This is a genomic window from Pedobacter sp. (assembly GCF_965279535.1).
Classification (GTDB): domain Bacteria; phylum Bacteroidota; class Bacteroidia; order Sphingobacteriales; family Sphingobacteriaceae; genus Pedobacter.
Window position 1 is genome coordinate 2,941,243 of the sequence record NZ_OZ257244.1, and the last position, 57,671, is coordinate 2,998,913.

A 57,671-nucleotide genomic window follows, 5' to 3' on the forward strand; every position below is an offset into this window, starting at 1 on the left:
GTAAAAGAGAATAAATTAAAGCTCTACCTATGCTTAACATCTCCCTTATACCACTCCAGTATTGGCCTATGCCACTGCATAAAACTGCGGGCATACAGGCTATTACTCCTGCCGCTATTCTGGCTGCCGTAAACGAATTTAGTAGTAGTGATTTTATGGTGTCGGAATAATTACATTCCAGCTTCCGGTTTTCAAGTAATTATGGTTTTAATGACTGCTAATCAACATGGAAAAAAAATTAATTACAGAAATAAATATAGAAGGTAAAGCCATCAGGCATTTTGCTTCCTTTAACCTGCAACAGCAGTTTAATGAGCATCACTACTTCGAACTTCGTTTTAACCACGACCCTATGGGGGCACCGGGATTGATCAACTTGGATGAAAGCCGCGATTTTGTAGGTAAAACCCTCACTGCATCATTTGGCTATGCACAGGATAAACTTCAAAGCTTTGCCGGCCTGGTTACCAAGGTGGAACTGGCTCAAAGCCACGGCTATCATGGTATTTTGATTGTAAGCGGATATAGTCCAACTATTTTAATTGACCGTGGAGAAGACCTGGGATCTTACCTGGAAAAAGATTTAAACGAAATTGTTAAACTTGCCACCAGTGACACCCCTGCAAACGATCTTAAAGTAGTTGCCAATGCCGCCCGCAGCGCAACCATCGATTATATTATCCAATATAAAGAAAGTGATTTTGAGTTCCTGAACAGGCTTTCCGGCGAATACCACGAATGGTTCTTCTACGATGGGAAACAACTTCATTTCGGGAAACCCAACGAGCAAAAAGAAGTGGCCCTCTTTTACGGCCGCGATGTGCACAATCTTCAATATGCCATGGAGGTGGCACCAATAAAATATAAACGCTTTGCCTATAGCGCCAAGCAAGATACCATGCTCCATAGCGAAAGTACCGGAAAAGCCAGCGGAAATCCTGACTTGGTTCATGCCGTACAGGCTTCCAATGCCATGTATAGCAAAACCTATAACCAGCCCGCACTCATTCGTGTAGACAACCACGGGGATATTACCAGTTTAGTAGAAAACCAGGAGAAAGCGCAAATTTCAGACCTCCTGAAAGTAAATGCCAGTGGCGATAATGCAGAACTGTCTATTGGAAGCATTGCAGAAATTACCATGAGCATCCGCAAAGAACTGGCTTTTGTTACCGAAAGCCTGGGCAAATTCCTCATTACCAGCATTAACCATCACGTAGATGGCACCGGAAAATACCACAACACCTTTGAAGGTTTAGTATCCACCACAGAACGAATTTTAGTTAAAAACTTCAATAAGCCCGCCCCTGATATGCAATTGGCTGAAGTAGAAGATAACAACGACCCCGCTGGCCAAGGACGAATCAAAGTAAAGTTAAAATGGGAATGCCTCACCAATGATACAACCGAATGGTTAAGGGTAGTTAGCCCGAATGCGGGGATTGGCGATCGCGGAGCCAATCGCGGTTTCTTTGCTATCCCCGAAATTGGCGACCAGGTAATGGTAGCCTTTGAGGAAGGTAACATTGCGCGCCCGGTGATTATAGGCAGTATTTACCACAGCAGCAATGTAGACAGTAATCCGCAAATTAAAAATCACCTCAAAAGCATCACCACCAGAAGTGGGCATTTAATAGAGTTTGATGACAATGAAGGCACGCAAGGCATCAAAATTACCGACATTAACAGCAACATTATACACATCGATACCAAAGGCAATAACATTACCATTACAGCCTTAGAAAACATGACGCTAAACTGCAAGAATATGCAGATAAACGTACAGGAAAATATGGGTGTGCAAATTGGGAAAGAACAATCTGTAAATGTGGGTGATAATCAAACCATATCTGTAGGAAAAGACATTACCACTTCTGCAGGCAATAACTTCTCGTTAACAGCAACCGGCGATATTCAGGAAAATTCTGATAACCGAACAGAGATGGTAAGCAAAGATTTCCTTCGCCAATCGGAAACTTCTAATGAACTGGCCAGTGAAATCAGCGTTTTCAGTCAGAAAGAAAACATGACCCTGCAAAGCGGAAAGATTGTTGAGATTAACAGTGCAGAAAAATCTAAATTATTTTAACCATGGCCATTAACAAAAGCGCTAACAATATGACAATTACTGTTCATACTGCGTATCACTTACAGGTTGACAAAAAGCTGCAAAAACTTGCTGATCAGGTTAATATAGAAGCTTTTCAGAACAACCTCGTGTTGGCATGCAATAAAAAAATTATTGGCAGAGGGAATAAATCATGAAACTGAACTACAAGTTACTTTTCTTAATCACCTTAACACTTATCAGTTGCAAGGCAAAAAATATGGACGAAAAATTTGATTGGACAGGTACCTTATCTGCTCCCGAAGAATACCCGATAGAAGTTGTACAAGGCGAATTATCCGGAGAAGGTTTTGGTCAAAACTTCGAACACTGGGGAATCATAGCTCCGGGCTGGGGCAATGAAGGCGGTACAGTTTCGGTTGGACCAGACACAAAAAACCTCCCCGATTTTCTGGGGCTGACCTGGATTTCCTTTGTGGAGAAAAAGGTTTACTCTGGCCAGTTTCAGCTGCCTAAAGAAAAAATACAGACCCTTTTTAAAGCAGGCTTTGCAGACATTGTAAATCCGCAAAAAAGAAATACTTATAAAACCATTGTTGTGGGTTTAGCACCAAAAGGAAACATCACCCTCTGGGTAGCGGGAGATGGTAATCAGGTAGAGGTAGCGCATTTTTTGGCTAAAGACACACACATAGATACCACTAAAGTTGCAGAGGAAGATAAGTACATGTTTACTAAAAAATATGTGGAAGAAAGCTTACAAAATCCGAATGTAATTCTTCCAGAAACACAGGAGAAAATTCGTACAACGGGCTACCCTGAAACCAGTTTGTATACAAATATTTATCCTCAGAAATACAACTGGCAACCTAAAGTAATTCTGCCTGCAGGCTATACCTTAAAATTTCTGCAGTTGATGATGTGCAATGGAGAAAAAGAATACACCCCGGCAGAAAACAATGCTTTGGCCCCGGCCAACCGCGCGGTTCCATACATGCTATCGGGAAAATTTACCGATGGAACGCATGAATACTGGTTTGATACAGTAATTACCAGCGATCGCGAGTATCTGTCCCGAATGCAAAAAAATGGAACAAGAACACCAATCCCTTTAGATTTCGATCGAAATGAAATTAATCAGTGCTTTCAAAAACAGTTAGAAAAAAATAAGGGTGTTAATCTGCTGATTCACATTGACCCAAAGAAAAAATCAATCAGTATGAATTTGGAGCAACAAGCAAAAGTGTTCCCGGTTCAACAGTTTCAATTTCAATTGCAAGATTATGGCAACGAGCACTAAATTTGGTTCATACACACCAAAGGCCAGTACATCAACCGCCCCCGAATATTCTTTTGGAATGTTTTTCGATGGCACGCTAAATAATAAAACCAATACCGAAGGGCGCCAGCAATACAATAAACAAGGCAAGGGCGCCCAACTAACGGAGGCCAACAAAGAGAAAGCTGCGGCCTACAAAAAATATGGAAAAGGCGATGAAAAAAGCAGCTACCAGAATGATTACAGCAACGTAGCCCGAATTTGGGAAGGATATGCAGGCAGTCAGAGAATTTACATTGAAGGCATAGGCACAACCGACAATAAAGGCGACGATAGTTTGGGGTATGCCCTGGGTACAGGAGACACCGGGGTTGCCAAATTGGTTGAAAAAGGTTGCAGGTTACTGGCAGAGAAGCTTCCTATGGGAAAAACAATTGCGAAGTTAACCGTAGATGTTTTCGGTTTTAGCCGTGGCTCCACCGCAGCAAGGCATTTTGTAGCGCAATTGAGCAAACCCGAAATTAAAACCCCCAAGCCAGCAGCAGCACATGGTTATCTGGGCAATTTCCTAAAAACCCGCGGAATTAAACTACAGCAACTCGAAATCCGCTTTCTGGGAATTTACGATACCGTATCCTCTTATGAGCCTCGTGCAACATCGGTATATTCCAGACAGGCACTCAACCACGACTTTAGTAACGACGTGGCCGAGCTGGAATTAAACAATATTACCAAAGCGAAGTGTATTTTTCACTTAACTGCCGAAAATGAACACCGCGAAAATTTTGCATTAACGCATGTGCATAGCGGATTAGAAAAATCATTGCCTGGCGTGCACTGCGATATAGGAGGCAGCTACACCACTGGCAGAGAATATGTAGACGAGATAATCAATGGCTCAAAAGCCGAATTAGCCAAAGAGAAAGAACGATTAATACAGCAGGGCTGGTACACTGAAAAAGAGCTCGGTGTAGGTTTTTTTGGCCCAAACTTTAAGCTTTATGGCGATAGGGCATCCGTTAGTCACATTTATAGCTATATACCATTGCACATGATGGTTGATTACGCACTGGCTTATTATGCCAAAACCGGCACCAAGGGACGGCCCGGGGCCATTAACAAAGGCACCCTGTCTGCCAAGTATAATTTCGCTAAAGACCCGCTTTTAGTCAGGGTAAATACCAAGTTAAATAACTTTGTTTTTAAAGGAGGTAAAACCTATACATTTAAGTGGTTTAAAGATATTCATGAAAGATATAAAGGCATTAAACCCAATGATCCTCGCTTTGCAAACTACCAGCAGGAGTTGCAGGAGCAGAAAGACCTGAGATTGCTACGCAATAAATATTTGCATTGGTCGGCCAATTACGATTGGATTGGAATGGATCCAACGCCAAACCGAGTTAGGGTTACTTACTAATTTCCAGCCGTTATGAACCAGAGAAATTTGCTTACCGATGACCGCCCTCAACCAGAAGCCTTAGCTCCTGTTAACCTATTGGATGAAAGATTTAACCAGCCCATTCAGCTCGACCACCATTTCAGTTTATTAAGAAAATTGAATAAAAATGGCGAAACAAGGCGCTATGGGCTAACCATATTATTTGGGGATGGTGATGCCGCCAATGAGATAAAATATGAACTGGCGGTTACCTACCTGGGGCTAACGCCCGAAAATACCTTACGCTATAAACTGGAGCGTACAAGCCCCGTTTACATCAATGAGCTTATTCCTGAGCTGGTTGCCGATCAACTGGCTTATGAAGTGGGAAAAGTATTTTATCCCCTAACCATTGAAACGAGTAAAGACGGGAAGTTTTTAGCTATACAAAACCTGGAAGAAATTAGAAAGCGATGGCCAGCTGTACGCGCAGCAGTAACGGCTTATTTTGAGGGAGATTTTACCACAAGATACCTCCAGCTCATGGATGAAAAGCTTGCGGATGACGGTGCAATTCAGATTTGCCTGCGTGATGATTGGTTTATCCAGGTTTATTTTCAGGCCATTTATAAAAGTTACACAGAAAGCCTGAGTATTCAAACGCAGCTTAACTTTCCAAATCTGGAACCCATGACAGCTGGTTACCACACAATTGAGCGGTTAAATGAACGAACCAATCATTTCGGGGCAATTGAGCTGGAACATTACGGCATGTTCAAACCAACAGAGAACCAGCAAAGTATTGGAGAATATCAGGCTAAATATATCTTAAGCCCAGTTTCAAAGGCCATACAAATAATCATTGCCAGCTGGCGATGGAAGGAACGGAAAGACAGAGATATTAACCTAAAACTATTTACGCTGGATGAGGAAGATAATGATACGTTGGCCAGGGGAAGCTTGGGCGTCGCGATAGAAAACCTCATCATACTTGACGGGAATGAGACGAGGGAAGGCAACAGATTTTGGGATAAATGGTTTTAAATACAAAATAAACTATGGCAGAAAAACATATCGTAGTACAAGGCGCCATGTGCTTATGCAATTTTGGAACCAGCCCTGACCATTTGAAAGTTTTAACGAACAAAAAAGACTATGCCAATGATGATAACGGTAACAAAAAACCCATTGCTACCCATATCGATATTGGCACCACTTTCGAGAAAAACACCTTTGGCAGTTGCGCTAAGAAAAACAATTTACCGTGTACCATAACGGTAACCAAATGGGTAGATTTTTATGAAGATACTGTTTTAGACAATGGCGGACAGATATTGTTAGAAACCTCCAAGGCAACTTGCCCTATAGGTGGCCCTGATTGCATTAAAATTGTTAAACATGGACAAATGGCTGAGCCAACAGCACAGAATTTCGACAATGCAAATGATGAGGTTCAAAAAAGCCTTAACCCAATGATCACACCAAAAGAAATGACCGAAACGCAACCTGATGATAGCGGTGTAATTGACGGATAATTTAACTGAGGAAAGAAATGGCTAAAAAAGGTGTAAAAAAAATTGCCTGGAACGGACAAGGAAAGGTTCATAAAGATAAATCACAACCCGGTTATGCTGTGGTAGTGGAGGGTGGTTCTACGCTGGGTTTCGTGGTGGGAGAATGGTTCCCCGGAACAACTGAGGCCGATAAGAAAAAAGAAGTTACCTGGATCAGGCAATCTGCAGATAGAAAGGTAGACTATTATAAAAGCGCGCGGCCGGCCAATTCAGCCTACACGCTGAATATTTCAAAAGCACAGGCAGGAAAGGTTGCCTATTATGTAGAGGCCAGTTTAACAGGTTTTAAAGATTTATCGGGCACAACAGGCCTTTACGTTCGCGCATATAGCCCGCCAAGGGTAGTAAGCTCTTACTGGAAAGAAGATATTGAAAACAACAACAAGCAAATCCACAGCGGAAACCCTACCCAATACAACATCCCCCTCCATCTTCACCTGGAACTAGAGGGCTTAAACGGATATAACTGCACGGTTCACATTTACAACTGCGAGGTAAACTTCTTTGGAAACAACGACCAGAAAATAAGCAAAACCTATACCCAAAAATGCATTAACGGCATATTGGATGTTCACATTCCGCATCAGGATGTACTGCAATGGCGAAAAGAAATTGGGGCAGAAAAGCCAATTGAGCGTTTCTACATCATGCTTACCTATGAGGGGGCAACAGGATATGTTAAAGATACAACACCAAAAGGAGACCTGCGCCACGCTACCCATTTGTATATCAAAAACAGCTTCGGAAAACTGATCACGAAAGTGGTTCCGCTTCCTAAAGGAAATAAGGTGATCACCATTGGCGAAGAAGAGAAAAAGCCCATTAAATATGACCTCTGTACTTTTGCACAAATTAACATTCACGATAGAGAAGCCCTTAAAACGGTATTCCTGGATAAGAATCCGGCAGCTCATGGCATTGCAGAGCAGCAATTTTCGTTTAACCTGAGTGTGTTTTACGATACCGATCAGTACGAAGTACCAGATAAAAGTAAACCGCTATTAAAGAATATAGTGGAGTATTTAAAGCAAAACCCGCAAATTGCTGTACTCATAGAATCTTACGCCGATATCAGAAATAGCTATGAGTACAATGATAAATTAACCGAAAAAAGGGCAAATGCTATTCTAAGTCACTTTTACACCAATGGCGTAAAAAATAAACTAACCGCTAAATATTACGGAGAGCGCAGGGCTAAACAATTCGATTACATCACCAACGAGGATAGGCCCATTCACAAAATCAACAGGAAAACAGTTCTTACTTTTAAAGTCAATAACCTAAAAACCATTTTCTATAATACCATTACCCCGAATTATAAAATCCCTGTTGATTTATCGCTATTTATAAAAGGTTTTAAAACAGAAAAATGCCTGCTCCTGGCTGATGGCAAAAAGCAACACGACCACACTAAAATCAAATACTCCGAACTGGTAAATATCACGGCAGACCGGAAAGCCATTAAAGATATCCCGCTAAACGGCGAGGAAGCCAAGCTACAGATCATTTCACATGAAGGAGATATGTTCCCCTCAGCCCTTGGCTTAAAACCCAATCGTTACGAGCTGGATATCCATTCATGTGCCTACTTCCCTGATACCAGAAAGCCAACCCTGGTGATTAATGCTTTTACCGATGCACTCTGGATTTTACAGGCCATGTATGATTTTGATGGTGATTATCCTATTGTGTACAGGGGTAAACCCGAACCCATTTCTGTAATCAAAGGCATTAAAGGCCTGCACGAAAGGGCGAAGTACTATATCGATTTGTATTTAAAAGTGCTTACTTATTTCCCAATGGGAGAAGCCTACAAAATGATTACCCAGCTGGCCATCGATTTCTTTGTCGCCGAAGCAGAAATGTACGGAATTGGATATGCCAAAAAATGGAATTATGTAGGTGGTAAATTTAATGAACTCGAAAACTATACTGATAATAACCGCGATTTGGTTGAAAAAGGGATTTTAACCCTTACCATCCTGGTGATGATTGTAGAATTGATTATTGCCATTTTAACACTGGGCGAATCTGCTGCAGCAAAACTTCCAAAAGTTAAAAAAGCAGTACGCCTCCTGAAAAAGGCCCAGGATAAAATGGACAAGGTAGAAGATTTAGGTTTTGAATTTATATTTCCTAAAGTAGCTTTTACCTATGCTACCTATTTAGAAAAATACAAAGATGGGCTGGTACATTACATCACCGAATTCAATGTAAAAGCAGATCCTGTAATAGGAATTAAGTTTGATAAATCAATGAGCCTGAAGAGCCTGATTAGCAAGGCCCTGGTTAAAGACAATGCTGACTTAAAAGACGAAGAGATTGACAATAACGATCCATTAAAGGGAAATATTGATAAAACAGCCAGAAACTGGGGCAGAGGCAAGGCGAAAGAACAAGTAGGCAAAGGCGTGCAAGAGCTGCTTGATCGTGCAGGGCACGATGCCGCAATCAGAATCATGTTCAGTGGTAGCATAAGCCAGGAATATAAGATAAAAATTGCTGCACCAGCGCCACATGAGCAATTCGCCGGGAAAGTGAGCATTAAAAATGCTTTGAAACAAGGCTTGAGCAACAGTGCAGGTAAGGTAATTGGAGACAGCGCCATTAAAATGGAAGCCCAGCTAATGATTAAAGGCAGAATACATGTAGTAGGTTGCGTTCCTGTAGCCCCATTTGTTGCAGCCACCTTTTTTAGAAATACACATACCCAGATAGATACTAAATTTGCTGCAGAAATGTCAAGTCATTTGGTGCATACCCGAACTTACGGTGCCGATGAAGCCAATGGCTTGTACTATGAAGACAAAATTTACTTTTCAGGAATTAAAGGAAAAGTACGGCTAAGTGCAAAGCGTTCGCAACAAACCAAAAAGGATTGGGGCGATGATGCAGAAACCAATCTGATTGATACCGAGTTTAATTTATTCGGCGAACATACCTTTACCATGGCAAAAATCAACCTGTTTTACAAGACCAATAACTAGCTATGAAACTAAAATACACCTTACTCCTTTCTCTTTTAGTTTTAGGAGCTTGCCAACAAAATAATAAATCTATGGACAACACAACAGCAAGCATTACAGATTCTAATCAGGAAGTAATTACGGCTGCTAACGCGCTTCAACAACAAATCAAGCAAATTAATCGCTTCTCGCAAGAACCCCTGTACTACATCTATGTCAATCACGATCAGTGTTTCTTTCAAATCCTGATTAACGACATTCCCATCTTCAATTATTTTGAAGACGGTCAAATCATGTCGCCTATTAACCTGAACGACTATATTCGCCACTCAGGCAAACAAAACATAACTTACAAGCTTTATCCACAAACGAAACGTTCGGACGGCTATTCATTTGATAAGCTGACCAGCTACACCAAAATGAAAATAGAAGTTTATGAACGCAACAACGCAGATACTTCCAATAACTTTGAAAATCAAAAATTAATCCTCACACACCATACAGCAACCAAACCAGACGGGAAAACATTCCTGGCAGAGGAGAAGGATTATTATGAATATACCTTTGATTTTGAGGCTAAAGTTCCATTCGATATAAAAAGCTGGGAAGAAGGGAAGGACCTGAGCAAAATGGATCAGGAGCAACTGCTCAAGCAAACGGAAGCCGCGTACCAATACTATTCAAAAATTATCAGCGATAAAAAACAAGATGATTATTTCCGCTTGAATTATGGCGCAAATGTGAGTCAGATAAAATCGGGATATTTCGATAAAGCTTTCATTACCGAGGCTTTTGAAGATGATATGGCCTTATTCACCAATCCAAGCTTTAAGCTAGAACCGCTAACGGGCTATCGGTTGGCCTTGTATGGCAATGGCAGAATTGCCAGTTTAGAGCAGGTAAGTAACGATTTAAGGTTAAAAAAAGAATCGGCCATTTGGGGGAAAAGCAAAAATGAAAAAGGCGGTACCGAAGCTACTTTCCTAAAACTTTATCTTTTTATTCCGAAAGGTAAAAACACTTTCGAAATTGTAAGGTAACAACCAATAGCTCCAGGGAAGTGGCACAACACCAAACCTGTAAAAAACAACGTTAAGAGTTAAAAATGAACAAGATACACCACTATTTTGGCTTGATATTTGGTCGGATAAGGAAGCTATAGATAGCAGACCTTTTAAATATAAAATCGATTAAGATAGTTAATAATCTATCGGAACGATAATCATTCCCTATTGTATTAAGCTTCACGATCTATGAAAAAGAAGAAAACGCTTAAAGTAGCAAAGCCCTCACAACCTACAGATCTCGAATACATAAAAATGTTCGACAATTGCGTGATTGATACCACAAAAATTGGAACCATCGATAAAACGATAGATGATCAGATCAATGCCAATAAAAGCCGCTATCAGGATATTTCCGATCAGGTGGCAGGCAAAAACTTTTCGAGACCATTAGCCGGCGCATTTGGTTTAAGTTCGGCCCTTCAAACCACAAACCGGTTCGACCTCAGTCAGCCCATTGCCTCTTCATTTGCTTTATTTAACCAGAATCCTATACAGCCGAAAAGCTTTTTCGATAATGCCTTTAGCAACTTTGCACCGGGGTCCGGACAAATACCCTGGTATTTTATTGCCTGTGCACATTATCTGGAGTGTAGTTTCGACTTCAAAAAACACCTGCACAATGGCGATTCGTTAAACGGCTATACGGTAAGGGTACCCGCCAACCGGCCTAAGGTAGGCCATGGCCCACCCTTTACCTTTGAGGAAAGTGCCGTTGATGCCTTGAAACTCATGAAATTTAATGAAATCTCTAACTGGAACCTGCCTACCGTGTTGCGTAAACTGGAAGCTTATAATGGCTTTGGGTATTACAAGTACCACAGCATTAACTCTCCTTATTTATGGAGCTTTTCAGATCAGTATGTGAAGGGAAAATACGTTTCAGATGGTAAATTTGATGCTGAGGCGGTATCCAAACAAATGGGAGCAGCCGTTATTTTAAAGCGAATGGAAGAAAGAACCCTGATTTATATTCCCAGACACTAGCCAGATATGAAAATGATCAAATTAATTACCTCCGCCTTTATCTTGCCTGTTCTCATTTGCTGCACCACAGAAAATGGAAAAGGGCAGCAAAAAGTGGCTCAGGTTAACCAACAAAAAGCAGGTACCTTACCAGCAACAGTAAAAATAGCAGATTCCCATGATGAGGAAGAGTTTAGAAAGCTATTCAAATCACTTACCGAAAGCCTTAAAAAGAAGAATGTTAACAATGTAGCCCCACTGTTAAACTTTCCGTTTTATACCAGTCATAAAGAGGCTGCCAATGGTTTAGGTGCCGCCAGTGATGCCATCAGCACCACTGAATTTAACCGCTATAAAACCGCCATTTTTAATGCTGATGTGATGCGACTCCTTCCGCTCTGCAAGGAGGATAACCTTTCTGAAATAGATGATAAAACCGATGAAATTTATTACCGGTCATTAAAAAAACTTACCGATCCTGGTAGCAAGATGTATGAAGCCTACATGCAGTATCCCGAAACCAATACTCAGGCAGAGAGCTATTTCGGCTTTGTATTCGGTAAGGTAAACGGAAAATTCAAAACCCTTTCTACCTATGCCAAATGGCCGGTGAAATAGCATAAATCTTCAGGTTATGTAACAGGCGGGTTAAATGCATCCTGTTGCATAACCTACTTAAAATTTCAATATTCGATCTCAACGCTTTCCCCCTTCCCAACAAGCCAGGCAGCACATCAAGATTAATCTCCATCCAATGGTTATTCTTTCGAACTCGTCAGGTGCATTCCCCAGGCTTAAATCATTTTTTTTTAAAAAATAATACCACAATCACAACACCACCACTAAACAATTGATTCATAAGTTGTTTGAGGCTACCTGAGTTTAGCTCAACAATCATAATCTCAGCAAAAAGATTGCTTCCTGTAAAAGGAATCATACTGTATTCAAATTCATACTAAAATGTAAAATAATTGATAGGAATTAATGCTTGTTCTTATTACAATAAATACGTAACATTGGATTGATAAATCGTTTTATCAAGTAACCAAATATAAATTTTGAGCCAGGATCACCACTAGCTTTTGCGTCTTTGTTGTCTATGTATTTTAGAAATGTGTAATCAAAACAATTACACTTAATCAGATAACCGATGTCTTTACGCTGTTGTTAAATTCCCGGTCAACGCTTACTGCCGGTTATTGCTTAAAACGCTTATTCAGAACATTAACTAACCATTTACTAAACCTAAACCTATGAAAATCAATCTACTCAGGATTTCAGGGCTTTCTGCGCTTTTTTTGCTCAGTCACCCTGCATTCTCAAAGCACCCTGGTGCCGAAAAGTCCAATGGGTTTTCCTTCATTGAGCCCCATTCCCTGCAGGTTCAGAATCGGAAAATAATTACCGGAACAGTACTCGATGAAAAAAATATGCCCATCCCCGGTGTTGGCGTAAAAAACCTCAGTTCTGGAAAAACCACAGTGACTAACGAAGCCGGTAAATTCAGTATTGAAGCCGACGTTAACCAGGTTATCCGTTTCTCCTATATTGGTTACCAGAATAAAGACATTACCGTTGGTGCCGATAACAGTATCAGCGTTAAACTGATACCTGCTGAAGCCAACAAACTGGAAGAAGTAGTGGTGATTGGGTATGGTAGCGTAAAGAAAACAGATCTTACCGGTTCTGTAGGGGTGGTAAAAGCCAGCGAATTACAGGAACGCCCCTCTTCATCACTAAACCAGGCATTAGCTGGTAGAATCTCTGGTGTTCAGGTAAATACAAACTCCGGGCGTCCGGGTGGGCAAACCAACATCAAAATCAGGGGATTCAGTTCCATCAATACCAGCAATAACCCCTTGTATGTTGTAGATGGCGTAGCCCTGCCTGTAGGGTCGCAAACCCAAAACAGCAACGCAATAGACTACATTAACCCGAGTGATATCGCTTCGGTAGAAGTTTTAAAAGACGCATCATCTACCGCAATATATGGTGCCAGGGGAGCAAATGGTGTAATCCTCATTACCACCAAAAAAGGAACAGCAAATGCACAACGGATCAGCTATGATGCAGATTTTGGGGTAAATACCCTTGCTGCGCATCACGTTAAAATGCTCGATGCATACGAATATGTAAAGGTTCAGGACCTTGCCTATGAAAACATCAAGGTGTACGATCCGGTAGGCTGGGCCGCCGGAAACTATGCTTCAACACCTGTTCCAAAAGCAGCAAGAATTGCATTGCCGCAGTTTTTTGATGGTAATGGCAACCCGCTTTACAACACCGATTGGCTGAAAGAATCTACCCAAAATAAACTCTCTCAAAACCATCAGCTGGGTTTTACCGGAGGTAATGAAAACAGCACTTATGGGGTTTTTGCAGGTTATCGTGATGATCAGGGTCTCCTGTTAAATTCGTACCTAAAGCGTTATTCGGGAAGGTTCAACTTTGACAGCAAAATTAAGCCCTGGCTAAAAGTGGGCGGTAATCTGAGCTACAACAATCAGGATGAAAACATTGTTGATCAGGGAACCGGTGGGCTTAATTCTGTACGGATGATTACTGAAGCCTTTCCTTTTCTTCCAATCAGAACAGCTGATGGGAAATGGGCCGACAACAAACTTATTCCCTGGGCAGAAGGTGGTTCCAACCCGGTGCATATCTTAACCGATCAAAAATATGGAATGATTACCCAAACTGCGCTCGGTAGCATCTATTCTACCATATCTTTCAGCAAAGACCTCGAGTTCCGCACACAATTGGGTGCCAACATCGTAAGCCGCAACATAAATGAGTACAATGCCAAACAGCTATATGGCATATCCGACGGACAAAACGGAACAGCCAATGTAACCAACGACAGGGAGACTTTCTGGTCATTAGAAAACTATTTAACCTATAACAAACGCTTTGCCGAATCGCATGCCATCAATGCCTTACTCGGTATTTCCTGGCAGGCCACCAATTTCTTCAGCAACACCAGCCACGCAGAAAATTTTGTAACCGATTTTTACGGCAACAACAATATGGGCTCAGGTAGTAAATCCATTACCACGGGTTCGAGCAGAAACCGCTCAGCCTTTAATTCTTATTTCGGAAGGTTGAATTATGCTTTTAAAGATAAATACCTGGTAACCTTTACCGGAAGGGTAGATGGATCATCCAAATTTGGAGAGAACCACAAATTTGCCTTTTTCCCATCGGCTGCCCTGGCCTGGAAAGCTTCTGATGAGGACTTTTTAAAGGGGAATAAAACCATTTCTAACCTGAAACTAAGAACCAGTTATGGTTTGAGCGGAAACTCAGAATTACCGGCCTATCAGTCGCTCTCTACTTTGGTTAACAATTCGGCCATTATTAACGATAGCCGGGTAACCGGGATCGGAATCGGCAGGCTGGCCAATCCGGATCTGGTTTGGGAAAAAACCGCACAGTATGATGCCGGATTGGAACTGGGCTTATTCAACAACCGCATTAACCTGGAAGCCGACATTTATTACCGTAAAACCACCGATATGCTTCTGGATGCCCCTGTACCCCGCACTACAGGTTATGCTGTAATCAGGAAAAACATTGGTTCTATGCAAAACAAAGGTTTGGATTTAGGTATCAATACCATTAACGTTCAAACCGATAATTTTACCTGGAAAACCGCTTTCAACATTTCGCTGAACCGCAACAAGGTTTTAGCACTGGCCACGCCAGATGATATTTTCGGAGTGGGTAACCCTAACTTTACCAACCAAACGGGCATCATCAGGGTTGGCGAACCTGTAGGCTCTTTCTGGGGCCTGGTTCGCTTAGGCACCTGGAGCGAGGCCGAGCGCGCAGAGGCGGCCAAATATGTGAGTTACCGTGGGGGTAAAACACTCCTTCCAGGCGATATTAAGTATTTAGATGTTAACGGCGACCATGCCATTACCGATGCCGACAGGCAGATTATCGGCAATGGTACACCAAAGGGCTGGGGATCATTTTCTAACTCCTTCCGCTACAAAAACGTAGATCTGACGGTAGAACTTCAATATTCTTATGGCAATGATGTGCTGAATATGACCCATCACTCTGGGGAAGACAGACAAGTACAAGCCAATAGTTTTGCCAGTGTGCTTAATGCCTGGACGCCTCAAAACCAGGATACGCCTGTTGCGGCCATCAGAGATCAATCGGCCGGATACGTAACCAACGTGGATACGCATTGGGTTGAAGATGGCTCTTTCATCCGGGGTAAAAACCTGTTACTGGGCTATAATTTTAATAAAACGCTGGTCGAAAAACTTCGCTTAAACAGGCTTCGGGTATATGCATCCGTGCAGAATTTTTTCCTGGCCACCAAGTACACGGGTAACGATCCGGAAGTAACCACCTATGGAAATGCATTTGCACAGGGACAAACATTTTTCGATTATCCAAAGCCAACCACTTTTATGGTAGGCTTAAATATTGGATTATAAACATTAATTAGAAAGGATATCACATGAAAATCAATATAAAAAATCTCGCTGCACTATTGTTGCTGGGCGGGGCCATCATTGGTAACTCGGGGTGTAAGAAATTTCTCGAGGAGACCGATCCAACCAATTTATCTCCAAATAGTTTCTATACACTACCCGAACATGCCGAGGCAGGCATTGCAGCAGTTTATTCAGAAATTAGGTTTATAGGCAATGGTGCAGGAATTTATTCCAATAACTGGCAGATGCTGGACGCACCTACAGGAATCCAAACCACCGAAACTGCGCAGAACTCTGACCTGAATAACCTCTATTCGTTAATTTACGATGGCACCAACCTTCATGTTAACCAAAACTGGAGCGGATTTTATAAAGTAATTGCCCAAACCAACCTGGTACTGGATAAAGTACCCGGAATTAATCCCATGGATAATGCCCAAAAGAAACGCATTTTAGGTGAAGCAGCCTTTATAAGGGCCTGGGCATATTTTTACCTGGTGCGCCTCTGGGGAGATGTTCCCCTAATTGTAAAACCGATTACCAGTGCTGCCGATCCTAATTTTGCACCAAGCCGGACCCCACAGGCCGATGTATACAACCAGATTGTTGCCGACCTAACCGCTGCTGAAGCTGCAGGCTTACCTTTTATGGATGCCAGTGGCCGGGTATCTACCGCAGCCATTAAATCGCAATTGGCAAAAGTATACCTAACCATGGCCGGCCAGCCGCTAAATAAGGGCGCAGCCTATTATAAGCTGGCAGCCGATAAAGCCAAAGAAGTAATTGATTATGCTACTTCAAACCCTGCTTCACTGGGGCTATACCCTGCTTACAGCGCTTTACACGACGCGAAGAATGACAATAAACTAGAGCATCTGTTTGGTATTCAGTATAACGATGCGGCAGGGTCTGGAAATCCTTTACAATCGTCTTACTTACCGCTGCACCAACCCCTGGTATCTAAAATTGATGGAATTGGCACAGCCATCCCGACAGGTGATTTTTATGCTTCATACGAAGCCACCGATTTAAGGGCAAAAAACAGAGAAGGTTATTTCTTTACCGATTATTATACCGATGGATTTAAAATGCCATTGGTTAACCGCGGAAAGCCCTATATTTTTAAACATTTCGATTTGATTGCCAATGGTACCTTAGGAGTTGAAGGAACCAGCCGCAGCGACCTTAATATTCCGCAAATTCGGTATGCAGAAACTTTGCTGATTTATGCAGAAGCACAAAACCGGGCAGATGGCGCACCTAATACCGCAGCCTATGCAGCAGTAAATGCGGTAAGGAAAAGGGCACTGTTAACAGACCTTGCCGGCCTGAGCCAAACCCAGTTTGAAGAAGCCGTTTGGAGAGAACGCTGGCATGAGCTATGTTACGAAGGCATTCTCTGGTTTGATATGGTTCGCCTGCGTAAAGTTTACAATGAAAGCACCAATGGTTTCGACAATTTTGTTGGCCACATTAACAAAAGTGTTAACCAGCCATTGCTATCTAAAAACCTGCTTTTTCCTATTCCTACTCCAGAAATTAAAAATAATCCGAAGTTGACCCAAAATCCGGGTTATTAGAAAAAATTGTTAGTTTGTTAGTTTGGTGAGGGTGTCCGAGTTTGGGCACCCTTTTTTATTGTTCTACTATATTTTACCACCCCTGCCACCACACAGGCTTAAACACCTCCTCCTTGAAAAGGAGGGGCTGGGGGTGGTTAAACCCGCACTATAACAACCAATTTCTGGTAGAAGGCAAGAATGATGGATTTGTAAGGTTATGCGTTTCGCTGGCTGCCTTTAATAATTAACTGACTTTTCCTAAGCACGACACCCGGCCTCGCAGTATTTCGCCGGATAGGACATTTGAATGCCTGCAGTTTCAAACGTTTACTTACTGCCCAAGGGAATAAGCAGCGCGGGTAGGTTTGTGTGGAGGGAAGGCCTCTTATTACCGCCATTGGCATTCGGATGCTCCTGGCCAAGAAAGGATGCAAGCCTTGATGTTATTCATTAGTATTTATTGTTTTCAATGGCGTTCATGAGCTCGCTAAGGCTCGGTTTTGTTTCTTTTCTATCAAGAGAAAAGAAAGAGCCTTTCCGGCGGTGAGGAAGAAAGGACTCACTTGTCCTGGCCGGACGGGCCTCTTTCTTTTTTCAGTAGTGTTTATGTTTTCATCGGCCTTCAAGCTTGCTGCGCAGGTTGACACCAAAAGAAACAAAAGTGTCGGCTTAAAACTATTCATTAGTGTTTATTTTCCTTGGTGGTATTCATGAGGGCTACGCCGTTTTTCTATTAAAGTTACTAGGAAGGCTAAGGCATTGCAACCCGAAAACTTTGTTAGGCCGATCGGAGTAAAACGGGGAAACAGTGCGGAGGCCTAGCGGGGGTGGCATAGCTATTGCGTTAAGAATTGAGTATTTGAACTTATATGTTCTTAAATGACTTATATGGTTAAAATGCTCATGGGATTCTACAATGTTTTACCACCCCTGCCATCACACGAGCTTACTTGTCCTGGCCGGACGGGCTTATCTTCTTTTGGCGTCAAAAGAAGCAAAAACGTCGGCTTAAAACTTTTCTTTCAAAGGCACTGCTTTGGCTTGGACTGTGCCTGCCGAAAACTTTGTTAGGCCGATCGGAGTAGAACGGGGAAACAGTGCGGGGGCTTAGCCGGGTGGCAAGGCATGGTGGTAAAGCTATTGCGTTAAGAATTAAGTATTTGAACTTATATGTTCTTAAATGACTTATATGGTTCAAATTATTAACCAAAAGAAGCAAACCGAGCCCTTCGCGAGCTCATTAATACAACTAAAAAACAATAAACAACTATTAATAAAACGTCGGCTTAAAACTATTCATTAGTGTTCATTTTCCATGATGGTATTCATGAGGGCTACGCCGTTTTTCTATTAAAGTCAGTGCTCCGGCTGGGGCAGTGCCTGCCAAAAACTTTATTAGGCCGATCGGAGTAGAACGGAGAAGCAGTGCGGAGGCCTGGCCGGGTGGCAAACATGGTGGTTAAACATTGCATTAGAATTGAATAAGTTTAACTTATATATTCTTAAATACCTTATATGGTTCAAATACTCACGGGATTCTGATAATGTTTTGCCACCCCAGCTAACATACAGTCTCCCACCTCGAATTACCCTGCTGCTTAACCAGTTCTGACTTATAAAGCTCCATTTTCTGAATAAAAAGCCTTTCAGCCTGCTCAACACTTTTGCGAATATTGAAGCAGCATTAACGAAAAGCTGCTCAAACCCCTCGCATATCAACTACCCCTTGTATCAGTAAGCGTTTGTATCGAATTTTAAATTGTTTAATTAACAAAACCCATACGCCAGGGTAAGTTGGCGCCCTTATCTATCCATTAAATCTTAATTTATTATGAAAACAAACAAGAGCTTGTTCGATAAAAAAATCGAATTAAAAGATTGCCAGATCAACGGTGGTAAACTTGGAATTAGCAATCAGGTTTCTGTTGCAGAAACAGGAACAAGAGACAACCCTGATACTTGCACAGACATTGGCTTTGACCAGCCTGGAACTGGCGTACCAATAGGTTTCGACCCTACATTAACCGGTGGATTTTAATCACTGCTTATTTTTAAAATTTGACACCAAATTAGCCCGCTTCAATATAAGCTTCAGCGCTAAAAATTGTCAATCGAGTAAGTAATGAAGTATAAACCTCAATCAGAAAAAAATGAAAAACAACAACAAATTGTTCGAGAAAAAAATCGAACTAAACAATAGTCAAATCAGTGGTGGACTTGCTTCGGCAGAGACTTACAAGACCCAGGTAACAACCTACCCAAAAGATAAGCATGGTTGCACCGGAACCTTATCACAAGTACTGACAGATAAGAACGTATTGGTTGAAGATTGCTATTTCACTGTTTGCCCATAACAATTATCTATTAATTAAAAAATTAATTTATAAGACATGAAAAACAGCAACAAACTGTTCGAGAAGAAAATCGAACTAAAGAATAACCAAATTAGTGGCGGTCTTGCCTCTACTGAAAGTTACAAAAACATAAACAATACTTACACTGATGATAACGGTTGTACTTTAACTGTATCAAAAGTAGTAACAGACAAGAACCAACTGGTTGAAGAATGCTTTTTCTCCAATTGTCCGTAATAACCATTCATTGAAAACTTAATTAATCAAATATGAAAAACAGCAACAAATTGTTCGAGAAAAAAATCGAACTAAACAACAGCCAGGTTAACGGCGGTCTTGCTATGGGAAGCCACGCTACATGCAGCAAATATACCTATGGCGATCATTGCGCAGATAAAACAACAACAATTTACGACGATCAGGGAAACACGCTTGGTTATCCTGTTTCTTCAGCATGGCAAACATAATTAACTAACTCAATTAACCATCGGGTCATAAAAAGCCCGGTGGTTGCCTTAAGCCCAGAGCTACCATTTGGAAAACCACAATAAACATGTGAGTTAAAGAAATGAAGTTGGACTTGAAATTAGCTACAGATTAAACCGATTGTTCATTCTTGTGCAAATAAAAAATAACAGGCCAAAACATCAGTTGCTGAAGCCAGCAAGCCATAAAATTTATAACATCGAGTTACGTGATATTAATATTCTCCATTAACAGCGATTATTCTACCACTGCAGTGATCAGCTGGTTGATACGGCTAAATAAGCCCTTTATTAGAATCAATGAAAATACCCCTTTAGACCTTCTTTGGCTTAACGCTTCAGATTTTGCCCTCAACATAAATGGAAAAACAGTTTTGGGTAGCCAAATTACCAAAATGTGGTACCGCAGGGGAGGATTGGATCTCTTTGCCAAATTCAAGAACGCTTTAATTAAAAACTATCTACGTACTGAGCACACCGCCCTGATTGAATATTTTTATCACAGACTGGATAAAATTCCTTCGGTAAACAAATTTAAAAACAGCGATATCAATAAACTGTATTTAATGGATCTTTGTCGACAATATGATGTTTTAGCTCCAAAATACCTGGTTACAAGCTGTAAAAACGAAGCTGCCAATTTTTTCGAGCAAGAAAAGCACATTATTTCTAAGCCCATCAGCACACCATTTTCCTTTCAGGATGATGAAGATTTTACGCATATGGCCTATACCTCAATGGTAAACCGCGAAGATATTGAAGCCCTATCCGAGCAATTTGTGCCTACTTTTTTTCAGCAAGCCATAGCTAAAGCCTATGAGATCAGGGTTTTTTACCTCAATGGCAAATTTTACGCCATGGCCATTTTCTCTCAGAATAACAGCAATACAAATGTAGATTTTAGAAATTACGACAGAGATAAACCCAACAGGGTTGCACCATACACCTTAGAAAAAACATACGAAAAAAAGCTTAAAAAAATGCTTGATGCATACGGCCTTAACTGCGCCTCGTTTGATGTGATTTACTGTAGTGATGATGCCCAATATTATTTTTTAGACTTAAATCCCGTTGGCCAGTTTGGAATGGTATCAACCCCTTGCAATTACAATCTGGAGAAAGAGATTGCATTGGCACTTTAACACCAATAACCCCTATTGCTAAAACCTATGGAAAAAATAAGAGAGCTAATAGATACCGGGCAGGCACCTTTACACATAAAATCGTTGGTAAAAAAGCCCAAACCTACCTATCTGGTTAAAACAAGGGTTTCTAAAATCTACCACACCAATAGCTTACAGCTTGACCTATACTTTAAATCCCCGATATGATGAAATTATATCTTCGAAACCAACTCTGCATTCCCGTAATTGGGTTTAACAGGGCCATCATTTACGATTTGGGGCGCAAGGACTATCATTTCATTTCAAAGGCGCATTACCACATTTTAAAAACCGATGGCTTTATCAATTTTAACAGGATTTCTGATGAATCTGAGCGCAGCGAACTGATTGATTTTCTTTTGAGTTTAGAGATTATTTTTGAGGTTACATCTGCCCGGGAAGAGAAACGGTTCCCGAAAATATCGAAAGCCTTACACCATACCAACCAGCTAACACATGCTGTAGTACATGTTAATGTCAGCAAAAATTTTATTGATTTTGTACGTCCGCATCACCTTCAAAACTTAAGCATAATTTCAGCGCAAATAGACGATGAAGTTATCAATGCAATTAAGTCATTTGCCCATCTGGAAATTGATGGTATCTATCTTTATATTGAAAAATTTAATGCAGAAAGCCTTGCCAAATATGAGCAGGAATTAGCTCGGCAGCCTGCCGTATTTTCAGTTAACTTTTTTGGGACAGACAGCCCGCAAACCAAACTGAAAGATAACATTTACTATAATTTTTTCACTGAAAATTTTGAAGATTACCAACAGTTGCTAACCGTAGATAAATTGTTCGTCAATCAAGATTTTTTTCTGGAAGCTTACAACAAACACTCGTATTACAACGGCAAAATTTATATTGACCAAAGTGGCAATATTAAAAACGGCCTTAACAACATACAAGGTTTCGGCAACATTAATTTGATGGGTTATGATGAATTTCAGCACACCATCAACAGCTATCCATTCTTAGAACTTGGCAACCTTAACAAGAAAGAAACCCTTGTTTGCCAGCATTGCGAATTCAGATATATGTGTACCGATATACGCGTGCCTGAAAAAGGTGCCGAATACTGGTTTCATCAATTAGAATGTGTTTACAACCCTTATATCTCTAAGTGGAGCAATGAAGCAGGTTACCTGGATTTAAAAGCATCCGGAATAACCGTATCTGCATCAGGCTGTAAAATAAATAAAGCCAAATTATCCGAAACCTTCAATAAAATCTGGACGACATAAAATGAAAAAGTTCCCCTTTTATAAACAACCAGATGCAAAAGACTGTGGCCCTACCTGCCTGCGTATTATAGCCAAATACTATAAAAAAAGTATTCCGCTTCAGCATTTAAGAACACTATCTGAAACGACCAGGGAAGGCAGTGGTTTGCTGGGGCTTAGTAACGCTGCAGAGCATTTAGGTTTTAGAACTTTAGGGGTAAAAATAGATTTTGATACCCTGGTTGAAGATGCACCCTTACCTTGTATAGTGCACTGGAATAAAAATCATTATGTGGTGGTTTATAAAATTGACAAGGCCGGAAAGGTCTATGTTTCAGACCCCAGTTACGGTTTAATCGCCTACACCAAGGCAGAATTTATTAAACATTGGATTGGCGAAAATGCAAATAATAAAACCGAAGAGGGAATTGCGCTGATTTTAGAAACCAGTCCATCGTTTTATAAAAACGAATTTGAAGAGGAAGAGAAAAAAACCAGTTTTTCCTTCCTGTCCAGGTATTTAATAAAATATAAATCACTGGTTATTCAGTTGGCCATCGGGCTGTTGGCAGGAAGCTTATTGTCGCTGATTTTCCCTTTTTTAACCCAAAGTATTGTAGACGTTGGGATACAAAATCAGGATATTAACTTCATCTATTTAATTTTACTGGCCCAGATCATGCTCTTTATGGGTAAAATGGGCATAGACATTATCAGAAGCTGGATTTTACTCCACCTTTCTACCCGAATCAACATCTCCATCATATCAGATTTCTTTATCAAATTGATGAGACTTCCCATCAGTTTCTTTGATACCCGAATGACCGGAGACATCATGCAACGCATTAACGATCATCATCGGATTGAGCAATTATTAACCAGTTCCTCGTTAAATACGTTATTCTCTATGGTTAATCTCATCATTTTTAGCATTGTGCTGTTGATGTACGATTACCGCCTGTTTGCAGTTTATTTAATTGGTGCTATACTTTATATTGCCTGGATCAGCTTTTTTCTTAAAAAGAGAAAAGAACTGGACTATAAAATGTTCTCGCAGATTTCGCAGGAGCAAAGTACTGTAATTGAGCTCATAAACGGTATGCAGGAAATAAAAATGCATAACGCCGAAAAACAGAAGCGCTGGGGCTGGGAGTTTTTACAGGTTAAGTTATTTAAAATTAAAATAAAGGCGCTTTCCTTAGAACAATGGCAATCCGTAGGCGGAGGTTTCATTAACCAGATTAAAGATATCCTGGTGAGTTTCCTGGCCGCAAAACTCGTATTAAGCGGTAACCTAACCCTGGGGATGATGCTATCGGTGCAATACATTATCGGGCAGCTCAATAGCCCTTTAATGCAATTAATAGATTTTATTAAACAAACACAGGATGCCAAAATATCGCTGGAGCGTCTGGGCGAAATACACGAGAAAGAAGATGAGGAAGATCGTGATGAACAGTATGCAGCCGAAGTTCCAGAAAGAGATATCGAGTTAAGCAATGTTTCCTTCAGATATACCGGTGCTGATGCTTTTGTTTTTCAGGACCTAAACCTGGTTATACCCCATCAAAAAACCACGGCCATAGTAGGAGCCAGCGGCAGTGGTAAAACAACGCTCTTAAAACTCATTACTAAATTTTACGAACCTAACCAGGGTAATATCAGAATTGGCAGTACCGACATGAAAAATATTTCGCCCCGATTTTGGCGTGATCACTGTGGGGTGGTGATGCAGGAGAGTTATGTATTTAACGATACCATTGCCAACAACATCGCCATTGGGGAGGATAACATTGACAAGCAAAAACTGAGAAAAGCCATTGAAATTGCCAACATACAGGATTTTATAGAAGCTTTACCCTTAAGTTACAACACCAAAATAGGCAATGAGGGCATAGGGGTAAGTGGCGGTCAGAAACAGCGCCTGTTTATTGCAAGGGCAGTTTACAAATCGCCAGAATATATCTTTTTCGATGAAGCTACCAGTGCCCTGGATGCCAATAATGAAAAGATCATTATCGAAAACCTGGAGCAGTTTTTTAAAGGCAAAACCGCTATCGTTATTGCACACAGGCTATCGACCGTTAAACATGCCGATAAAATTATTGTGCTGGATAAGGGAAAAGTTATCGAAGAGGGCAATCACCAGGAATTGGTAGCCCAAAAGGGAGAATATTACAGACTAATTAAAAATCAGCTCGAACTTGGAAACTAAAAAAGATAAATTAGACGAGATCAATCTTCGATCGGAGAGTGTGCAGGATGTTTTGGCAGAGCCACCACATTGGATGTTCCGTTGGGGAAATGTGGTGATTCTGGCTATCCTGCTAATGGTTCTGTTAATGAGTTATTTCATTAAGTATCCTGAATTTGTGCCCGCTACTATCATGGTTACTTCACAAAACCCACCCGAAAAACTGCAAATCAGGACAGATTCAAAAATCGAAAAAATATTCATGTCCGACCATCAGAAAGTTAAAAAGGGCCAGATACTGATGGTTTTACAGTCTACCGCGAATTATAAAGATGTTTTACAGCTGAGCAAAATAATAGATTCGCTTTCTACCGAAGAGTTGGTTTCCTTTCCCCTGAAACAGGTTTCGGGTTTTAAATTAGGGGAGCTGCAAACCGATTACAATAATTTTGCAAAGGCCTTTCAGGATGAAAAGTTGTTTACCCGGCTTAAGCCCTATGCCCCTGAAAATGTAGCTACTGCACAGAATATATTGGCGAACAAAAGCAGGATGGTTACCCTTAAAAAACAGCAAGCCTTCGAACTTTCTAAATACGAGCTGGTTAAGAAAAACTACCAGCGTGCACAACAGCTTTTTAGTCAGAAGGTAATTTCGACATTTGAGTTTGAGAGCGAAAAAATTAAATTTTTACAGGCGCAGCAAAGTTTAGAAAGCATTGCGCTTAGCATATCGCAAACAGAAGAAGCGATTTCTAATCTCCATAAAACAAAAAGTGGGGTAACCATCAATGCAGAGAAAGACAAAATCAATTATGCTTCCCAAACCTTACAGCTTTTAGAACAGCTCAGGCGCTCGTTAAGGGCCTGGGAGCAAAATTACCTGGTGGTTTCATCAACAGCGGGCCTGGCCAGTTTCCAGCAATTTTGGGGCGAAAACCAGTTCGTAAAACGTGGTGACCTCGTTGTATCTATTTTACCCGATCATAAAAAAGCCTTAATTGGAAAAATGATGGTCCCGGCTGTCAATTCGGGGAAAATTGCCAAAGGAGAAAAGGTTTTAATCAAACTGGATAACTATCGCTATCAGGAATATGGTATTGTAGAAGGGAGGGTTCAAAATATCTCTTTCACGCCCGATGATAAAGGGAATTATTATGTGGATGTAACACTTCCGGAAGGGCTGAAAACCTCATATCACAAAACACTTCCTTTTGATACTGAACTTAAAGGTAATGCCGAAATTGTAACGCAAGATTTAAGGTTAATTGAAAGGTTTTTTTACCAGTTTAGAAAACTGATGGGATATCAAACAGAGTAAATGGAAGACAGGTGAAGTGGCAGGGGTGGTTCTGAGCCATATAAGAAAATATAAGCTCAAATCTTCAAAACAGTTAAGGCGGTCCCAAACTCCCCTACTTTTCAAGGAGGGGGTGCGGAAGCCCGTGTGGTGGCAGGGGTGGTAAAATATAGTAGAATTCCATGAGCATTTGAAGCATATAAGGCATTTAAGAATATATAAGTTAAACCTACTCAGTTCTTAACGCAATAGCTTTACCACCATGCCTTGCCACCCAGCCAGGCCTCAGCACTGCTTCTCCGTTCTACTCCGATCGGCCTAATAAAGTTTTCGGGTTGCACTGCCTTAGCCTTCCTAGTAACTTTAAAAGAAAAACGGCGTAGCCCTCATGAATACCACCAAGGAAAATAAACACTAATGAATAGTTTTAAGCCGACACTTTATTAATAGTTGTTTATTGTTTTTTAATTGTATTAATGAGCTCCCCGATGTAATATCGGGTTCGGTTTGTTTCTTTTGGTGTCAACCTGCGCAGCAAGCTTGAAGGCCGATGAAAACATAAACACTACTGAAAAAAGAAAGAGGCCCGTCCGGCCAGGACAAGTGAGTCCTTTCTTCCTCACCGCCGGAAAGGCTCTTTCTTTTCTCTTGATAGAAAAGAAACAAAACCGAGCCTTAGCGAGCTCATGAACGCCATTGAAAACAATAAATACTAATGAATAACATCAAGGCTTGCATCCTTTCTTTGTTAGGAGCATCCGAATGCCATTAGCGGTAATTAGAGGCCTTCCCTCCACACAAACCTACCCGCGCTGCTTATTCCCTTGGGCAGTAAGTAAACGTTTGAAACTGCGAGCATTCAAATGTCCTATCCGGCGAAATGCTGCGAGGCCGGAAGCGTACTTAGGAAAAGTCAGTTAATTATTAAAGGTAGCTAGCGAAACGCATAAACAATCAGCATCGAACATGTATCTGCGTAGCTATCGTAATTTAGCTCCCCTCCTTGAAAAAAGGAGGGGGTGTGGAAGCCCATGTGGTGGCAGGGGTGGTAAAACATCGTAGAATCCCATGAGCATTTGAACCATATAAGGCATTTAAGAACATATAAGTTCAATTTACCCTCAATTCTTAACGCAATAGCTTTGCCACCCGGCCAGGCCTCCGCACTGCTTCTCCGTTCTACTCGGATCGGCCTAATAAAGTTTTCGGCAGGCACTGCCCCAGCCGCAGCACTGACTTTAAAAGAAAAACGGCGTAGCCCTCATGAATACCACCAAGGAAAATAAACACTAATGAATAGTTTTAAGCCGACGTTTTATTAATAGTTGTTTATTGTTTTTTAGTTGTATTAATGAGCTCGCGAAGGGCTCGGTTTGCTTCTTTTGACGCCAACCTGCGTAGTAAGCATAGGCAGATGAAAACATAAACACTACTGAAAAAAGAAGATAAGCCCGTCCGGCCAGGACAAAGAGATTCATTTTCTTCCTCGCCTTCTACCAGAAATTGGTTGTTATAGTGCGGGTTTAACCACCCCAGCCCCTCCTTGAAAAAAGGAGGAGAGCAGACTCCTCGGCAAAAACAAAAACGTCCGGCCAGGACAAAAGAATCCTCCCTTTCAGCTAAAAAACTATTGTACATGCTTCGGTTTTAGCCTTTGAGCAGCAAGTTTTACCACTTCATTAACCCTATTCTGTCTGGTTTCTGGTCTTTTGGCCAGCACCAGCCATTGGAGAATCGCTTTTTTGGCAGATTTACTCAGGCTTTCGAAAAAGTCTTCGGCCGCAGGCTGATTTTTAAACGCTGCTTTTAAATCTTCAGGAACAATCAGCTGCTCAACCTCATCTAAAATATTCCATGAACCATTTTCTTTGGCCACTGCTATACTTTCAAGGCCGGCAGGGGTCATTAAACCCTTTTCTATTAACTGTGCTACTTTATCCTTATTAATTTTAGACCAGGTGCCGGAAGCTTTTCTTTTACTAAAAAACTGGTGAGAAGTCTCTGCATCAATTTTTATCTTCTTACTGTCTATCCAGCCAAAACATAAAGCCGTTTCTACTGACTCCGCCCAGCTGATGGATTTTTTTCCTGAACTTTTATTATAACAAACCAACCAAACAGCCTGTTTAGAAAGGTGATTCTCTTCTAACCATTTTCGCCATTCAGCAACGTTTTGCGGATAAAATGTTTCTATTTCTCTTTGCTGCATTTTTAGTGGTAAGGCTAATTTAAAACGGAACAGATGATGTTGTAAAATACAGGAATTAATTTTACAAATCAACTATCGTAAACTAACTCTCCTCCATTTTTCAAGGAGGGGGTGTATAAGGCACGTGAAGTCTCTGGGGCACTCTCAACCATCTAATTACATGTTTTAATGGTAAGAAAAATACGCCAATTTAAGCCATATTAAGAAAATATAAGTTCTGCTTATTTATGGTTCAATTGACGGATATCATCTTAATTTGCGTCAATAATATTTTGATGGTCTTAAAAATTCATAGTTGACTAAGATATTGTTTTCAATAAAATTTACTGATTGCAAATTGGTGTTGTTGTTAATTGGGGATCCAACCTCTGTGAACCATTCTATGACAGTTGGAGCAAATAATCATCAAATCGTCTAAATGTGTGTTTGTTTCAACATCAAGTGAATAAAGCGGTGTTTTATGATGACATTCTGCAAAGTCTTTTCCAACTTCACCATATACAGCGTGAAAATCAAACCGACACAACTCGCATGCTAGATTTCCATGTCGTTTTAAATACTGTTGTTTCTTCCTATTTACCAGGCTAACATTACGCTCTTTGTATCGGTGAAGCCGATAAAGTATTTTTCCTTCCTTGGCAAAGCTATTCTCCTCTTTAGCTAATGCTGATTCAACCTTAATAAAATCCGAAGTTTCTATAGCTTTTTTAATACTTTTTGCTATTTCAGATAATAAGTCTTGCTGGTCCTTAAATTCATTAAAAATTGATTCATCAAGCTTGCTGTAGGCGGCCATTCCCTTCCCATCGTACGAGGGATCTATAGCCAAAAAGTTACTCATTTTAAGACTAACGCCGTTCGGATTTCTAAAACTACCGTTATCTGGTTTACCATCGAATCGAGGCAATCGGTTGAGAAGATTGGAAAGATTGGTAATGTCAACATTATTAGCAGAAATTTGTCCTGGCTTGAGATTAAAATAAAGATCCAGAGCAAGCATAACCTCGTCTCGTTCCCAATTAGGATTTTTCATAGGGCTGAGGAATGGGATTTATCAAATAAATACTTCTAATTAGCGGGTATAATTAGTACTTGCTAGAATGCCAAGTAAAATATAGCCCAAAAGGAACAGAGGCCAGTGTGTGGAGAGCGCACAGAGTCCTTTTCCGGTTAATTTAGCTTGGTACCAGCCCTATATGATCGTTAGTCAAGGGTGCAGTACTATGATTATTTAAGCCTAAAGTAATCATCTTTTTGTTAATTACGAATGCGGTTTCCCCTAAAAGAGTATTAAAAATGCAATAGACAGTAGTTTTTACTTCATTTTTTTACAATTGTCAAAAGAAGATTGGCTATTCAACAAGATTTGAGTCAGCTCCAGCATCCCCGGCTTAGCAATGACGAGTAGTACAATGGTAATGGGAACAAGGTCTAATTAAACCCAAAAAGCCTTTAGATAAAATCTAAAGGCTTTTTATTCCGTGGTCTCTAAGACACCGATTTCAAACTCTTTTTTGGAAGATTTACAGTTGATTATTGAGATTCTGGGACGAGAGGAATGATTTTAAATATCTCAACGAGACGGATTTCAAACTGTTTTGGTTAAAAAAATCTTCTTAAACCAAAAATGTCAAATTAACTTTGGAGGTATTGTAAGAACCCTATGCTACTCTATCGCATTGCTCCGGTAACCGACAGAAGTGATATGATAGCTTGAAATTCAAAAGGTAAAAGCCATAATGATCTAAAGAAGCAATTCTTTCTTCATCTATTGTTTCAATAAGTCCTTCCATTTCTTCTATTGGAAACCAAAATACCTTATCCAAAAGTGCAATTCGATCATTTTCATCTGCCTTAGCAGCTGGCATATAAAAAATGTTTGAATAAAGCTGGCTTTTAACATTTTTTTGAAATGCTTCTAGCTTATCGTCTGATAATCCATTACTTGATAGATCTGCTAAAAATTCTTCCAAATTTATTAAAGGAGCGAACAAGCATTGTTTTGGATTTACGTCTCTTTTATTTTCTAACGAAATATCACAAGTATTGCTAAGGATTAAGCCTTCGATATAAGTTTTTTCATAACTAGCAGTACTTGCATTCCAATTTGCCATTCTAACATCCAGAACAATATCACCTTGAAGGAAATACTTATGACCAAAGTCTCTATAGAAATTGTCATATGAAATTTCGTTTCTATTTTCAGGGTAAAACTGTTCAATTCCTTGTTGTAGGCGACCCTTATTCTCACTCGTTAAGTAAGAAGGCAACAATTCAACCCATGAGCGTTCACCAAATGCCATTTTATAACCTATTAGGTCTCGTTGGTTTAGCTTTTAAGGACTTTTGAAAAGTTTGGTTGAGCACATTCTGTTCAAATTCGCTAAGAAGTTGAGTGTCGCCAAATAGACCTTTTGAAAGATGTTGGATTGTATCTTGATATTTAAGAAAGTCTACTTTATCTTGTTCAAAATAAAGAAAAGCGAACTGTGTTTGTGGAATATCCTCATCTGAGAACCTCGGAAATTCTGTCACAAACATATCCAGCACTTCTGTTTTTGCAGGAGCAACTAAAACACTCTCCTGTTCCATGCTCACACAAGAAAACATGCTTGGTTGATAACTTGTGGGTATAAATCCAGAAAACTCCATTATAATATTTGTCTAAGTTTTTCAGTAATAATAGATTCAAAAAAATCTCTAACAGGATTTTTTACATCTTGTGATATTGTCTTCCAATCACTTATAGCTCGACCCATAGTCACTGTCCCTATAGCTCCGCATTCCAACATTATACTTTTCGTATTTTGTCTGATGGCCTGCTGTGGATTGATTTTAAAGTGAAGAACTATTCCATTTGGGGCAACATAGTTTTTGGATATCTGAACTGCTGCTTCTTTCCCAAATTTGTTAAACGGAGGTGAAACTACAGTAAAATAGTCCGATAAAGGCTCTTCAGGAGTTATCTCGAAACTGTTCAGATAAACGACCTGACAGGTTTGTATTTTGTCGTATATGCCCAGTTCAAGATACTTTTCCATAAACGGGTGCATAAGTTTCTCATTGAATACCTCCCAATTTTCATACGTATTCACAATATGAAAAGTGATATAAGAATTACCCATAGAGATAGCAAAATTCTTCTCTGGGTTTCTAAAAATCATTTGCGATTCGGCTTCTTGTACGTTGGGAGTGGCCGGAATACCATTATTCAAATTCCCTATTTCAAAAACAATTCCCTTTTTTTCCTGCCTCATTGAGAAGCCATCTGCTTGAATCTTATCGTAAAACTGCCCGAAGAAGCCACTGTCCCATTTTATGGGTCCTGGAAGAAATTTGAAAGTGCAAAGCACTTCTTTAAGGTGTTTATTTGAATACATCGTTCGATTAGACATGCAAAGTTATAAATCTTTATTATAAAATCACAAAATAGTATACATATACAAAGTACACAAATAATGTATATTTTGTTGCTCTTTAACATTAATTAACAAAGTCGACGCTCAAAATGTTCAACGAGTATCAACCATTTAATTAAAAACCATGAAATACTTAAACCCTAAACGCTCCGTCAAACCACAAAAAGCAATCAAAATTTTAAAAGAAAATGGCCAGGAAGTCACCCATGAACAAGCCGAATTAATATTAGACTTCATGTATAAATTTGGCCAAATAGCAGTTGACATATATGTAACTAAAGACGAAAAAGGTGAAGAGAATCGAACCGCCTAGAACAGCTGTTAATCCCCCTTTTTAACTGAGATTTTCAAAATTAGCTCCGAAATTCAAGTTTTTAGCTAAAATTTATCGAACCCCCAGAATAGAGGTTTTTTCTAATTATATCTTGTTAATAAACAGCAGTTTATACTATAAAATATTAATGGGAATAAAGTTTTAAAAACTCTATTCCCGTGAAGTGGTCTCGACGGGAATCGAACCCATATCTAAAGTTTAGGAAACTTCTATTCTATCCGTTGAACTACGAAACCATGTTGTGGGGCAAATATAATAAATCTTTTGAGCTGTGTAGGGGATTTTTTTAAAGTCTTCAGTCTGGAGTACTGTTTAGAGTCCAACTCACCGCTTTAGCAAGTTTGGAGTGGGGAGCTTGGAGTAGGGAGTACTAAACGTCTAAACTAGTCATGAGTCAATAGTCAGTAGTCGTGAGTCTCAGGTTCACTGTTCAACTCACCGCTTTAGCAAGTTTGGAGTAAGGAGCTTGGAGTAGGGAGTACTAAACGTCTAAACTAGTCATGAGTCAATAGTCAGTAGTCGTGAGTCTCGGGTCCATCGCACAACTCACCACCTCAGCCACCTTAACACCTCACCAATAATCCCTATATTCGTGTAAATCAAAATTAACCATGATACTTTCTAAATTATTAAAGGCCAGCTGTATCTTGCTGCTGGTAATGGCCGGGCATACCGTAAAAGCGCAAGGAGCTAAGCCTCGTCTGCTTTTTGATGATCAGGTAAGGGGCAATAAGCCTCCTGATTTTAGCGCTTTAAAATCGGGGGATTTTACGAAGATCAACGATGCTTATAACAAAACCCTGGATGCGGCTTTTCAATTGGATCAGTCCTATGATTTTGAACTGCGCTTTTGGCAATTGCCCTTAATGACCTCCTCTCACCAGGCTTTTGTTTTAAGGTATCAGAATAAGGCATGGGCTGCAAGGCGTTTTCAGGCCTACCGCATTACCGATAAAGGTGTTGAATTTGTGGAGAAACCTGTTAATCAGCAAAAACTAAAGCGCCTTTGGCAGCTCTTGCAACAAGAAAAATTACTCAGTTTACCCAATTACGAAAGCATAAGACCCTTGATTGTAAAATATCAAATTGATACTACCACCTTAGAAACCAGTGGCAGCATTGGCTTGCAAATGGATGGTATTTTATACGTATTCGAACTGAAAACGCCTACCGCGAAACGCAGTTATCAATATGGTAATCCAGAAAGAATGCAGAAAGAATATCCCAATATCGAAACGCTCTGCCACGCTGTTATATTGGTTCGGTTGATTGATAAGTATATGCGTGAGTAATCTGTACACTGCCAAGTTCGGAGTGGGGGTACTCTAAACTAGTCATTAGTCAATAGTCAGTAGTCCTGCGTAGAGCCCGACTCACCGCCTTAGCCAGTTTGGAGTAAGGAGCTTGGAGTAGGGAGTACTAAACGTCTAAACTAGTCATGAGTCAATAGTCAGTAGTCGTGAGTCTTAGGGGCATAGCCTACTCACCATCTAAATAAGTCCTCAGTCATGAGTCTTGGGTAGAGCCTAACTCACCGCCTTAGCGAGTTTGGAGTAAGGAGCTTGGAGTAGGAGTACTAAACGTCTAAACTAGTAATGAGTCAGTAGTCGTGAGTCCTAGGGGCATAGCCGACTCACCATCTAAATAAGTCCTCAGTCATGAGTCCATAGTCATGAGTCTTGGGCTTATAGGCCACTCCACCACCTTAATCAGTCAATAGTCAATAGTCTTAAGCGTATAGCCCGCCTCAGCGCCTTAACAACTCAGCAATTCACCAGTCGGGAGCAGGGGTTTGGAGTTGGGAGTGTTTAGCCTCTCACCAACTCACCTGCGCACCAACTACCTGATTACGCTTCCTTCCTGAAATTTCACTATCGGGGCTACAAAAACCAGTTTACCTGTTGCATCTTCAGCCATCAGGATCATGCCTTGCGAAACAATGCCTTTAATTTCTCTTGGGGCCAGGTTTACAATCATGCTTACTTGCTTGCCAATAATATCTTCGGGCTTGTAATGCTCTGCAATGCCCGATACTACTGTGCGCTCATCTATGCCCGTATTAACGGTTAGTTTTAACAGTTTCTTGGTTTTTTCTACCTTTTCTGCTGCTATAATGGTGGCTACGCGAATATCCATGGCCGAGAAATCATCAAACTGGATGTTTTCTTTAGCCGGAATAGCTGCTGCTGGTAAGGCGTTGGCTGCTTTGCTTTGATTCAGCTTCTCGATCTGGAAATCGATATCGTTATCTTCAATCTTCTCAAACAACAACACGGCTTCGCCAATGCTATGGCCACGCTTAATCAGGTTGATGGTTCCGGCATCTTCCCATTCCTGTCCGCCGTTTTGAAGCATCTTCATCAACTTATCTGCTGTAAATGGCAAGAAAGGTTCAATTAGGATCTGAATGTTCGCCGCAATCTGTATCGCGATATTTAAAATGGTACGTACCCGGTCTTCATCGGTTTTGATGAGTTTCCAGGGCTCTGTTTCTGCTAAATATTTGTTCCCTAAACGGGCTACATTCATCACTTCAGAAAGGGCTTCTCTAAAACGGTAGTTTTCTATAGATGCAGAAATCTTAGCCGGATAAGTAGCCAATTCATCTATTACGGCCTGATCTGTAGGGGTAATTTCCATACAGGTAGGCACCACGCCGTTAAAGTATTTGTGGGTTAAAACCACTACGCGGTTAACAAAGTTGCCCAAAATGGCTACCAGCTCATTGTTATTTCTGGCCTGGAAATCTTTCCAGGTAAAATCGTTGTCTTTGGTTTCTGGCGCAGTCGCGGTTAGCACATAACGCAATACGTCTTGCTTACCTTCAAACTCTCTTAAATATTCGTTTAACCAAACGGCCCAGTTCTTAGAGGTCGATATTTTTTGTCCTTCCAGGTTTAAAAACTCATTCGCAGGAACATTATCAGCTAAAGTATATTCGCCGTGCGCCATTAACATGGCCGGGAAAATGATACAATGGAACACGATATTGTCTTTACCGATAAAGTGCACCAGTTTGGTTTCATCGCTCTTCCAGTATTCTTCCCATCCGCATTTATCGGCTTCGTAATTGTTAATGTAGTATTCTTCAGCTTTCGGATTCCACACATCAAGCTTGGCATAATTGCAAAGTTCTTTGGTAGCCGAGATATAACCAATAGGCGCATCAAACCATACATAAAGTACTTTTCCTTCGGCATCGCGAAGCGGAACACGTACACCCCATTCTAAGTCGCGGGTCATGGCACGTGGCTGTAGGCCTGCGTTTAACCAGCTTTGGCATTGTCCGTAAACATTCGGGCGCCACTCTTTATGGCTTTCAATATAAGTTCTTAATCTCTCCTCATACTGATCTAAAGGCAGGAACCAGTTTTTGGTTTCCTTTAAGATGGGTTTATCTCCCGATAGGGTAGATTTAGGATTGATTAGATCGGTAGCGTTTAAGGTAGAACCACAGTTTTCACACTGATCGCCATAGGCATTCTCGTTACCACATTTAGGGCAGGTACCGGTAATGTAACGATCGGCCAGAAATTGTTTCGCCGTAGGATCGTAGTATTGCTCGGTTACTTCTTCGGTAAAAACACCTTTGTTGTAAAGAGTAGAGAAGAAATCGGCAGCCGTTTGATGGTGCGTTTGCGATGAAGTACGGTGATAGATATCAAAAGAGATTCCGAATTCTTTAAAAGAATCGCCAATAATCTTATGGTACTTATCTACTACTTCTTGCGGCGTAATGCCTTCTCTTTTGGCTTTCAGGGTAATGGGAACACCATTTTCATCAGAGCCGCAAATAAACTTCACATCGCGTTTATTAGACCTTAAATAACGGGCATAAATATCAGCAGGGATATAAACACCGGCCAAATGCCCAATGTGAACAGGTCCGTTAGTGTATGGAAGTGCCGCAGTAACGGTATATCTTTTTATTTTACTATTATCCAAAACAATTTTTATTAATTTGGCAAAGATAAGTGTTTTTGAAGATGATTAAGCAAGCCCCATATTTAAAAAAAGGAGATAAGATCGCGCTGGTTTGTCCGGCCAAGAAATTACCTAAAGCTATAGACCATGCCATTGCCATTTTAGAAGATTGGGGGCTCGAAGTAGTGATCGGTAAAAGCCTCTATGCCAGTCACCACCAGTTTGCGGGTACCGATAGCTTACGTGCTGCTGATATTCAACATTTTTTGGATGACCCCAACATTAAAGCCATTATTGCCGGCCGTGGTGGTTATGGTACACTTCGGATTATAGATGAGCTGGATTTCAGCACTTTTAAGCAACACCCCAAATGGATTGCAGGCTTTAGCGACATTACAATTTTGCTTTCGCACATCATTGCCGAAACACAATTACAATGCATTCATGGGCAAATGCCTTATACATTTGATGAGGCTACGCCCGAATCTTTAACTTCCCTGCGGAAATCTTTATTTGGCGAAAAGCAAAGTTACAGCTACAAAAGTGCCTTTAAAAATAAGAGCGGTGCGGCCAGCGGGATCCTGATTGGCGGCAACTTAACTTTACTCTGCGCCGTACAAGGCTCGGTATCTGAAATGGATTATCAGGATAAAATTTTATTCCTCGAAGATGTTGGTGAGCAGGAATATGCGATAGACAGGATGTTGAGGATGTTAAAACGTGCCGGAAAACTGAATGGTTTAAAAGGGTTAATTATCGGGGCTTTTAACGAAATAAATGAAGAGAAAATTCCTTTTGGCCAAACGGCTGATGAAGTGATTTGGGATATTGTTAAGGAATATGATTACCCGGTTTGTTTTAACTTCCCAACGGGGCATATAGACAATAACCTGAGCATGGTTTTAGGGGCAACGGTATCACTGGAGGTAGAAAACAATAACGTTCAATTTAAATATTTATAAGATGGCTATTTTTGACAATTTAGGCAAGTATCGCAACACCGGTTTATTACTTTTACGCCTGGGAATAGGTGTGATGTTCATCATCCATGGTTTCCCGAAACTGGCAGGAGGCCCTGAAGGCTGGACCGGCCTTGGCGGCAGTATGAAAGTAATCGGGATTGACTTTTTGCCTGTATTTTGGGGCTTTATGGGTGCTGCTACTGAAACTTTTGGCGGCTTTTTATTAATTGTAGGGCTTTTTTATCGCCCGGCCTGTATGTTGCTGGTATTTACCATGATTATTGCATCACTGGTTCATTTTGGCAAAGGTGATGGTTTACAGGGCGCCAGTCATGCCATAGAATTGGGCATTGTATTTTTCAGTTTGATTTTTATCGGCCCGGGGAAATACAGTGTAGATAAGAAATAACATCAAATGCTTTTCATTAAAAAAGGTCGCAACTTTCGTCGCGACCTTTTTTGCTTTATTCCTACATATAGCATTAATTCTGAACGATTAACTTATTGTTCTGAATTTCGGTTGAAGAGATTGGCCAGATATAACCTGCAGTATTGAAAGGTATGGCTGGTGCCGTTCCCTGAGTACCGCTTTTGGCTGGGAAACCTAATCCCAAACGCATAATATCCGGTGACCTGAATCCTTCTCCCAAAAGCTCAATTCTTCTTTCGGCAAGAATGGTGTTTTTCAGGTTGGCTGGCAACAAATCTGCTGCAGGGAATACGTAGCCTGGGTTCGACCTTTGTCTTACTGCATTAAGTAAGGCAATAGACCTTACCGGATCAGTTACTACTGTAGCTTCTGCCAGGTTTAACAACACTTCTGCATATCTGATTACCGGAACATAATCCGTGTACGGAGATGGCTTTTTAAACTTGGTTAGGTAGGTGTTTGATCCTGACACGGTAGTTAAACCTTTTCTGGCATCTGTAGAAGCTGCTGCAAATGCTGCATTAGCGAATATACCTGTTGGATTTAAGAAATACTCTTCGTTTCCTCCTGCACCATTGGTAGATACATTATAGTAATAAGCCAATTGGTTTTGTGTACCCGGTGCATCTAAATCGGCCATAGGAAAGGTTAAAGCTACTTCTGTTGCGGTAGCATTACCTGTATAAGCTCCACCGAAAACATTGGCAATACTGGCTTCCAATTTTAATGGTGCTCCGGTAGTTGCAGAGAATGGTGCGGTTGCCGTTACAATTTTATTGGCCTCAGTTACCACTGCAAGCAAATTGTTCATGGATAAGTATACTCGGGTTTTGAAGGCGATAGCCGTATTTCTGGAAGCACGGGTTGCCGTTAGCGTTAAAGCCAAATCAGGCTCTGCTTCATTCAAATCTTTCAAAATCTGCGCATAAACCTCTGCTACAGTGCTGCGTTTCAAATCGTTGCCTGTTAAATCTTTTTCACCTTTTAATCTTAACGGCACGCCTAAACTTGCACCATTATCGGTAATATAAGGTTTAGCATACAGCTGCAATAAACCATAATAACAAAAAGCCCGTAAAAATTTAGCTTCTGCTACATACTGCTTGGCTAATGCCGGGGTAAGCAACGAAGCATTGGCATTTACCCCTTCTATCACTAGGTTAGCTCTATTTACGGCGGTATAAATGTTACCCCATAAATTAACCACTTCATTTGTGCCTGATGTTACGTTGAACCTCCAGGTATCTAAACCGGTAACCCCGTTAGGCTTGTTTACAATAAAATCTTCTCCGCGGATGTCATTGTAAATCAGGTACCTCCCGCCATAAAACTGGCCGCTTTTTACACCTGCATAAATACCATTTACCTGCGATAAAATTCGATCAGGCGTAGAAAATGCATCTTCGATGGGTAAAGAGGTATCGGGAGCAGTATTTAAGAAATCTTTTTTACATGATGTAGCAAACAAAAGGGGTACAGCAAGAAAAAGATATTTTATATTTTGATTTAGTCTAATTTTCATGATCTCTATTTTTAAAATCCAACATTAATACCAAAAGTAAATGTTCTGCCAGATGGCACAGAGTTTCTATCTACACCTGGAGCAAGGTTACCACTGTTACCTGTAGTGGTAGAGTTTGCATTTACTGATACCTCAGGATCTGGTCCCGGATAGTCTGATATGATCCAAAGGTTGCTTGATTGCGCATATACTCTGATACTTGATAATCCGTATTTGCTTAAAAATGGTTTTGGCAGGGTGTAGCCTATTGCGAGGTTACGAACCTTTAAGAAATTACCGGAGAATACATTTTGAGATTGTGCAAAAGCAGATCCGTTTGAGGTATTATCGCCATAAACCAAACGTGGAATATCAGTAACCTGACCAGGGGTAGTCCAGCGGTTTAATACGGCTGCCTCATTGTTCCAGAAACGTTGATCGCGCAATCCGGCCAATGAGCCGTAATAAACTTTATTACCACCAGAGAAGGTTAATCCTAAGGTTAAATCAAAAGCTTTATAGCGGAAATTGTTATCTAAACCACCAAACCATTTCGGAATAGACTGGCCAGTGATTGTTGCATCTAAAGCAGCATCAATTGCAGGCGCATTTTGTCCGGCATTTGGCCCTTCTAAATACTGATAGCGCGCTGCAGTTGCCCGTTGAAAGCTGAACCTTAATTTATCGCCAAACCTGTTGATGAAAATTCTTTCTCCCGTTGCAGGATCTACACCTGCAGTTGGAACAGTATAAATAGAACCGATAGGGTAGCCTACACGGGTAATGTTAGCTGTTTCTAAAGAGGTTGCACCAAAAACATCTGCATTGTTGTTCCCTAAGGCAGTTACTTCGTTTTTGAGTGTACTGAAGGTTAAACTGGTTGTCCAGCTAAAATTATCGGTATCAAAGTTTCTCGAGTTTAAGGTAAACTCAAAACCTTTATTGTACATTTTACCAACGTTGGTTACAATGGCATTGTTAGGAACACCTTTTGATGGTGCTTGTGGTGCGTTTTGAACCAGGTTATCTATGTTATTATGATAATAATCTACATCCAGCGAGAAGCGGCCGCTTAAGAACTCGAAATTAATACCCACATCAGCTTTTTTACTGGTTTCCCATTTCAGATCGGGATTACCCGCCTGAGAGAATGAAAGTGCAGGAGAGCTGCCATACAATCCCGGGTTATACAAGAACAATGCAGGATAATTACCAATGTTGATGTTACCTACCTCGCCATAGCTACCATGTAATTTAATACGGGTTAACACTTTACTGATGCCAGATTCTTTATAGAAATTCTCTTCAGAAATGGCCCAGCCAGCTGAAGCTCCACCAAAGTTACCGTACTTATTGCCCGCAGATAAACCCGAGTAACCATCACGACGGAAGGATCCGGTAAGGTAGTATTTCTTCTTATAATCATAATTGATACTACCAAAATACGAACGAAAAGCATTATCACCCTGTACCAGCCCCGCAGGTGTAATGGTACCAAATGCACCCTGGTATACTTCGATAAATGGATCAATAACCCCTTGTCTGGTTGCTCCATATCCGGTTGAGTTGGTATACTGATCTTCTGCACCGATAAACGCACCTAAAGTATGGCTGCCAAAGGTATTGTTGTAGTTTAAGGTATTAGACCAGTTCCACCTGTTATTTTTAGCGAAATTGCTGGTTGCACCACCGCCATATCCAAAACCATCGCCCTGTAAGCGGTTAACAAAAGAGTTGTTATCGATTTTTAAATTATCTAAACCGTAGGTGGTTTTAAATGTTAAGCCCTTTAAAAGTTGAATAGATGCGTATACATTGGCGATAATACGATCACTTTCAGAGGTGTTTGTATCTTCATTAATCAAAACTGCCGCATTCGGATAGTTTGAAGCAATTGTATTTGCGCCCAAACCTATCGCACCAGAAGCATTCATGTTATAGGAGCCATCTTCATTGTAAGGAGAAACGTTTGGAGGAAGCACGATCGCCAAACGACCTAAACCTACTGTAGAAAAGGTTTGTCCTGGTAAAGAACCTGTATTAGGTGCTTTGTTTAAGGTATTGGTATAAGAGAAATTTGTACCAATGGTTACATTTTTAAATAGCTTGTGATCTAAATTTACACGGCCATTTTTTCGCTCAAAGGAGTTTCCGATAATAAAACCTTCCTGATTACTATAGCCCAGGGATACATAATACGAGGTTTTCTCGTTGGCACCTGAGAAATTTAGAGCATGGTTTTGCGAGGTTGCTGTTCTATAGGCATAATCGTACCAGTTGGTTTCTACCTGTGAACCATCAGACTTGGTTTGCAAAAAGAATGCTGGTGCCTGACCAATATTGGTTCTTGATTCATTTTTGATCAACACATATTCTGCTGCATTTAAAAGCGGGGTTAAGTTCTGTGCTTTAGTAGAACCTACCCAGGCTTCATAATTAATCTTGGTTGAGCCCTGCTTACCTTTCTTGGTGGTAATTACAACCACCCCATTGGCAGCCCTAGAACCGTAGATGGCCGAAGATGCGGCATCTTTTAAGATATCGATAGATTCAATATCGGCAGGATTAATGTCTCCTAAGGCATTATTAGCCGCACTGTTGCTGGATTGGTTATCTGTGAACACCGGAATACCATCAACAATAATTAAAGGGTAGGAGCTTAAGGAAATGGAATTAAAACCGCGCACCCTAAATACCGGTGGATTGTTTAATACGCCATTGGGTTGAATAATGTTAACACCAGCAGCCTTACCAGCTAATGCCTGTTCAAAACTCTGAACGGGTACATTTTTCAGTTTTTCGCCACTAACGCTGGCGATTGATCCGGTAACATCCCGTTTAGACTGGGTGGTATAGCCGGTTACAACCACATCGGTTAATGTTCTGGCATCACTTTCTAAGGCCACATTAATAACATTTGAGCCTGCAATGCTTTTGGTTTGGGGTAGAAAACCAATGTAACTAAATTCTAATGCTGTGGCATTGCTGCTTACCTTTAAAGAGAACCGTCCGTCTGCACCTGTTGTGGTTCCGCCAGCTGCGCCTTTGATTCTTACACTTACTCCTGGAAGCGGGAGCCCGTCTTCCTTACCCGTAACTGTTCCTGAGATTGTTCGATCTTGCGCCATTGCCGACGAGGCAATAAACAGCAATATGAACAAACTTTGTAGAAGTTTTTTCATAAAAATTAAGTTTAGTTAGGTTAATAATATTTTGAAGATAATAAAAAACAGGTAAAACGACTAAATATTTGATATAAAATAATTATTTACCTTTTTCTCATGATAAAAAATTAAAAATTAAAGCCAAATATTAAAATCTCATAAAAAAACAATAAAAATTAGGCATAAAAATACCAGTCTTTATCTGTTTCCAAGATAAAACGACATTAATTCATGATAAAATGAATGTATTTTTTTTAAAATAATACAGATACAATAAAACTATCTGCAATACAATACCGGAAACGGTAATATTGGGTTACGTTCTTTCATTGAATAAAGCTGTTTAGTTAATAATATACAATGTAAACATTTACTTATTGTAATGCAAATTTTACACAACTTTAATTAGCACCTAAGCAACTGAGAACCTGAAAATTGAAGCCAGATCAAATAGCATCGATCTTTTGCTCTTTCAGATGATTGGCGAAAGAAACGCTAAGAAAAATAAAAGGGCGGTTATTTTACAATAACCGCCCTTTTAAGGTATTTAATATCAAATACTATGGATTTTGAGGCCCAATGTTTGGATTTGCATTCAGTTCATCCCTTGGAATCAAGAATAAGAATCTTGGATCACCAGCAGGGATTGTGGTAACTTCAGCGACTGAAGTAGACACATAGTTAGGAACGTTAGCAATTGTCCTATCTAACGGTAAATTTAGGCGTTTCAGATCTAAATACCTGAAACCTTCACCCCAAAGCTCAACCCTCCGGTTAACCATAATTTCATCAACTAGGGCTGTACCCGTTTTGGTACTTTGTACAGCAGTTAGATCTCTTTTAGAAACCAAAGCAAACAAGGCTGCCTGAGCTAACGCAGTCTGACCACTTCTTGCATAGGCTTCAGCTAAGATTAAATGCATTTCTGCACTTCTCATCCAAGGCGTATCTCCTAAAGAAGGATCTCCAACCGTTTTAACAGAGAATTTTCTGCTCATGTAAGCTCTTCTGGTAAAAGCAGTTGTAGGAAGCGGGAAGTTAGCAGCAGTTGGTGAAGGCTCCCACATTTTCTTTCTAACATCATTGGTTCCGATCTGGTCATATAATGCCTTATTGATCATCTTCGGCGTACCCCTCATGTAAGTGGTATTGGCGTTATAAGCAATTTGTGCATAGAATGATCCGAACGTATCACCTTGTTCTGTAGTAGGCATGGCACACCACATAAACTCAGATAAGTTGTTATTATTGAAACCACTTTGGTAATCTGCCTGGCTCATTAATGGATACCTGCCACCATCAATTACTTCCTTCGCATATTTGATAGCATTTGGATAATCCTGCATGGTTAAAGCTACTCTCGCTCTTAAACCTTTGGCCACCCAAACATCAGCGTGAGTTTTGTTAAGCTTAGAAGTCAGATTTAAAGCAATTGCCTTATCCAAATCAGAGATAATTTGAGTGTACACTTGTTCTACACTAACACGTGGCATAGCCACATCAGCAACCTTTAATACCAACGGAACGCCTAACTGATTATTTGGCGCGCCGGCTATATACCTGGTTGCGTAAAATTGCACCAGATATGAGTACGCATAAGCCCTGATTGTATACGCCTCAGCTTTAATTCTGTTTTTATCCGCGTCAGGTCCTGATGCCGCATCAATGTACTCTAATAAATAATTTGCATTGTTGATCATACGGTAAAACGTACGCCAGTAGTAAATGTTACTTGCATGTGTATCGTTACGGGCAGCCTGGTAGTTGCCCTCACCTGTAGATGTAAACCAGGTAGCTGCTGCCTGGTGTAAATCCTCGCCCATAAAATCGATCCCCAACAAAATCCCGCCAACACCTGGCTTACCCTGTGCGTTTGAGGTAGTGGTTGTCGTTCTGGTGAACATGTAAGCATAAATACCGTTTAGAACTGCTGTAGCATTTGTTGTATTGCTAAACACCTCTTCTAAAGCTACCTGATTGGTTGGTTGCGTTTGAAGATAGTCCTTTTTACAGCCCGGCGCGATTAACACTGCCGTAAGTACTGCAAATATTAAAATCTTTTTCATATCTCTTTCTTCACTAATTTTAAATACTATAATGATAAGTTTATACCAACACTAACAGCACGTCCCTGAGGATAGGTGTTAGCATTTACACCATCAAACGATTCACTTGGATTCAAACCTTTTCTTTTCGAATGCAGGTAAAGGTTCTCTGCGGTTACGAAAACCCTGGCATTTTTTACATCAATTTTTCCTAAGAAAGTTTGTGGTAACGCATAGCTTAAGTTAACGTTACGGATGTTCCAGTAAGAAGCATCCACTAACCATCTTGACGAGGTGGCGTTAATATTCACAGAGTTACCGTAATCTGCTCTCGGAATGGTAGCACCGGTGTTGCTTGGTGTCCAGGAGTTTAAGATGTCTTGATGAAGGGCACTACCGTAAGAAGCAGTACTCATTAAGCCCTGATAAACGCTATCGTAAGCTTTACCACCAATTTGATAGTTGATTAAGAACGATAACGACCAATTTTTATAACTGAAAGTATTGTTTACCGAACCAATTAAGTCTGGAATAGCAGATCCTGAATAATCAAATTTCGCATTTGCCTGAGTAGTTACATACTGTACACCATTAACCGTTCTGATATTGGCTGCAGCAGTTCCATCGGCAGGTATATATAAAGCAGCACCATCAGTTGGATCTACACCAGCATATTGTCTCAACCAATAATCATAAATGCTATGACCTACTTCTCTTCTTTTTGTTCCACTAATGATTTGTGGCGTTTCTGCAGGCAAGGCTGTAATTCTGTTTTTAAATACACTCCAGTTGGTTACAATGTTCCAGTTGAAATCTTGTGTTCTTAAAATGTCTGCGCCTAACTGTAACTCGACACCTCTATTATACATTGAACCAGTGTTTCTTACGATGGAAGTCACGGCTGCTGACAATGGCTGAGGGATACTGAAGATCAAATCATCAACTTTCTTGTTGAAAAACTCCAACTCTCCATATAATCTTCTGCCGAACAAAGAGAAGGTGATACCTGCGTTAAGCGTATTTTGCTTTTCCCAGCTTAATTCTGGCGTTGCTACAGATGCTAAAAGTACACCGCCCTCAACGTTAGAGTTCAGACCCAAATCAAAGAAAGCCCTGTCACCATAGTATCTCGAACTACCATCGCTTTCAAGTAGCGCATTATTACCTACCTGGCCGTAAGAAACTTTAAGTCTCAAATCGTCAAGCCAGTTGGCTTCTTTAAGGAAATCTTCTTTTTTAATGGCCCATGATCCACCCACAGAGAAGAAAGTTCCCCATCTGCTGTCGGGAGAGAATCTAGATGAACCATCGCGTCTTAACGAGGCATCTACAAAATACTTGTCATTGTAATTATAAGAGAATTTTGATAAATAAGACTCTATACGGTCGTTATCTGCCCTACCTGAAGAACCTACTGCTGTTACGAAGTTAGGGAACTCAGTGTTCCCACGTGCTACAAGGTTATTTCTGTCTGCAGAGAAAGTACGGTAATTATAGCTGTAGTTTTCATGACCAACCAATGCCGAGAAGGTATGCAAACCAATCGTTTTGTTATAAGTAAGCAATTGGTTAAAAGTATAAGACCTGATGGTGTTTGTACTTTGGAATTTATAACCATTGGTACCTGCACCGTCACCCACTAATGGGTTCCAGAACGTATCGGCCGAATTGTTTCTCAAATCCATGCTGATGTTTGGCGTAAAAGTAAAGTCCTTTAGGAATTTTACTTCAACAAAAGATCTGGCACTGATTAAGCTTCTTCTATAGGCATTATCGTTAAGCATCGTCTCATAAATTACATGACGACCTGGCGACGCCCCAGAAGGACGGTTAATTGCACCTGGATGAATTCCGTAATCATACCACTGCTCGCCAGTTAAATTGTTCATGATTGGATTCCCTGCTGCATCATAGGCATGAACCGGATAAATTGGACCAATACCCCTGGCAAAGCTGAACGCGTTTACAAAACTAGCTCCATTTCCAGTTGAAGCATCAGAAGCAATGCTTGCATCAGACATGGTGCCTGATAAGTTCAAGCCTGCTTTTAACCACGGTTTTAATTTGGTGTTCACATTAACGCGCGCATTGAAACGACGAAAATCTGATTTTAAAATGAAACCCTGATCGTTCAAGTATCCTAGAGAGATAAGGTAGTCTGATTTTTCTGTACTTCCGGCAGTACTGATATTGGCATCAGTTCTTTTGCCTGTTCTTTCCATTCCGCCATACCAATCGAAATCATCATATAACAATGACGCATTCGGATTAAGTGTACCATCTAAACCTACTAACTGGTTTGCCGGTACATTAAAAGGGTTGTAAACTAAATTGGTTGCCACATCTGCACTTGCCCTTGCAGAAGCAGCGGCATCAGTTAATTTGGTTGTAGCAGTGTACATAAAGTTGTTTTTGATGCCTTGCCAAACCGCTGGATAGTATTGATAAGCATCCAAACGATCATATTCCGGAATTCCCCTTGTAGACCAACCCTGGCTAAAGTTAACGTTGATGGTTGGATCGCCACCTTTACCTTTTTTAGTGGTAACGATGATTACACCATTCGCACCCCTTGCACCGTATAATGCAGAAGATGATGCATCTTTTAATACAGAAATACTTTCAATGTCGTTTTGGTTAATATCACCTACACTACCATCATAAACGGCGCCATCTAACACAATTAGCGGACTATTTGATGATGACAATGAACCAAAACCACGAATACGGATAGCTGAACTTGCTCCTGGTTGCCCGTTAGATGCACCTACTGAAATACCTGGAGCAGATCCTTGTAATGCTGCTGTTAAGTTGGTAACGGTTCTTTTCTCTAAATCTTTAGAGCTGATGCTGGATACAGAACCGGTAATAGATTCTTTTTTCTGCGTACCATAAGCTACTACCACTACGTCACCTAAGCTTTTAGAATCTGAAGCCAGGCCAACGTTTAAGGTGTTAGATGAGGTTACGTTGATTGTTTTGGTTACAAATCCAATGTAAGAGAATTGGATCGCTGTTACAGAAGAACTGATTCTAAGTGAATATCTTCCGTCTCCGCCCGTCACTGCTACCGCCTGTGACCCTACGGCCTTAACACTTACACCCGGAAGAGGGATGTTATCTTCCGTAGATGTTACTGTTCCACTAATTGTTCGGTCTTGTGCCATCGCATTAAATGCAACGAACAGTAACACGAACAAACTTTGTAAAAGTTTTTTCATGAAATTTAAGTTAGTTTGATTGATAATTATTTAATGTGCTAATATAAAGAAAGTATTCTGTAATGCAAATTTTACAGAAACATTTTTTTTTGCTTATTAATTAGACAACTTATTTATAATAAGGAAATTGTATGTTTAGCTAAAACGACCTTTTTAGTTGAGAAAACGACATTTAGCGCTTAAATCTTCACTGTTGAATAAAATAAACGCTTATAGCGTGCGTATTTCGCACAGTGTATCATTCCAAATACACAATGGAAATAATATGTTTAACCTTATTGTAAATAAGAAAAGCTGTACCATGTAAAATGATACAGCTTTTCTTTATAGTAATCGGGTTACTAGTAACCTTGATTTTGTTGTCCTTGCAAACCTGGGTTATTATCAATTTCTCTTTGAGGAATTGGTAAAATGGTTTTAGGTGCACCAAATGCAGCTGCTGCATTTCCAGTTCTTAATGGTTGTCTGTTACGAAGCAAATCCATTCTGCTGTGACCTTCGAAAGCCAATTCTTTACGTCTTTCGATCAACAAGGCATCAATAAGTGCTTGTTGTGTAGCTACAGCTTTTGGCAATAAGCCAGCTCTGTTTCTAAGACGTGTATTTAAAATAGTAACGGCTTCTGCATTAGGCGTTGTATTTTGACGTGCCAAAGCTTCTGCGAGGTTTAAATATACCTCTGTTGTACGGATAACCGGAGAGTTATCAGAGTTGTTTACCGCATCAGGGAACTTAGAAGTAAAAAAGTGAGGTAAGCCATCTGCTGCAGTTCCAGAAATTTTAAGTGCAAAACGTTTATCTGTTGGCTCAGTATTATAAGCATTGATCAAGTCTTGTGAGAAAGGTGCATCACCACGACCAGCTAAAGCTGCCGGATTGTAGTATGAAGCCCAACCACCAGAACCTGTTCTGCCATTATCAATAGCACTGTTTTGGATGGTAAACACATCTTCAGTTGTGTTTCCGCTATAGAAAGCATAGTTTGGAGCAGTATCATAAATACCTTGTGCCAAAGTGCTTCTTGCAGCGCTTTCTGCTTTAGCCCACTCTTCTCTGTATAAATACAATCTTGATAAAAGTGCATAAGCAGCTCCCTTCGTTGCACGACCACGGGTTTCAGCCGCATCCGTATACGATGGAGGTAATGCTCCAGCAGCATCATTTAAATCCTGAACAATTTGTGCGTGAACCTGGTTTAAGGTATTTCTAGATGGATACTTAATAGTTCCATCAAAATAGTCTAATACCAAAGGAACAGCAAGATTGGTTCCTGAACTTACCTGATAAGGCTGAGCAAAGAAATTAGCCAATTGAAAATAAGCCAGTGCACGTAAAAATTTCGCTTCACCAGTGTATTGTGATTTTTCTCCCGCTGATAAACCTTGTACATCATTGATCTTTGCAATAATGGTATTTGCACGCGTGATCACCTGATAATGAACTTGCCACATGGTTTGAACATTGGAATTGGTAGACACGCTAGAGAAAGTGTTAAGCTCTTGCAAAGTTGGGAAAGTACCCACAAAATCAACATTGTTCCCCATGTAGTCGCCCATTACCTGAGGCAAACTTCCATAAAAATCAAAGGTTTGAGCCGTGCTGTATACGCCTCTTAAAGCACCCAAAGCGGTTGCCGGAGAATTAAAAACAAGTTGATCGGATAGATCTTGTTGTGGTAATTTCTCCAATTCTTTCTTACACCCAAATAAAGATAATACCAGGGCTGAGGTTATGATATAATATTTTAATTTCATCTTTTCAATTTTTAAAGGCCAATATTTACACCGAAAGTAAAGGTTTTTGCCTGTGGTAAAGCAAAGAAACTCTGTCCAAGAACCTGGTTAGAAGCACCGTTTGCAGAAATCTCAGGATCACCTCTGAAGTCTTTATCCTTAATGGTCCAGATATTTTGACCTTGGAAATAAAGTCTTACACTAGAGAAAAGCTTTGATTTTTGTAAAAACTCTTTAGGGAAAGTATAACCAACTGATAACGTTTTCAAACGCATGTATGAACCATCCAATAATTGTTTAGTAGATACCTGCTGGAAAGTTGTTCTGGTTGGACTGTTCAGCGCTGGCGCAAAAGCGTCGTCTCCCGGCTGCTTCCAATAGTTTAATAGTTTAACACTTTTATTATATGAAGGTGAACCAAAGTTATCTGCAAACTGTAAACCATCTAAGTAAACATCGTTACCATAGCTGAAGTTAAAGAAGGCCGATAAATCAAAGTTTTTATAGGTAAAAGTGTTGGTGATACCTCCTGAGAAATCAGGATCACCTTTTCCTACAATTACACGGTCAGATGCAAGTGGTGAAGTAGTTACTGAACCATCTTTCTTCAACCATTCTGCATTACCTGTTTGAGGATTAATTCCATTGTAACGAATTAAATAGAAAGAGTTTTTAGAGTAACCGGTAATTGCACGTTGAGGCGTACTACCAGAAACAAAATTACGGCCGTCTTCATCAGGATTGGCTGGTAATTCTAACACTGTATTTTTATTGAAACCAATGTTGAATGAAGTTCTCCAAGAGAAATCACGACCAACGATATTATCTGAATTGATCGAAACCTCATAACCACGGTTTCTCATTTTACCCACGTTCTGTGATGCAGATGCATAACCAGTAGTGTAAGGGAATGGAACGTTTAACAATAAACCAGTAGTCTTTTTATCGTAGAAGTTAAATTGAACATCAATGGCTTTGAATAACCTGGCAGAAAGACCAATATCTAACTGTGCAGTTTCTTCCCAGCTTAGGTTAGGATTAGGTACCACGTTTGGTGTTAATCCAGCCTCACCTAAATAGTTCGATCCGGCAGAGAAGGTTCCATAATATTGATAGAAACCAATATTATCATTACCTGCAGTACCATAACTTGCCGTTAACTTAACATTTTGAGCAATATTATTGTCTTTGTTAAAGAAGGCTTCGTTAGAAATTAACCATCCTCCAGATAAAGCATAAAATGTACCGTATTTTTTGTTTTGACCAAATCTAGAAGAACCATCTCTTCTTAATGATGCTTCAAACAAATATTTTTTATCAAAATCATAGTTAAAACGTCCGAATAATGACTGAAGTGCCCAATCAAATACTTCTTCTGATGCAGTAATAGGCGTTGAGGCAGAACCAACGTTTGGAAGATCATCACTTACAAAACCAGAACCTTCAACCATCATTTTAGTTAATGTAGCGGTTTCGAAACTATAACCTGCTAATGCACCAATGGTATGTTTACCAAAGCTCTTATCGTAATTTAATGTATTACTACTTACCCATTTATTATCGGTATAATGCGTTCTATACGCATAACCTCCAGGAGTTAATAAATCCGTCTCTCTGTATTTTTCATCAATACCATAGTTATCAATACCCCAGTCTGTCTTGAATTTCAATCCAGGTAAGATTTTCCACTCTAAAAATGCATTTCCAGTACTTCTATCTGAATAATTTTTATTGATCCCGGTTTCAGCAATGGCAATAACGTTAGCTACAAAACCAGTGTTTTGGAATTGACCATCTGGTCCGTAAGGGGTAACATAAGGCAATTGCAAATAACCTGCAGTGATAGGCGCGTAAGTATTATTTTCAGTACCAATACGATCCATATCTACATGAGAAAGGTTGTAGTTTAATCCAACAGTAAACTTATCAGATAGCTTATGGTTAAGATTTAATCTTCCTGATAAACGTTTCAAATTATTTCCGATGGTATATCCACTTTCGTTTGAATAAGTTCCCCCTAAATAGAATTGGGTTTTCTCATCACCACCGGTTGCATTTACGTTAACTGTATTTGATTTACCTGTACGTACAATTGCATCAATCCAATTGAAACTTGTAGTTGGATAAGCAGGTACTGCCGTGTTGTTTGCTTTAAGATAATCTGTTCTGAATTGACGGAACTGATCTGCAGTCATCATCTCATCTAAAGAAGTAGGAGAAGAGAAACCATTTTGGTAATCTGCAGAGATTCTGGTTTTACCAGCCGCTCCTTTTTTAGTTGTAATTAAGATTACACCGTTCGCACCACGTGATCCATAAATGGCAACAGCAGAAGCATCTTTTAGAACTGTCATGCTCTCGATATCATTCGGACTGATGTTAATCAAAGGGTTTAAACCTGATGAACCACCCTGAGTTTGTGTATACTCACCACCAGCAGAGTTTAAAGGAACTCCATCTACTACATATAATGGTCTACCTCCGGCAGCAATTGACGAACCACCACGAATGGTAATTTGTGCCTCAGAACCTAAAACACCAGATGAGTTTACCATATTAACACCTGCTGCCTGCCCTTGTAAAGCTTGCTGAGGAGTTTGAATCGGCATGTTTTTAAAAGACTCTGATTTTACCGTGGCAGTGGTTTGAGTACTTAAAGCCTTGCTTTGTTGACCATAACCAATCACAACCACATCAGATAATGTTTTAGAATCAGACTCTAATGTTACATTTAAAGTGTTAGTAGCAGCTAACGACTGGGTTTTAACCAAGTAACCAATAAAAGAAAATTCTAGTGTTTTTGAACCCGAAGGAACTTTAACGGAATATTTACCATTAGCATCTGTAACGGTTCCAATTTGTGTACCAGTTACGCGTACGCTTACTCCAGGCATCGGAAGTTTGTCATCAGAAGACGTCACCGTACCAGTAATTGTTCTGTCTTGAGCCATTGCGGTAGATGCAACAAACAAAAGTATGAACAAACTTTGTAGAAGTTTTTTCATGAAATTTAAGTTAGTAAATGAATTGTTTTATTTAAAGCGCTAAATATAATAGAGATAGTCAACAATTTAACAAATTTTAACAAACTGGTTAATTTTAATGACTTTTACCTGACATTTAGAAAAGATCTATAGTATTTTATTTGTTGACTTTCTTCCACATAGCAATAAATGAGGCCGTTAAAAATTTGAGTAATAGCCTCTCAATTGCTTAAAATATTAAAATTTAAGCTTTGAAATGGCTTGCCATAAAAAATTATGCCAAAAATAGGATGACTTTTCTCCCGATTCTGGTTCCTAATATCCGCAGAAAACAACATTTCCAAATAAAGTCTTTCCGCCTTCCCAAAAGTTCCTGAACAGCGGATCATTTGCCATATAAACTACCTGGCCTTTACCAAAATCCTGAACACCTATCAATAATCCAGATTTTAGTTCTTCCCTTACTTTTTTACCAACTACCCCAGACATTAAACTTTTTTCACTCAGCTGTCCAACATTCCAGCCTTTAGCAAATGGTTCATAAATTTTCCGGTCGGTTTTTAAGGTATAATAACTTTTACCTAAACCGTAGGCAAAAGGGTGGGTGGCATCTAAATTAATCTTATAAATGGCTCCTGGAATGGCGTACTCGAAGTTGTCCCTGTCTCTATCTTTGAAAGGTTGTTTATTGGGTTCTGGTTTAGCTTCTTTTTTAACTACAATTTCTTTCTTTTTAATATCAAAACCCTTTTTCTCCAAAGCAGCCTCTATGGCGTCTTCCATCAATATCAACCTTCCACCTTTATTAATCCAGTTCACTAATCCCTCTCCAAACAAATTGCCATAACTACCATCAGGAAGCACAAGCGTATTAATAGAGTTGATATCTAAATTATTAATGTTTTTGGCGTCGATAATTGTTGGGGTAAGCTTTAGATCATGTTCTAAATAAAACCATACTTCCCCGAAAGCAAGAGAAGATACTTCATTCCCTGAGGCAATGGCAATTTTGGGTTGCTTTAACAGCGGGTAGACATCTGAACCAAAATCTTTGCCTTTATCTACAAATCCACTCGAGATGGCTTGCAAGGGCTTTGCATGAGATTGAGCAATATCGGCTACTTTTGCTTTGATATTTTTATTGATTCGCTCATTTTCAACCCTTAAAACGATTAAAGTTCCCGGTGGATAGTCTTTCCCTGCAACGGTAAAAGCCTGACTAGCCTGACGCACTTTAATATTCGCCTGTTGCAAAGCAATTAACAATTGGGCGTCTTCACTTGAGCCCCAGTCGAACAACCAGGCCAGCGGTTTATCCACAGTACTGCTCAAGGGTTTCACCTCTTCAAGGCTGGAAAATTTCCCTTTGATATTTTCTTTAGAAGCGTAAGCTTTCAAACCAAAAACATAGGGTAAAGCCCATGCTGTAATATCATAGGTATTAGAGTCTGATACAAAAGTTTGCGGTTCAAATAACACGTTTGCCAAAACTGCCCTTGGTTGCTGAACGTTTACGATGAGATCATTTCGCCCGATTGTAAAACCCTCATCCCGCTGGGTATCATAATCATAACCCCGGCCAGATTTATCTCCCCCATAAGCAAATTCAATCTTATTTTTAGTGAGCAGTTCAGCAAGTTTTTTTTGCCTGGAAAGATTAGTAGGCTTAATGATGAAGCTTTTAAATGCCCCTGGGGGATTAGCCATTTCCTGCTGAAAATACTTCTTAAATTCAGTAACCAATTTCTCGGTATTTTGCGCACTTACCTCTATCGTAGACATTCCGGTAGTGAAATGGTGTGCAATGCGATCTTTCAAGGTTAATGTATCACCATCATTATTTACTACCGATAACCCTGCCCGAATCCCACCCTGCTCATAGGTCATACCAATTGATCCGTTATATAAGGGATAGGTATCTCCGTAAGAAGGATAAAGTAAATCAAAACGTTCTTTGGTAAAATATTGCCAGCCTTCTGCGTCAAAATATCTCGCATTGTTTTTACCTACCACAACCTGAAAACTTCTTTGCCAAGGTGTAACATCCTGATGTACCGGCTCTGCCGCCGGGGCAAAATAATAGGGTTCATTGTATCCCTGTTCATGAAAATCTACGTGAACTTGTGGCATCCACTCATTATATAAGGCTAAACGTTGCTGACTTTCAATTTGTGTTTGCCAGGCCCAATCTCTGTTCAAATCGAAATAATAATGGTTTGGTCTGCCTCCCGGCCAGGGTTCTATATGCTCTCGCGATGCGGGGTCCGAATTGGGATGTTTTCCAACTACACTATTAAAGTAGTTTACATACCGGTCTCTGCCATCAGGATTCAAACAGGGGTCAATAACCACAACAATGTTTTTTAGCCAGTCGTTGGCTTGGCTGTTGTTACCAGAAGCCAGGGTGTAAAGCATTTTCATGGCGGTTTCGGTAGAATTCGCCTCATTACCATGAACATTATAACTCAACCAAACAATAGCTGGTTGCTTATTCAATGCTATGTTATTACCATCTGCCTGAGCGAGTTTAAGGTTATTCGTTCTGATTTGTTCTAATCTGGAAATGTTTTCCGTAGAAGAAACAACAGCTACCATTAAGGATCTTCCCTCATTGGTTTTTCCATATTCAATTAATTTAATGTTTTTTGGAGCTGCTGCTGCGGCTTGCCTAAAATAACCTGCAACCTGGTGATGTGGTGTAAAATGTGACCCAAGCGCATAACCTAAAAATTCATCAGGCGATTTGACTTGAGCATTTAATATTAAAACCGAAGCCAGGATAGCAGCACAGAACGTTAGCAGTTTCTTCATAGGGAGAATAATTTTATCTAATGTAGTAATTTTGTTTTTTCTTGTTGCTAAAGCTTAATTTTACAGCATAATTTTTACCATGAACATGATTTCTACCGAAGATCTATACCAACTTTACCTGGCAAACCCTATTATATCTACTGATACGCGGAATATTACTGCGGGTTGCATTTTTTTCGCTTTAAAAGGAGACCTTTTTAATGCTAATGAATTTGCACAACAGGCTATTGAAAAAGGTGCTTCATATGCGATTATTGATGAAGAACAATATGTTTCAGCAAAATGCATCCTGGTAAAAGATGTACTCGCGGCCTTACAGGATTTAGCCAGACACCACCGCCAGCAACTGCAGATTCCGGTAATCGGTTTAACAGGCAGTAATGGCAAAACAACCAGTAAGGAGTTAATTAACGCTGTTTTAGCCGAACGCTTTAAAACTTTTGCCACTTTTGGCAATCTGAATAATCATATTGGTGTTCCGTTATCAATTTTAGCTATTCGTCCAGGCATTGAGGTTGCGGTAATTGAAATGGGGGCAAACCATCAAAAAGAAATCGAGTTGCTTTGCAGCATCGCACAACCTACACATGGTATTATAACCAATGTTGGCATGGCTCATCTCGATGGGTTTGGAGGCTTTGAAGGCGTAAAAAAAGGTAAAGCAGAGCTTTATGCGTTTCTAAAAGCGAATAATGGCTATACTTTCATCAACAGAGACAACCCTTATTTGCTGGAAATGAGTGCAGCCGCAGGACTGAATAAATTGGTTTATTATGGCACCGCAAATGGAAATACCATTAAGGGAAGTTTAAAAAGCAGTGATCCATTAATTTCGGTAGAATGGACAAATCATGAACATTCTTCGAGTGTAAAGACGCAGTTAACCGGCAGCTATAATTTCGAAAATATATTGGCGGCGATTTGTATTGGCGATTTTTTCGACATGACTCCGGATGAGATTAATAGAGGTTTAGCGAACTATGAACCGAAAAATAACCGTTCACAATTGGCTGAAACCGCGTCGAATAAAGTGATTTGCGATTTTTACAATGCCAACCCAAGCAGTATGACTGCAGCGTTAAATAATATTTCAGTTTTATCTGCCCCTCAAAAAACAGCTATCCTTGGCGATATGTTCGAACTCGGACCAGAATCTGCAGAGCAGCATGAAATTATCGCTAAACAGGCTGCAGCAAGTGGGCTGGATCAGGTTATCCTAATTGGCAAACATTTTTATGCCTTAAGGGATCAGATTAAGGGCCTGTTCTTTGAAACTCCGGCAGAGGCAGCAGATTACCTTCAAAAGCATACCATTAAAGATAACCTGGTACTTTTAAAAGGATCGAGAGGAATGAAACTGGAAAGTTTGTTGCAATACCTTTAGGATTAACGGTGAAGTGGTTAGTGGGTGAGGTGGTTAGTTGTGTTATATGCAGAATCCTGACTAATGACTATTGACTAATGACTGATTAAGACGGTGGAGTGGCCTATAAGACCAATACTCAAGACTAGGTACTCATGACTGAGGACTGATTAAGCCTCCCAATACTCCCTACTCCAAGCTCCTTACTCCGAACTGGACTCAAGACTATGAACTAAAGACTGAGGACTAGACACTTACCTTTCCGCTACCAATATCCCCACATCACTAACCTCTATCAAAGGATTATCCCGCATATTCTGTTCAATTTCAACGCTGAATTTACCATTATGAGGGAAATAGTGATTGGTTAACAGGGGCAGGGTATAGCTAAAAACGTTCCCAGAACCACTTCCCAGCCATTCGCCATCATTTTTTGCAAGCTTATATTGATAGCGTTTCGTTATTTTATTTTTACCGTCTTTAAAATGGGCCAGGATAAAGATATTAGCATATTTATATTCGGCGGTATGTCTCAATTTGAAATAAATGTTGTAGGCTTTGCGGTTGTCTTTAACCTCAAAAGTCGTTACAATGTGATTTCTATAGGTCCATTTACGCTCTGGAATCTCATTATTGCTATCTACAATTCCGGCCGAACAGCCTAAAACAACTGAACACAGGCATAAACAAAAAAGCAGGTAGACTGTATTTTTACTCAGCCGAAGGTTTATTTTCCGAACCATTGTTATTGTTTCTGCGGTTATTATTCTTCCTGCGGTTATTTCTATTGCGATTACGATTTTGCTCGGTTTTTGCTCCATCCACAACCTGACCTTCAGCCTTTATCTGAACTTTGGCAACCTGCTCTTGCTGGGGTTTAGCTTGTTGTGGCTTAGCCTGATTTTGCTGAGGCTTTTGTCCCTTTTGCGGCTGTCCTTTAGCGTTAGGCTGCTGGTTTTTAGGTTGATTTGGCTGAGGTTTTTGTCCGCCCTGCTGCTGGCCTTTTGGCTGCTGTTGTTGCGGTTTAGCCTGATTTGAAGCATTTTTATCCGCATTAGGATTTCTATCCTTTTTATTTTGATTGCGGTTGTTTTTCTGATTGTTCTTGTTTTTATTCCTCGAGCGCTCATCCAATCGCGTTAAACTATCTTGTCCAACCACATTTTCATAATCAAAAGATTTTTCTACCACTACTGGCGCAGCAACCTGTATCGCTTGCTCTTTTAGGTTAGGAACTTTTTTACCTTGCTTATTTAAGGCCATGATTTCCTTAACCCTTGCCGCCGAAACCGGAATCCAGTTTTCATCGTTAGGGTAACTAAACCACATAATTTTTTTGAAAATATCGGTTTTTTGGTGGCGTGCATATCCAGCTTCTGTATCCAGATTTTCAATTCTATCCGGGATATCTTTCAATGCATCCAGGTAAGTATCGAGCTCGTAATTTAAGCAGCATTTTAACTTACCACACTGACCCGCCAGTTTTAATGTATTTAAAGAAAGGTTCTGATATCTTGCCGCAGCAGTTGAAACCGTTT

The 57,671-nt window shown here is 40.2% G+C and carries 40 protein-coding genes and 1 tRNA gene (1 of these 41 running past the window's edge); 25 read left to right on the forward strand and 16 right to left on the reverse strand.

Annotation, left to right across the window (positions count from 1 at the left end):
* Window positions 1-29: 29 nt before the first annotated feature.
* The 20 genes from ACQY77_RS11840 to ACQY77_RS11935 all read left to right on the forward strand — a co-directional run bounded on the left by ACQY77_RS11840 (window position 30) and on the right by ACQY77_RS11935 (window position 26,054).
* Window positions 30-170, forward strand: coding sequence for a hypothetical protein (locus ACQY77_RS11840; protein WP_421941936.1), 141 nt, complete (start codon window positions 30-32; stop codon window positions 168-170).
* 56 nt (window positions 171-226) lie between these two features.
* Window positions 227-2,089 carry a type VI secretion system Vgr family protein gene (locus ACQY77_RS11845; RefSeq protein ID WP_421941935.1) on the forward strand — a complete coding sequence of 621 codons (1,863 nt, stop codon included), beginning with the start codon at window positions 227-229 and terminating at the stop codon, window positions 2,087-2,089.
* Between the two features lie 172 nt (window positions 2,090-2,261).
* Window positions 2,262-3,368, forward strand: a complete 1,107-nt coding sequence (locus ACQY77_RS11850) for a DUF2931 family protein (RefSeq protein ID WP_421941934.1) — start codon at window positions 2,262-2,264, stop codon at window positions 3,366-3,368.
* The gene (locus ACQY77_RS11855; RefSeq protein ID WP_421941933.1) at window positions 3,352-4,767 is read left to right on the forward strand and encodes a phospholipase effector Tle1 domain-containing protein; all 1,416 of its coding nucleotides are present in this window, start codon (window positions 3,352-3,354) and stop codon (window positions 4,765-4,767) included. Before ACQY77_RS11850 ends, ACQY77_RS11855 begins: the two co-directional genes overlap by 17 nt.
* Before the next feature lie 12 nt (window positions 4,768-4,779).
* Window positions 4,780-5,772, forward strand: coding sequence for a hypothetical protein (locus ACQY77_RS11860; protein WP_421941932.1), 993 nt, complete (start codon window positions 4,780-4,782; stop codon window positions 5,770-5,772).
* Window positions 5,773-5,786: 14 nt separating this feature from the next.
* Window positions 5,787-6,263, forward strand: a complete 477-nt coding sequence (locus ACQY77_RS11865) for a DUF4280 domain-containing protein (RefSeq protein WP_421941931.1) — start codon at window positions 5,787-5,789, stop codon at window positions 6,261-6,263.
* A gap of 17 nt (window positions 6,264-6,280) precedes the next feature.
* Window positions 6,281-9,289 (forward strand): OmpA family protein, encoded by a 3,009-nt coding sequence (locus tag ACQY77_RS11870; protein WP_421941930.1) that lies wholly within the window; start codon window positions 6,281-6,283, stop codon window positions 9,287-9,289.
* A gap of 71 nt (window positions 9,290-9,360) precedes the next feature.
* Window positions 9,361-10,308, forward strand: coding sequence for a hypothetical protein (locus ACQY77_RS11875; RefSeq protein WP_421941929.1), 948 nt, complete (start codon window positions 9,361-9,363; stop codon window positions 10,306-10,308).
* A gap of 213 nt (window positions 10,309-10,521) precedes the next feature.
* Entirely contained in the window at window positions 10,522-11,319 is a 798-nt protein-coding gene (locus ACQY77_RS11880; protein WP_421941928.1) for a hypothetical protein, read from the forward strand.
* Window positions 11,320-11,325: 6 nt separating this feature from the next.
* Window positions 11,326-11,916: a hypothetical protein gene (locus ACQY77_RS11885; RefSeq protein WP_421941927.1), complete on the forward strand. Its 591-nt coding sequence runs from the start codon at window positions 11,326-11,328 to the stop codon at window positions 11,914-11,916.
* Between the two features lie 635 nt (window positions 11,917-12,551).
* Window positions 12,552-15,752: a SusC/RagA family TonB-linked outer membrane protein gene (locus ACQY77_RS11890; protein WP_421941926.1), complete on the forward strand. Its 3,201-nt coding sequence runs from the start codon at window positions 12,552-12,554 to the stop codon at window positions 15,750-15,752.
* 23 nt (window positions 15,753-15,775) lie between these two features.
* Entirely contained in the window at window positions 15,776-17,332 is a 1,557-nt protein-coding gene (locus ACQY77_RS11895; protein WP_421941925.1) for a RagB/SusD family nutrient uptake outer membrane protein, read from the forward strand.
* Between the two features lie 1,813 nt (window positions 17,333-19,145).
* The gene (locus ACQY77_RS11900; RefSeq protein ID WP_421941924.1) at window positions 19,146-19,352 is read left to right on the forward strand and encodes a hypothetical protein; all 207 of its coding nucleotides are present in this window, start codon (window positions 19,146-19,148) and stop codon (window positions 19,350-19,352) included.
* A gap of 112 nt (window positions 19,353-19,464) precedes the next feature.
* Window positions 19,465-19,668 carry a hypothetical protein gene (locus ACQY77_RS11905; RefSeq protein ID WP_421941923.1) on the forward strand — a complete coding sequence of 68 codons (204 nt, stop codon included), beginning with the start codon at window positions 19,465-19,467 and terminating at the stop codon, window positions 19,666-19,668.
* Between the two features lie 36 nt (window positions 19,669-19,704).
* Window positions 19,705-19,905: a hypothetical protein gene (locus tag ACQY77_RS11910; protein WP_421941922.1), complete on the forward strand. Its 201-nt coding sequence runs from the start codon at window positions 19,705-19,707 to the stop codon at window positions 19,903-19,905.
* Window positions 19,906-19,937: 32 nt separating this feature from the next.
* Complete coding sequence (locus ACQY77_RS11915) at window positions 19,938-20,135, forward strand: hypothetical protein (RefSeq protein WP_421941921.1); 198 nt, start codon at window positions 19,938-19,940, stop codon at window positions 20,133-20,135.
* A 227-nt stretch (window positions 20,136-20,362) separates the two neighbouring features.
* Window positions 20,363-21,295 (forward strand): grasp-with-spasm system ATP-grasp peptide maturase, encoded by a 933-nt coding sequence (gene gwsG, locus ACQY77_RS11920; RefSeq protein ID WP_421941920.1) that lies wholly within the window; start codon window positions 20,363-20,365, stop codon window positions 21,293-21,295.
* Between the two features lie 185 nt (window positions 21,296-21,480).
* A complete protein-coding gene (locus ACQY77_RS11925; protein WP_421941919.1) occupies window positions 21,481-22,563 on the forward strand; it encodes a hypothetical protein in 1,083 nt (360 codons plus the stop codon).
* Between the two features lies 1 nt (window position 22,564).
* A complete protein-coding gene (locus tag ACQY77_RS11930) occupies window positions 22,565-24,757 on the forward strand; it encodes a peptidase domain-containing ABC transporter (protein WP_421941918.1) in 2,193 nt (730 codons plus the stop codon).
* Window positions 24,747-26,054 carry an HlyD family secretion protein gene (locus ACQY77_RS11935; protein ID WP_421941917.1) on the forward strand — a complete coding sequence of 436 codons (1,308 nt, stop codon included), beginning with the start codon at window positions 24,747-24,749 and terminating at the stop codon, window positions 26,052-26,054. Before ACQY77_RS11930 ends, ACQY77_RS11935 begins: the two co-directional genes overlap by 11 nt.
* 1,606 nt (window positions 26,055-27,660) lie before the next feature.
* Here ACQY77_RS11935 and ACQY77_RS11940 read toward each other — a convergent pair.
* The 5 genes from ACQY77_RS11940 to ACQY77_RS11960 all read right to left on the reverse strand — a co-directional run bounded on the left by ACQY77_RS11940 (window position 27,661) and on the right by ACQY77_RS11960 (window position 31,622).
* Window positions 27,661-28,242, reverse strand: a complete 582-nt coding sequence (locus tag ACQY77_RS11940) for a YdeI/OmpD-associated family protein (RefSeq protein ID WP_421941916.1) — start codon at window positions 28,240-28,242, stop codon at window positions 27,661-27,663.
* 349 nt (window positions 28,243-28,591) lie between these two features.
* On the reverse strand, window positions 28,592-29,275 hold the full coding sequence (locus tag ACQY77_RS11945; RefSeq protein ID WP_421941915.1) for an HNH endonuclease: 684 nt from the start codon (window positions 29,273-29,275) through the stop codon (window positions 28,592-28,594).
* Window positions 29,276-29,903: 628 nt separating this feature from the next.
* Window positions 29,904-30,545: a hypothetical protein gene (locus ACQY77_RS11950; protein ID WP_421941914.1), complete on the reverse strand. Its 642-nt coding sequence runs from the start codon at window positions 30,543-30,545 to the stop codon at window positions 29,904-29,906.
* Between the two features lies 1 nt (window position 30,546).
* Window positions 30,547-30,894 carry a hypothetical protein gene (locus tag ACQY77_RS11955; protein WP_421941913.1) on the reverse strand — a complete coding sequence of 116 codons (348 nt, stop codon included), beginning with the start codon at window positions 30,892-30,894 and terminating at the stop codon, window positions 30,547-30,549.
* Window positions 30,894-31,622, reverse strand: a complete 729-nt coding sequence (locus tag ACQY77_RS11960; RefSeq protein ID WP_421941912.1) for a TIGR04255 family protein — start codon at window positions 31,620-31,622, stop codon at window positions 30,894-30,896. Before ACQY77_RS11960 ends, ACQY77_RS11955 begins: the two co-directional genes overlap by 1 nt.
* A gap of 163 nt (window positions 31,623-31,785) precedes the next feature.
* Here ACQY77_RS11960 and ACQY77_RS11965 point away from each other — a divergent pair, with 163 nt between their 5' ends.
* On the forward strand, window positions 31,786-31,974 hold the full coding sequence (locus tag ACQY77_RS11965; RefSeq protein WP_421941911.1) for a hypothetical protein: 189 nt from the start codon (window positions 31,786-31,788) through the stop codon (window positions 31,972-31,974).
* A gap of 185 nt (window positions 31,975-32,159) precedes the next feature.
* Here the strand turns inward: ACQY77_RS11965 and ACQY77_RS11970 are convergent.
* A tRNA-Arg gene (locus ACQY77_RS11970) sits at window positions 32,160-32,231 on the reverse strand.
* Between the two features lie 375 nt (window positions 32,232-32,606).
* Here ACQY77_RS11970 and ACQY77_RS11975 point away from each other — a divergent pair.
* Entirely contained in the window at window positions 32,607-33,287 is a 681-nt protein-coding gene (locus ACQY77_RS11975; protein ID WP_421941910.1) for a hypothetical protein, read from the forward strand.
* A gap of 547 nt (window positions 33,288-33,834) precedes the next feature.
* Here ACQY77_RS11975 and metG read toward each other — a convergent pair.
* The gene (gene metG / locus ACQY77_RS11980; protein ID WP_421941909.1) at window positions 33,835-35,940 is read right to left on the reverse strand and encodes a methionine--tRNA ligase; all 2,106 of its coding nucleotides are present in this window, start codon (window positions 35,938-35,940) and stop codon (window positions 33,835-33,837) included.
* 41 nt (window positions 35,941-35,981) lie between these two features.
* Here metG and ACQY77_RS11985 point away from each other — a divergent pair, with 41 nt between their 5' ends.
* Together ACQY77_RS11985 and ACQY77_RS11990 are read left to right on the forward strand one after the other, a co-directional pair.
* Window positions 35,982-36,881 (forward strand): S66 peptidase family protein, encoded by a 900-nt coding sequence (locus ACQY77_RS11985; protein WP_421941908.1) that lies wholly within the window; start codon window positions 35,982-35,984, stop codon window positions 36,879-36,881.
* 1 nt (window position 36,882) lies between these two features.
* On the forward strand, window positions 36,883-37,290 hold the full coding sequence (locus ACQY77_RS11990; RefSeq protein ID WP_421941907.1) for a DoxX family protein: 408 nt from the start codon (window positions 36,883-36,885) through the stop codon (window positions 37,288-37,290).
* Between the two features lie 73 nt (window positions 37,291-37,363).
* Here the strand turns inward: ACQY77_RS11990 and ACQY77_RS11995 are convergent, their stop codons facing one another.
* From ACQY77_RS11995 to ACQY77_RS12025, 7 genes are all read right to left on the reverse strand, one after another.
* Complete coding sequence (locus ACQY77_RS11995; RefSeq protein ID WP_421941906.1) at window positions 37,364-38,833, reverse strand: RagB/SusD family nutrient uptake outer membrane protein; 1,470 nt, start codon at window positions 38,831-38,833, stop codon at window positions 37,364-37,366.
* Window positions 38,834-38,844: 11 nt separating this feature from the next.
* Window positions 38,845-41,994 carry a SusC/RagA family TonB-linked outer membrane protein gene (locus ACQY77_RS12000; protein WP_421941905.1) on the reverse strand — a complete coding sequence of 1,050 codons (3,150 nt, stop codon included), beginning with the start codon at window positions 41,992-41,994 and terminating at the stop codon, window positions 38,845-38,847.
* 542 nt (window positions 41,995-42,536) lie between these two features.
* A complete protein-coding gene (locus tag ACQY77_RS12005; RefSeq protein ID WP_421941904.1) occupies window positions 42,537-44,042 on the reverse strand; it encodes a RagB/SusD family nutrient uptake outer membrane protein in 1,506 nt (501 codons plus the stop codon).
* A 26-nt stretch (window positions 44,043-44,068) separates the two neighbouring features.
* A complete protein-coding gene (locus ACQY77_RS12010) occupies window positions 44,069-47,242 on the reverse strand; it encodes a SusC/RagA family TonB-linked outer membrane protein (RefSeq protein WP_421941903.1) in 3,174 nt (1,057 codons plus the stop codon).
* A 341-nt stretch (window positions 47,243-47,583) separates the two neighbouring features.
* Window positions 47,584-48,996, reverse strand: a complete 1,413-nt coding sequence (locus ACQY77_RS12015) for a RagB/SusD family nutrient uptake outer membrane protein (RefSeq protein ID WP_421941902.1) — start codon at window positions 48,994-48,996, stop codon at window positions 47,584-47,586.
* Between the two features lie 11 nt (window positions 48,997-49,007).
* Entirely contained in the window at window positions 49,008-51,980 is a 2,973-nt protein-coding gene (locus tag ACQY77_RS12020) for a SusC/RagA family TonB-linked outer membrane protein (protein ID WP_421941901.1), read from the reverse strand.
* 294 nt (window positions 51,981-52,274) lie between these two features.
* Entirely contained in the window at window positions 52,275-54,770 is a 2,496-nt protein-coding gene (locus ACQY77_RS12025; protein ID WP_421941900.1) for a M14 metallopeptidase family protein, read from the reverse strand.
* Window positions 54,771-54,855: 85 nt separating this feature from the next.
* Here ACQY77_RS12025 and ACQY77_RS12030 point away from each other — a divergent pair, with 85 nt between their 5' ends.
* The gene (locus tag ACQY77_RS12030) at window positions 54,856-56,154 is read left to right on the forward strand and encodes a UDP-N-acetylmuramoyl-tripeptide--D-alanyl-D-alanine ligase (RefSeq protein WP_421942383.1); all 1,299 of its coding nucleotides are present in this window, start codon (window positions 54,856-54,858) and stop codon (window positions 56,152-56,154) included.
* A 233-nt stretch (window positions 56,155-56,387) separates the two neighbouring features.
* Here ACQY77_RS12030 and ACQY77_RS12035 read toward each other — a convergent pair whose 3' ends face one another.
* Together ACQY77_RS12035 and ACQY77_RS12040 are read right to left on the reverse strand one after the other, a co-directional pair.
* Entirely contained in the window at window positions 56,388-56,876 is a 489-nt protein-coding gene (locus ACQY77_RS12035; protein WP_421941899.1) for a gliding motility lipoprotein GldH, read from the reverse strand.
* Window positions 56,845-57,671: the 3' portion of a PSP1 domain-containing protein gene (locus tag ACQY77_RS12040; protein ID WP_421941898.1), read on the reverse strand. The gene runs 685 nt beyond the window's last position; only the last 827 of its 1,512 coding nucleotides appear in the window; the start codon falls outside the window, past its right edge — the gene reads right to left on this strand; its stop codon occupies window positions 56,845-56,847. Before ACQY77_RS12040 ends, ACQY77_RS12035 begins: the two co-directional genes overlap by 32 nt.

Coding starts and splice junctions, on each gene's coding strand:
- ACQY77_RS11950 (WP_421941914.1), bottom strand. CDS start 30,545: ATGGCATTTGGTGAACGCTCATGGGTTGAATTGTTGCCTTCTTACTTA.
- ACQY77_RS11895 (WP_421941925.1), top strand. CDS start 15,776: ATGAAAATCAATATAAAAAATCTCGCTGCACTATTGTTGCTGGGCGGG.
- ACQY77_RS11850 (WP_421941934.1), top strand. CDS start 2,262: ATGAAACTGAACTACAAGTTACTTTTCTTAATCACCTTAACACTTATC.
- ACQY77_RS12035 (WP_421941899.1), bottom strand. CDS start 56,876: ATGGTTCGGAAAATAAACCTTCGGCTGAGTAAAAATACAGTCTACCTG.
- ACQY77_RS11840 (WP_421941936.1), top strand. CDS start 30: ATGCTTAACATCTCCCTTATACCACTCCAGTATTGGCCTATGCCACTG.
- ACQY77_RS11975 (WP_421941910.1), top strand. CDS start 32,607: ATGATACTTTCTAAATTATTAAAGGCCAGCTGTATCTTGCTGCTGGTA.
- ACQY77_RS11885 (WP_421941927.1), top strand. CDS start 11,326: ATGAAAATGATCAAATTAATTACCTCCGCCTTTATCTTGCCTGTTCTC.
- ACQY77_RS12015 (WP_421941902.1), bottom strand. CDS start 48,996: ATGAAATTAAAATATTATATCATAACCTCAGCCCTGGTATTATCTTTA.
- ACQY77_RS11930 (WP_421941918.1), top strand. CDS start 22,565: ATGAAAAAGTTCCCCTTTTATAAACAACCAGATGCAAAAGACTGTGGC.
- ACQY77_RS12020 (WP_421941901.1), bottom strand. CDS start 51,980: ATGAAAAAACTTCTACAAAGTTTGTTCATACTTTTGTTTGTTGCATCT.
- ACQY77_RS11940 (WP_421941916.1), bottom strand. CDS start 28,242: ATGCAGCAAAGAGAAATAGAAACATTTTATCCGCAAAACGTTGCTGAA.
- ACQY77_RS11875 (WP_421941929.1), top strand. CDS start 9,361: ATGGACAACACAACAGCAAGCATTACAGATTCTAATCAGGAAGTAATT.
- ACQY77_RS11915 (WP_421941921.1), top strand. CDS start 19,938: ATGAAAAACAGCAACAAATTGTTCGAGAAAAAAATCGAACTAAACAAC.
- ACQY77_RS11995 (WP_421941906.1), bottom strand. CDS start 38,833: ATGAAAATTAGACTAAATCAAAATATAAAATATCTTTTTCTTGCTGTA.
- ACQY77_RS12030 (WP_421942383.1), top strand. CDS start 54,856: ATGATTTCTACCGAAGATCTATACCAACTTTACCTGGCAAACCCTATT.
- ACQY77_RS11905 (WP_421941923.1), top strand. CDS start 19,465: ATGAAAAACAACAACAAATTGTTCGAGAAAAAAATCGAACTAAACAAT.
- ACQY77_RS12025 (WP_421941900.1), bottom strand. CDS start 54,770: ATGAAGAAACTGCTAACGTTCTGTGCTGCTATCCTGGCTTCGGTTTTA.
- ACQY77_RS12010 (WP_421941903.1), bottom strand. CDS start 47,242: ATGAAAAAACTTTTACAAAGTTTGTTCGTGTTACTGTTCGTTGCATTT.
- ACQY77_RS11900 (WP_421941924.1), top strand. CDS start 19,146: ATGAAAACAAACAAGAGCTTGTTCGATAAAAAAATCGAATTAAAAGAT.
- ACQY77_RS12000 (WP_421941905.1), bottom strand. CDS start 41,994: ATGAAAAAACTTCTACAAAGTTTGTTCATATTGCTGTTTATTGCCTCG.
- ACQY77_RS11990 (WP_421941907.1), top strand. CDS start 36,883: ATGGCTATTTTTGACAATTTAGGCAAGTATCGCAACACCGGTTTATTA.
- ACQY77_RS11925 (WP_421941919.1), top strand. CDS start 21,481: ATGATGAAATTATATCTTCGAAACCAACTCTGCATTCCCGTAATTGGG.
- ACQY77_RS11890 (WP_421941926.1), top strand. CDS start 12,552: ATGAAAATCAATCTACTCAGGATTTCAGGGCTTTCTGCGCTTTTTTTG.
- ACQY77_RS11845 (WP_421941935.1), top strand. CDS start 227: ATGGAAAAAAAATTAATTACAGAAATAAATATAGAAGGTAAAGCCATC.
- ACQY77_RS11910 (WP_421941922.1), top strand. CDS start 19,705: ATGAAAAACAGCAACAAACTGTTCGAGAAGAAAATCGAACTAAAGAAT.
- ACQY77_RS11965 (WP_421941911.1), top strand. CDS start 31,786: ATGAAATACTTAAACCCTAAACGCTCCGTCAAACCACAAAAAGCAATC.
- ACQY77_RS11855 (WP_421941933.1), top strand. CDS start 3,352: ATGGCAACGAGCACTAAATTTGGTTCATACACACCAAAGGCCAGTACA.
- ACQY77_RS11860 (WP_421941932.1), top strand. CDS start 4,780: ATGAACCAGAGAAATTTGCTTACCGATGACCGCCCTCAACCAGAAGCC.
- ACQY77_RS11865 (WP_421941931.1), top strand. CDS start 5,787: ATGGCAGAAAAACATATCGTAGTACAAGGCGCCATGTGCTTATGCAAT.
- ACQY77_RS11870 (WP_421941930.1), top strand. CDS start 6,281: ATGGCTAAAAAAGGTGTAAAAAAAATTGCCTGGAACGGACAAGGAAAG.
- ACQY77_RS11985 (WP_421941908.1), top strand. CDS start 35,982: ATGATTAAGCAAGCCCCATATTTAAAAAAAGGAGATAAGATCGCGCTG.
- ACQY77_RS11960 (WP_421941912.1), bottom strand. CDS start 31,622: ATGTATTCAAATAAACACCTTAAAGAAGTGCTTTGCACTTTCAAATTT.
- ACQY77_RS11955 (WP_421941913.1), bottom strand. CDS start 30,894: ATGGAGTTTTCTGGATTTATACCCACAAGTTATCAACCAAGCATGTTT.
- ACQY77_RS11880 (WP_421941928.1), top strand. CDS start 10,522: ATGAAAAAGAAGAAAACGCTTAAAGTAGCAAAGCCCTCACAACCTACA.
- ACQY77_RS11945 (WP_421941915.1), bottom strand. CDS start 29,275: ATGAAAAATCCTAATTGGGAACGAGACGAGGTTATGCTTGCTCTGGAT.
- ACQY77_RS12005 (WP_421941904.1), bottom strand. CDS start 44,042: ATGAAAAAGATTTTAATATTTGCAGTACTTACGGCAGTGTTAATCGCG.